Consider the following 57,671-nt stretch of genomic DNA (forward strand, 5'->3'; position numbering starts at 1 on the left):
CGCGGCGGCGGTCGCCGCACTGCCGCCGTGGGAGGCGCTGCAGGCGTGGCTGACCCGGTTCGTGCAGTACGCGGCCACCAAACGGGCCGTCATCGACGCGCTCAACCGGGAGTCCGCGATGTTCCGCAGCTGTCGCGAGGCGATGTACGCGGCGGGCACTCCCCTGTTCACCCGGGCGCAGCAGGCCGGCGAGGTCCGGCCCGACGCGAGCTTCGACGACGTCCTGCGGATGATCTCCGGGCTGACATCGGCGGCGTTCGTGGACGCCGAGCAGCGGGGTCGCGTGCTGGAATTCGCCCTGGACGGCATCCGCCCGCGGGCCTGACCCCGGCAATAGTCCTTCGATCGAGTGCACCGGCCAGCGGAGATCCGGATTCCGCGGGCGTGGTCCGGCAGCGGCCGTATTCTCCAGACGTACTCACGTCTCCGGAGCGTCTCATGAGCGTAATCGCTGGTCCGCCCCTGCTTCTGACCGACAATCCGGTCACCGGGTGTGAGGGCGATCAGTTCGGATTCGGTGCGCACAGTCGCGTTCTCTGCGACGCCGTTCAGGCCACCGTCCACCTGCCCCTGACCGTCGGGGTATTCGGTCCCTGGGGTACCGGCAAATCCAGTTTTCTGAACATCTGCCGCGAGACGCTGGACCGGCGCGACATTCCCACCATCGCCTTCAACCCGTGGAAGTACGACGAGAAGGAAGCAGTCTGGCATGCGCTGATCCAGACGGTCCTGACCGAGATCGCCGCGGATCAGGACGGACGCCGGTCCGATCTGAGCGCCAAAGCCGGCCGTTTGAGCAGCGCTGCCGCCTGGCTCCTACTGCGGCGTTCGGCGGGACCCCTGACCGGTGGTTTCGTGAACGGCAACGACGTGACCGCGGTCAGAGATGCCTGGCAGGCGCGGGGCATCGAGAACTACCGGCACATCAACAATTTCGAAGCGGACTTCGCCGAGGTCGTGCAGGCGTTCGTCGGCGACCGGGGGCGCCTCGTCATCTTCGTCGACGATCTGGACCGATGCCAGGGTGACACCGCCATCGCGGTGCTCGACGCGCTCAAGCTCTTCCTCGGCGAGGCGTCGTGCGTCTTCGTGCTGGCCATGGACTTCGATGTGATCTCGACGGCGGCCGCCAAGCGTTTCGACGGTGATCACGCCAGGGGCCGACAGTACCTCGAAAAGCTGATTCATTTTCCTTACCACCTTCCGGGCGTACGGTTCGAGGCCGTCTTCCAGCAACTGCAGGATTCGGTGGTGCTGGAACTGCGCGGGGATCCGGCGTTGTGGCGGCTCGCCGAGGACGCGTTCGGCGACAATCCCCGCCGGATTCGCCGGTTCATCTCGGCGCTCAACCTCACCGCGGCGACGCTCTGCCTGCATTCGCGGCCGAGCCGGGACAGGTTGATGCAGGCGGCGATCCTGTTGGCCCTACGGATGCGCTTTCCCGACTTCTTCCAGCGTGTGCAGGCGAATCCGGCGGTGTGGGAACGGCTGGACGAAGCGGCCCGTACCCAGAACAACGCCCGGCTCCGCCAGGACGAGGTGGACCTGACCACGGCAGAGCCCGCGCTGTCGAACCTCCTGCTGGCCGTCACGCCCGGTGAGCGCAGCGGGTGCTCGTTCCCGCACATCCCGACGAAGGCCCAGATCGAGGTCGTCACCCAGGTCCTGACGGTGACCGGCGGTCCGGGAGAACAGTCGTGACCGACGAGGCCCGCTATGTGATCGGACTGGACATCGGCGACGGGGAGAGCTGCCTCGGATGGGCGCCGCTCGACCGCCCCGGGGAGACGCTGATCTATGCCCGGCCGCGCACCACCGAACGCAGCATCGTGACGGCCATGGCGCAGCCGCCGGCCGGCACGGTCCACCGGCTCATCGGCGACGAGGCCGTGACCAGCCCTGGGGCGACACACATCAGCGTCAGTTTCAAGCGGGCGCCGGACGCGCTCGGCACCGGGATCCCGGACGCTGTCCTCTTCGCGCAGTCCCTGCTGCTGGAGTTCCGGGAGCAGCATCCCGAGGTCTTCCGGGACGCCACGGTCTGCGTCGGGCATCCGGCCGGGTGGCCGCCCGAGGCGGTCGCCGCGTACGACCGGCACCTCGCTCTTCTGGGGTTGCCGGTGCGGCTGGTGCCGGAGTCACAGTCAGCCCTGCTGCATGTCCGTGATCGGGGACGTGCCGAGTCAGAGCTCGAACGAGTACTGGTCGTCGACATCGGTTCCTCGACGACTGACTTCACCGTCGTCGAGGACCTCACACCGAGGAATCTGCCGGTCGGCGCCGCAGTCGGGTGCCGGCAGATCGACGAGTGGCTCGCCGGCCGGGTCCGGTCCGCGCTGCGGCACGACACGGCACTGTCCGCGGCGCTGGCCGTCGACGGCGGCCCGGCCCTGCTGCTCCTCGCCTGCCGCTGGGCCAAGGAGGCGCAGTTCTCCGGCGAGTCCCGGCGGATCATGAACCTTCGTGAGTCGTGCGACGAACGTTTCCGGCCGATCGTCGCGACCGCGTGGACCTGGCTGCTCGATCTCGACATCACGCACATGCTGACGGAGCCCGGCGGGTGGGGTGACGACTTCCGTGCGGTGCTCGCCGAGGTGGCGGCTCTGCTCGGAGACCGGCACCCGACCCTGGTGGTCCTCACCGGTGGTGGGTCGCGCATACCCCTCGCCGGCCGGCTGTGCCACGAGATCTTCCCGGCAGCGGCGGTCGAGCAGGACGAGGAGCCCGCCTTCGCCGTCGCCCGAGGGCTGGTGAGCAACGGCCGACGAAGGGCCGAGGTCCGCCGGTTCCGGCAGGACGTGGCCGACCTGATGCGTGCGCCGGAGACGGAGGCGAAGGTCCGGACGGAGGCTGTCCTGGCCCTCGACGGAATGAAGGACAAGATCGCCGAGCAGGTGCTGGAGGCGAGGGAGTCATCCGCCGATCTGGCGAACCACATCAAGTTCGGCATGTTCGACGCGAAACTCGCCCTGGCCGAGTCGCTCGCCTTCTACCTGTCCATGCGGGTGGAGCGAATCTGCCGACGTTACGGTGTCCCCGCCCATCGGGTTCACCTCGAGCTGAACCTGCCGGACCTGTTCACGGCTCAGCTGGACCGAATCCTCGACCGGGTCGGCAAGGCCGAACGGCTCACCGAGTTCAGCACCCCGGCGGGACTCGCCCAGTTCGCTGCTCCGCAGAACGTGGCGCATCACCTCGTCAGCTCAGCTCTCGAACGGGTCCGGGCGAGATTCGCGCCGGCCCTGACCCCGGAGGTGGCGGCGTTCGCGATCGGTGCCGTCACCACCGGGTCAGGCTTTGCGGCCGACCGAGCCGCACGTACATTCATCCAGCGGATGCTCCGGCTCGGCGAGTACTCCCCCGATGAGCTCGACCAGATCACCGCTGACGTGCTGAAGGCGATCACCGAACAGACCGACGACCGTGCCCGTGAGCTGGAACGCTGGCTGGCCTGACCCGCCCGACGCACTGCGGATGACCGCCGCTGACGTCGACGGCGTTCGTGGACGCCGAGCAGCGGGGTCGCGTGCTGGGATTCGCCCTGGACGGCATCCGCCCACGAACCGGATCCACCGGCGTTTAGCCGCCTTCTGTCGCGTTTTGGACAGTTCATCGATGCGCGTGTCGGCGCGGGACGAACCGGACCCGATGGCACGATCGCGGAATGCGAAAAACATTCACGGTCGGCATGCTGCTCGCTTTCGTAGCGGCATGTGGCACCACTCCGGCCGAGTCGAACGCCGCCGATGCACCGGCCGCGTCGGCCCCCGCAACGGCCACAGGCGCTGCGGCAGCGACAGGCACGACGACGGACGCGGGCGCGGCAGCGGACGCCACGGCAACGGCAACGGCAGCGGCGGACACGAACAGTCCCCCGGCGCTGGGTACCGCCCAGCTGATCAAGACCGAGCGCTTCACGGCCACGGTGACGGTCAAGGCCGCCACCGTCGCCGCGGAGATCGGCGATGCCCCCTACGGGATCGACGTCCACGTGGAGCTGACCGAGGGCGCCTGGGGTTACGGCGTGTCCCCGGTCCAGCTCGTCTACGCGAACGGCTCCGCCCACGACCCGATCGAGCACGCGGACACCATCGAGGGATCCCCTGACCTCGACGCCCCGAACAGCTTCGACTGGCGGCTCTTCTACGATCACCCGGCCGGCGCCGGGGTCGGGCAGGGCGCCCGCGTCACCATCAGCAGCAACGACGGCAAGCCCCTGGCCACCTGGCTGACGTAACCCGCCCGGCTACCAAGGCCCGTCATCCGTCCGGCCCGCAGCCGGACAGATGACGGGCCTACACGTTCCTCAGCGAGCCTCGAGACGGGCCGGTCACGTTCCTCAGCGAGCCTCGAGACGGGCCGGTCACGTTCCTCAGCGAGCCTCGAGGCGGGCCAGCAGGGAGAACGCGTTGGGGAGCCGGCCGCTCCAGGCAGCCGCCTCGACGCCGCCCATCCTCCAGAACGGCTCCGGGTATTCCGACAGGTCGACGATGCGGAACCCGGCCGCCGACACCGCCGTCACAATCCGGCCCAGAGTGTGCTGGGACTGGACGGCGCCGCCCGCCGGGAACGAGTCGTTCACGTGGTGCGGGGCGAAGTAGTCACGGTCCGGGCGGATCCGGGGTTCGTCGGCGTCCCAGCTCCACAGCGGGGCGGCCGGGTGCTCGTCGTACACGAAGAGGTGCCCGCCGGGGCGCAGCAGCCGGGCGATGTCGCGGGCCCACTCCCCGAGGTCGGGCATCCAGATGATGCCGCCCTTGCCGGTGTAGACCAGGTCGGCGCTCGCGTCGTCCAGGGGTGCCCCGGGCAGTGCCGCCCGCACGTAACGGCAGGGCAGGCCCAGTTCACGCGCCCGCTGCCCGGCGACCCGGACCGCGGTCTCGCTGAAGTCGAGCCCGATCACCGACCGGGCCCCGGCGTGGACGAGCGCCACGTCGTCGGTGGCGTTCCCGCTCTGCCAGTGGATCACTTCCGGGCCGGCGGCCAGGATGTCGCGCAGCAGTTCCCGTTCCAGCGGGAGGAGCGAGGTGCCGCCGATCGCGACGGCGGAGATCTCGTCGTACTCCCGGACGTACTTCTCGCCGGCGGACTCCCAGGCCCGATGGTTCACATCCATGCCGGGACAGTGACTGACGACGATGCCTCGGGGCAACCGGATTCCCCGGCCTCTCCTACGATCTTGGAATGGCCTTTCACAACCTCAAGCTGGCTCGTTTCGTGTTCGGCCACCCACCGTCCGGCACGCCCGACTTCGACACCGAGGCGCTGCACAGTGATCCCGCGTTGCGGGAGGCGCGGGATCGCGCGGCGGCCGGCGACTGGATGTCCGCGCGGCAGGTGATCGACGACGCCGGCACCGACTGGGAGCTGCGGGCGACCCGGATCGGCGTGCTGGCCCGGGCGGCCGCCGAGAACGACGGCTGGGTCTACGCCTGGCTGGGCGCCGAACCGGACAACGTGGCCGCAGTGCTGGTGCAGTCGTCGATGTTGAGCCACCGCGCCGGCGAGGCCCGGGGTTCCGCGTCGGCCAAGGACACCACCGAGGAGCAGTTCCGCGACTTCCACCGGCTGTCCCGGGAGGCCGCCGCGGCCGGCCAGCGGGCCCGTGAGCTGGCCGGGCCGGACGACCCGATCCCGTGGGTGGAGGCGCTGGGCACGATGTTCGGCGATCAGATCACCCGCAGCACGTCGTTCGACACGATCTACACCGAGGGGCGCCGTCGCGACCCGCACAACTTCGACCTGCACCGGACCGCGATCGCGTTGCGGTGCGAGAAGTGGTACGGCTCGCACGACCTGATGTTCGGCACCGCCCGCCAGGTCGCCGCGGACGCCCCGGAGGGCGCGCACGCGGTGCTGCTTCCGCTGTACGCCCATTTCGAGTACGCGATGCGCACGTTCGCCTGGGACAGCCGCAGCAAGCAGGCGATGGGGGCGTGCCGGGAGTTCTTCCGCCGGCCGGACGTGCAGCAGGAGCTGGACGGCTGGATCGCCAAGTGGCAGGCCGGCCCGCACAGCCCCGGCCGCCTGAACCACGTCCGGCAGTGGATGGCGCTGTACTACACGCTCGCGGGCCGGCGTGACCAGGCGCGCGACGTCTTCGACGAGATCGGCCCGCACGTCGGCGAACCGGTCACGGCGTGGGCCTGGTTCTGGCTCGGTGACAGGTTCGGCTACCTGCGCGCCTGGTGGTGGGCGCACGGGAAGTAGTCCCCGGCCATCTCGGTGATCCGGTCGGCGGGCACCGGACGCGACCACAGGTATCCCTGGCCGTACTCGTAACCGAGGCCGCGCAGCAGGTCACGCTGCTCCATGGTCTCGATGCCCTCGGCGACCGAGGAGAAGTCCAGTGCTGACGCCATCTGGCTGACCGCGGTCGCCACCGCGGCCTGCCGCCCGACCGTCGTGATCGACTCCACGAAGGAGCGGTCCAGTTTGAGGGTCGTCACCGGACAGGTGAGCAGCAGGCCCAGCGAGCTGGCGGCGGTGCCGAAGTCGTCCAGGGCGAGCCGGACGCCGAGGCCGCGCAGGGCGAGCATCGCCTCGTGGGACTGTTCGTCGTCGAGCACCGCGGTCTCGGTGACCTCGATGCTCAGGCTGCCGGCCGGCAGTCCGGAGTCGGCGAGGGCGGCGGCCACGTCGGCGGCCAGACCGGGGTCGCGCAGCTGCCGGCCGGCCACGTTGACGCCGACGGTCAGTGGTTCGCCGTCCGGGAGCAGCCGCCGCCACTCGGCGCCCTGGCGGCACGCCTCGCGCAGCGCCCAGCGGCCGATGGCGACGATCAGCCCGGTGCGTTCGGCGATCGGGATGAACTCCACCGGCGGTACCGTGCCGCGGGTCGGGTGGTTCCAGCGGATCAGCGCCTCCACCCCGGTCATCCGCTCGTCGCTCATCCGGACGATCGGCTGGTAGAGCAGGGTGAACTGGCCCTCCTCGACGGCCTGGCGCATCTCGCGGATCAGCACCGCCTCGGCGTTGATCCGTTCGCCCATCTCCGCCGAGTACGCGACCCACATGCCCTTGCCGCGGCGCTTCGCCTCGTACATGGCGATGTCGGCGTCGACCAGCGCCGGGGCGACGCCGACGCTGGCCCGGGTGATCAGGGTGTGGTCGCTGACCTCGATCGGCTCGGCCAGCCGGCTCAGGATGGTCTCGGCCATCAGGGCGGCGTCGTCCGGGGCGGCACCGGGCAGCACGACGGCGAACTCGTCGCCGCCGAGCCGGGCCACCAGATCGCCGGGGCGGACGGCGTCACGCAGCCGGCCGGTCACGGTCACCAGCAGCTGGTCGCCGGCCGCGTGTCCCATCGTGTCGTTGACGGTCTTGAAGTCGTCGAGGTCGATGAGCAGCACGGTGGCGTCGCCGGGGCGTTCCAGAGCGGCGAGCAGGGTCGCCCGGTTGGCCAGCCCGGTCAGTGAGTCGAAGGACGCCGCCGCGTCGAGCCGGCGGATCAGCCCGGCGTTGTCGTGGAAGGCGACCAGTTGACGCCCGGCGACCAGGCAGGTGATCACCACGACGCCCAGGGCGGCGCCGGTCAGCTGGGACGTCGCGTGGACGGGCAGCATCTGGAAGAACACCGCGAAGGTCACGGCGATCATTCCGTACGGCAGAAGGCTGTACGGGCGGCGCTTGGCGGTGTGGTGTTCCCGGCCGCTGCGGACGAGCACGATCTGGATCCACGGGCCGGCCGCGATCAGCAGGGACGGCAGGAGACGGATCGCGTACACGTACCCGTGCTGGGCGCTCTGGAAGTCGCCCGGCAGGAACGTGCTGACGCCCTGGATCATCGCCGCGATCACCATCGGCCACGCCGCGATCCGCGCCATCGGCGGTTCCTTGATCAGGGCGACCTTGGTGGCGGAGAAGGTGGCGACCAGGACGAGCGCGCCGGTGAGCCCGGCGCTGAGCCGGTCGGTGTGCGTGCCGCCGACCGGGTTGACCGCGTAGCACCAGGCGACCACGCCGCCGCCGACCAGCACGGTGGTGGCGTCCAGCCAGAAGACGAAGCGTTCGCGGGCGGTCCGCAGGCCCTGCGGGAAGATCAGGCAGGCGATGACGTTGCTGGTCATGCCGACCGTGAAGAAGATCATCTGCACCGGTCCGCCGGCCAGTGACGGCGTGCCGGGGTCGAGCAGCACCACCAGGCTCTGCTGCAGGTCGCCGATGGTGAACATCGTCCCGGCGAAGCCGATCAGCGTCCAGAACCGGCGGTAACGGTCGTGACAGAGGCGGCGCAGCTGCCATCCGCCGATCGCCAGGGCCGCGTCCAGCGGGATCTGGAAGATCCAGAACGCCTGCATCTGCCGGACCGGGTGGCCGTCGAGGACGACGAAGAGCGCGCAGCCGATCAGGGTCAGCGCGAGGAGAGCGCGCAGGACGGGGTCCCGGCGCAGCTGGTCCCACGGCTGCACGCTGTTCGGCACCCCGGGACCATCGGGCGGCGCCCGAAACATCCGAGCATTTTCGTCAACAGGACCGTGTCGACTTCCTAAAACATCGTTGATCGTCAATCAATATTTCCTCCCTAACGTCATGGGCAGGCGTCAACCGGACGTCTCGACCCCCGGAGGAACAATGCGACTCAAGTCCACCAGAGCCGCCGCGGTGATCGTCGCCGCCACCGTCGCCGCCACCGCGGCGACGCCCGCCTTCGCTGCTCCGAAGACCGGCACCATCCTGGCCGCGGACAGCCCGAACGCCATCGCCGGCAGCTACCTCGTCACCCTCAAGAACGGGCAGCAGATCGACCAGGCCAAGGCCGACAGGCTCGCCCAGCGCTACGGCGGCAGCGTCGGCAAGGTCTTCGGCCACGCCGTCGAGGGCTACGCCGCGAAGCTGTCCGCCGCGCAGGCCGCCCGCCTGGCCGCCGACCCGTCGGTCGCCTCCGTAGAGGCCGACCAGGTCGTCCGGATCGCCGACACCCAGTCGTCCGCGCCGTGGGGACTGGACCGCATCGACCAGCGGGCACTGCCGCTGAGCGGCACCTACACCTACGGCCCGAGCAGCGGCGTCACCGTCTACGTGATTGATACTGGCATCACGATCACGCACCAGGACTTCGGGGGCCGTGCCAGCTACGGCTACGACGCGGTCGACGGCGACAACGTCGCTCAGGACGGCCAGGGCCACGGCACGTTCGTCGCGGGCGTGGCGGTCGGCTCGACGTACGGCGTGGCGAAGAGCGCGAACGTCGTCGGCGTCCGGGTACTCGGCAACGACGGCTCCGGCACCACCGCCGGTGTCATCGCGGGCATCGACTGGGTGACCGCGAACGCCGTGGCCGGCCGGTCGGTCGCCAACCTGTCGCTCGGCGGCGGCACCAGCACCACCCTCGACGCGGCGGTCCGCCGGTCGATCACGGCGGGTATCCCGTACACCATCGCCGCCGGCAACTCGGGCGTCAACGCGAGCACCACCTCGCCGGCCCGCGTCACCGAGGCCCTGACCGTGGGCGCGACCAGCAACACCGACGCCAAGGCGTCCTGGTCCAACTACGGCTCGGTGCTCGATCTGTTCGCCCCGGGCGTCTCGATCACCTCGGCCTGGCGCACCAGCAACACCGCCACCTACACCGGAAGCGGCACGTCCTTCTCCGCCCCGCACGTCGCCGGCGCGGCGGCGCTCTACCTGGCCGCCCACCCGGGAGCCTCGGTCACCACGGTCAACGCGGCCATCGTCGACGCCGCCACCACCGGCGTGGTCACCAGCCCGGGCACCGGCTCCCCGAACCGCCTCCTCTACACCGCCACCCTCTCCAGCTGACAGATCCAGATCAAGATCCTCATCGTGTACGCCGGACGGCCGCTCCCGTGGCCGTCCGGTCGCGTGCGCTGTCCCGCTGCCGCGGCAGCAGCCGGATCGCCGGGGCCCGGTCGAGGCGCACGCCGGAACGGCCGAGCAGCACCACCGCCGGGTACCGGTCCAGCTCACCGGCGACATCCCCGGGCAGCGTGTCCAGCCCGTCCAGAATGATCATCAGTTTGCCCCGGTCGACGAGTGCCGCGGCCACGTCCCGGCGGCCGCCCAGGTGCAGGTCCGCGACCTGCCGCCGGATCCACGGGGTCAGGCCCCCGGCACCCGGGTCCCAGGACGCGAGGTCCAGCAGCACCGGCACCGGATCGCCGTCGGCGCGGTCGGCCAGCAGCCCGCGCAGCAGCAGGACCGCCATCGACCGGGCGCCCTCCCCCACGATGACCAGGCGGCGTTCGGGCACCCGGCGGAACAGGGCGGCGAGCCGGGCCGCGGCCCGCTCCGGGTCCGCGCCGTCCAGCAGGTAACGCACCGAGGGATCCGCATCGGGGGCCGCCGCGTCCGGATGGCTCAGGTCGGCGTCCCGCATCCAGCGCAGGGCGATCGTACCGCCGGACGGCAGCGGCCACGCGGCGTCGACCGCGGACGCGAGATCCTCCTCGGGCCGGCGTACCCGCCACTCCTGGGCGACGATCACCGCCCCGGTCACGACGCTGAGCCCGCCGAGCACGGGTTTCCCCCACACCGCCGCGGCCAGGGAACCGAGGCAGACCGCGGCCAGGACGCTGCGCCGCGCGACTCGTGCTCGGTTCGTCTCAACGGGCGGCATGCGGGACTCCTGGGGGTCGAGAGGGTGGCCTGCCCCACGGAACGGGAAGCCACTGTGAGCATCGAACGAGGTGGATCATGGAAGGGGTGCGGCCATCCACGGTGATTCACACTTGCGGGAGGTCTTGAGCGGGTTGCGGGGGCATAGCAAGCTGGCGTGATGGAGCGGATCCGCAGGACCTGCCGCGGGCTCGGACTGGCCCTGCTGCTGTCCGCCACCGCCCTGCTCCTGGTGCGCTACCGCGTGCACGCGGTGCCGGCCGCCGGGATGTCCCCGCTGATCGGACCGGGTGACCGGATCGTCGTGGACACCTGGACCCACGACGCCGTCCGCGGTGACGTGGTGCTGGTCGGCGACCGGGCCGCACGGGTGGCGGCCACCGCCGGCAGTTTCGTGTCCTGCTGCGACGCCGCCGGCCGGATCCTCGTCGACGGCCTGCCGATGAACGCCGGGCACGGCGCGTTCACCGTCAAGGTCCCGCGGGACCGGCTGTTCCTGCTCGGCGATGACCCGGCCGTGCTCCTCGACTCGCGGGAGGTGGCGGCGGCCGGCGACGGCACGGTGGCCGCCGGCGAGGTGCGCGGCCGGGTCATCGCGGTGATCGGTTCCGGTTCGCGGGCGTCCACGTTGCCCGATCCGGCGGTGCGCACCCTGGTGTGGACGTCCCGTGTGGCCGCGGCCGGCCTCGCGCTGATCCTCCTCGCCGCACTGCCGGTGTGGCGCCGGAACCGGGCCTCATGTCATTGACAGTTGCCGATCACTGAGACACGGCTTATGTTGGGAGCGCTCCCACACCGTCCTCAGGAGGAGCCATGTCCCCATCCCCCCGTTCCCCCAAGATCCGGTCGGCGCTGCTCGCCGCCACCGTCGCGTGCGCCACCGCCGCGGCCGGCGTCGCGCTCACCACCGGGACCGCCTCCGCCGGCACACTGTCCGGCACGCTCTACCGCGACCCGGACAGCGCGGCCGCCCGCTGGGTCGCCGCCAACCCCGGCGACTCACGGACCACCGTGATCAACACCCGGATCGCCAGTCAGCCGGCCGCCCGCTGGGTGGCGAACTTCAACATCAACACCGTCCAGGCCGAGGTCGCCGAGTACGTCGGCGCCGCCAACGCCGCGTCTCAGGTGCCGGTGCTCAGCGTCTACGGCATCACCAACCGCGACTGCGGGGGTGCGAGCTCCGGCGGCGCCCCCGACCTCACCCAATACCAGAGCTGGATCACCAACCTGTCCCGCGGACTCGGCGACCGCACCGTGGTGATCATTCTGGAGACCGACTCGATCGCCCTGCTGACCTGCCTGAACAGCAGCGAGATCAACGCCCGCAACCAGGCGTTGCGGACCGCCGTGCAGACCCTGAAGGCGGCGAACGCCAACGCCAAGGTCTACCTCGACGGCGGGCACTCGGCGTGGAACAGCGCGTCCGACCAGGCCGCCCGCCTGGTCGCCGCGGGCGTCGCGGTCGCCGACGGCTTCTACACCAACGTCTCCAACTTCCAGCCCACGAGCGCGGAGACGGCGTACGGGCGTGCCATCATCAGCGCCCTGAACGGCCAGGGCGTGACGGGCAAACGCCAGATCATCGACACCAGCCGCAACGGCGGAGCGGCCGGCGACTGGTGCGGCGACGACAACACCGACCGGCGGATCGGCCGCTACCCGACCCTGGCCACCGGTGACGACGCCATCGACGGATTCCTGTGGGTGAAGCCGCCCGGGGAAGCGGACGGATGCGCCTTCGCGGCCGGTTCGTTCCAGCCGTCCCTGGCATACAGCCTGGCCACCGGGGTGGCGGATCCGACCACTTCGCCCAGTAGCCCGTCGAGCAGCCCGTCGAGCAGCCCGTCGGCCAGTCCTTCCGGGCAGCCGCCGGCGGGGACCGCGTGCAGCGCCTCCTATCGGACCACGAGCACCTGGTCCGGCGGGTTCCAGGCCGAGGTGACCGTGACCGCGGGCGACGCGCCGATCTCCGCGTGGACGGTCACCTGGACGCTCGCCTCGGGACAGTCGATCAGTCAGGTCTGGAACGGGACACTGGCCACCAGCGGCAGTGCGGTGAGCGTACGCAATGTGTCCTGGAACGGAGCCCTCGCCGCGCGTGCCACCGCGCAGTTCGGCCTCCTCGCGTCCGGCGGCGTCACCACGCCCAGCCTGACCTGCGCCACCGCCTGAAGCCGCGGGCCCGGGCGGTTCGCCCGGGCCCGTACCCGGTCGCCGTCAGCCGTCCGCCGCCGGGCAGCCCGGCGGCTGTGCCGTCTCCTGCCGGACCCCGGGGAGCACCTGCGCGGTGGCACGGAGGACGGACGTCGGCTGCTCAGAGGCCGGGGCAGGCGGTGAGGCTCAGCGACTGCAGGTGCAGGGCCCAGCCGCCGTCCACCTCGACCGCGTTCAGATCGAGGCTCTCGCCGTCGATCGGCCGGTCGTCGAGCAGGTCGACGTCCACCCCGATCCGCACCGGCCGCGGGTCCATCAGGTCGGCGCCGCTCGTGTCGAGGTACCACCGGCCGGCCGCCGACTCCCGGGCGAAGCTCTCGGTGGAGACGAACGTGATCTGCCCGGCGAAGGCCGCCGACATCGGCACCAGCGTGAACCGGTTGCCCGGGTCCAAGGTCAGCACGTCGCCCTGTGCGGAGCACCACGCGCCCTGGAAGTCCTCCTCCGGCGGGGCGGCCTCGGTGACCAGCATGGAGCCGGCGACGCTCACGGCGGCCACGGCCACCGCCGCGACGCACAGGCCGGCCAGTCCGAACAGGGCGGAGTACGCCACCCACCGCTTCGTGATCACGACTGGATTGTGGACCTTACGCCGCCTGTTCCGGGGCGTCTGCGCAGAACCTTCACACTCTCCACACCATCACGGGGCCGCCGCGCGCAGTGCCGACACCTCATGCAGTTGCTCGACGACTGCACGAACGGTCGTACGATGCAAAGTCTCCGGCCGCGACAGAACGTCGATGTGCCGTCCCGCCGGGATGTCCGCGAGCGGCCGCAGCACCACCCCCGGACCCGGCACCCGGATGTACCCCGGCAGCAACGCCAGCCCGGCCCCCGCCGCCACCAGCGCCGCCGCCACGCTGAACTCGTTGATCCGGTGGCGGATCTCCAAGGGACGCCCGGCCGCCGCGGCGACCGCCGCCAGGATGCCCTCCAGCGGGAACCCGTCGTGCACGCTGATCCACGGCTCGGCCGCGACGTCAGCGGTCGCCAGCCGGTCGTCCCCGGCCAGCCGGTGCCCGGTGGGCAGCGCGACGAACAGCGGCTCCTGCATCAGCGGGATGACGCTCACCTGCCCGGCCGGCCACGGCGGACTGTGCGCGAGCCGGTGCGCCACCACCAGGTCGTAGTCGGCGACCAGCGCCGGGTAGTCGGCCTGCGCCACGTCGGCGTCCACGCACCGCACCGGCAGCCCGGACCGCAGCAGCGGCGGGAAGTAGGTGAGCGCCGCACTGTGGAACGCCGCCACCGTAACCGGCTCATCCGGATCCTCCAGATATGCCCCGACGGCCCGGTCCGCCCGGTCCAGCGCCTCGAACACGTCGACCGCCGCGGACGCGAGGGCCCGGCCGGCCGGGGTCAGCGCCAGCCGCCGCCCGCGGCGTTCGGTCAGCGGCGCCCGGGCGGTCCGCTGCAACGCCTTGAGCTGCTGCGACACCGCCGACGGGGTGATGTGCAGGGCGCGGGCAACGGCGGCGACGCTGCCCCGTTCGCCGAGTTCGCGCAGCAGCCGCAGGTGATGCAGATCCATTAGTATTTACTACACTATCGATTCAGCAGGTGCCTTCTTGTCTTCACGGTCAGGGCGCGGCAGGCTTCCGACCGTGCTACTTCTCGTCGTCGCGGTCGTCTGGGGCAGCAGCTACCTCACCGCCAAGAACCTGACCCTCGCCGCCGGGGTGATCGGCCTGCTCGCCCTCCGATACGCGATCTCCGCCGCGGTGATGCTGCCGTCCCTGGCATTCCGCCGCCCGACCCGCCACACGGTCCGCGTCGGAGTGCTGCTCGGCCTGACCCAGGCATCGGTGCTGGTCCTGGAGACCTACGGCGTGTCGATGACCAGTGCGAGCAACGCCGGCGTCCTCATCAGCCTGACCATCCTGATCACCGCCGCGCTGGACCGGCAACCCGGCCGGTTCCTGCTGGCCGCCGGGGTGGCCGTCGCCGGCGTGATCCTGCTGGTGGCCGGTCCCGGCCTACGGGCGCCGTCGCTCGGCGACGGATTGATGCTCGCGGCGGCGGTGGTCCGCTCCGTGCACGTGCTGCTCTCCGCCCGGCTCACCCGGGGCCTGGACCCGGTCCCGCTGACGACGATCCAGCTGCTGGTCGGCACGGTCCTGTTCGCCCCGGGCCTGGTGCCGGCGGCCCGCGCCTACGGTCCGGCCGAGTGGGGCGGTGTGCTCTACCTGGCGCTGGGCTGCAGCGTGTTCGCCTTCCTGGCCCAGCTGTGGGCGTTGCAGCGCACCTCCGCCGGGCGGGCGAGCCTGCTGCTCGGCACCGAACCGGTCTGGGCGGTCGTCATCGGCGTCCTGATCGGCGGCGAGACCCTGGGCTGGGCGACCACCGCCGGCATAGCGTTGGTACTCATCGGAACGTACTGGGGACGCAAACTCTCCGTGGAACCCACCCCCGACCCGTCACCGGAACCGTTCGGTGGTGACCGGGACCAGCCCCATGCCACGCACCATCCCGGTCAGCTCCCGCAGCACTCCCCCGACGCTGTCACCGCCGTAGACGGCGCGGTACCCGCCCCCGGCGTCGCCGTCGCGCCCGCCTCCGGTGCGGTGGGGGTCACGCCCACCGCTGTCGGCGCGATGGGGGTCACGCCCACCGCTGTCGGCACGGTGGGGGTCACGCCCACCGCCGTCGGCACGATGGGAACCACGCCCACCGCCGTCGTCCGCACCCGCCAGTGAGACGGTCACGTCGAGCGCCCAGGCCACGCCGTTGCCCACCGTCCGCAACTCCCAGCCGAACCGGTCCGCACCGACCTGCCGCCGCCCCCGCGACCGCACCGCCCATTCCGGAGGACGCCCCGCCAGCAGCACCCGGTAGAGCCGCTCCCCCGGTTCGTCCGGCCCCAGCCGCAGCATCGACGCCACCGGAAACCGTTCCCCCGGCGGAAATCCGGCCCTCAGCGCACCCTCGTCAGGCAATCGTTCCCCACCACCGAGGCGCCGATAGAACTCCTCCGCGGTGGTCCGGCTGATCGCCTCGGCCGCGGCGCCTTCTCGTGTACGCAACGCGCGCCCGACCTCCACCCCATCGCTCCACCGTCGGGTGCCCGCCGCCCAGTGCAGTCCACGAAGCCCGACCGCGGTGTGGTCCGCCGCCCGTGCGAACTCCTCCACCAGGATCCCGCCCGCCACCAGGTAGTAGTCCAACTCCCCCCGGCCGCTCCCCACCACCGCGACCGCCCGCTGCGCAACCATGCGCCACACGGTAGTTGCCCCCACCGCCCCACGGCAGCCCCGCAGCCCGCACGCCCACCGCAGCCCCGCAGCCCGCACGCCCACCGCAGCCCCGCAGCCCGCACACCTCACCGACACGGCGGCCCTGCCATCCGCACGCCCCCAGCGCCCGGGCACCGGGCCTGCAACATGCCCGCGTTCGCCGCGCGCGGAGACCGCCAACCGCCCAGGGGAAGCCAGGCATCCCCACTCGCGTCGCCAAGCCGGGCGTCGATCTCCTCCCGGGGGAGGACCGCGGGTCCCGAACCGGGCGCTATCGTTGCCGCCATGATTCCGGAGAACCCGAGCCCACTCCCCGAGTGGGAGCGTCTCCGGGTTCAGCGTGCCGAGTTCGAGTACGAATCGGTCAAGAAGGATCCCCGTGTCGCCTACGCCCTCTGGTGCGTGCTCGGCCTGATCGGCGGCCACCGCTTCTACCTCGGTGACACCGCACGGTCGATCGCGATGCTCTTCACCTTCGGCGGTCTGGGTGTCTGGACCGTCGTCGACCTGTTCTTCGTCGGCCGTCGTGTCCACGCCGTCAACCAGCGGCGCCGGGCCGCCGTCATGGACCGTTACGGCATCCTGGACCTCACCCCGCCATCGCCGCCCGCAGTCGTCGCGCCTCTCTGACCACCCGCGCCTTCCCTTTCTGCTCCGCCAGCCCGGCGAGCGCATGCCAAGCCGCCACTTCCGCCATCTCCGCCAGCGCGGGCGGTCCCACATCGACGGGTGAGTCGACGGGTGAGTCGACGGGTGAGTCGACGGGTGAGTCGACGGGTGAGTCGACGGGTGAGTCGACGGGTGAGTCGACGGGTGAGGAAGCCCCGCTCACCGAAGAACCCACGCCCGCGAAGTCAGGCCCACCCGCAGAAACGGCGCCGTTCGCCGGGAAGGCATCGCTCGATGGCGTGGATCCGCCATCCGAGGACGTCTCGCCCTCCTCGGAGGCCGTCTCACCCTCGGAGGAGATGCCGCCCTCGGAGGAGATGCCGCCCACGGAGGAGATGCCGCCCACGGAGGAGATGCCGTCCACCGGCGATGGGCCGGCAGAAGGAGAGTCGCCCGTGGCAGGGGACTCACCGCCGGAACACGACCCGCCCGTAGGGCAAACCTCGCCCTCCGGGACCGCCGACCGCACCTGCGCACCCAACTCCAGCAGGTCGGCCAGCCCGTGCGAGCCGGCCGCCAGCACCGCGGGCACCGCCGCCACGATCACCTCCCACACCGCGGCCGACGCTCCCGCCCGATGCGCGTCGCCCAGGGACTGCACCGCCCGCCTGAGTTTCACCCGCTGGTTCGCCACCAGGTAGCCGAGCTCCGCCCCGACCGCCGCCGCGAACGGCTCGGTCCCTGCCGCCAGCAGCAGGAACGCGTCGACGGCCGCCACCCGGTCGGTCTCGTGCCCGGCGGCCAGCACGTAGGCCAGCCCCGCCGTCAACGCCGGCCCGATCGGCCCGTCACACTCCGCCAGCAGGGGCAGCAGCAAGCCGGGCCCGCGGACGTCGCTGTCGCCCGCGCGGGCCAGCTCGGAGATCGCCCAGGCCGCGCTGACCTCGCGATGATGGGGCAGGGCCGCCGCCAGCACCGAGAAATCCGTGATCCACGGCCCCCGATCCCACTCCGAGACCAGGTAGCGGGTCCACGACACCAGCGGTTCCTCGACCTCGAGTGTCGGGGGCCGTGCCGGGCTCAGATGTGTCACGATCCGCCGCGGTGTCCCTTTCTGCTCCGCGCGGGTGCTCACCGGGTCGGCCAGGCCACCTGCGGCCAGCCACCGCGCGAGGCGCACCCCGGCCGGTGAGGTCAGCCCGTCGGCGATCGCCGGGTCGGTGCCCCGGGGCAGCCGCAGCAGCGCCTGCTCGAAGTCGACCGGCCAGGGCTGCCACCCGTCCTCCTGCGCCCGGCGCAGGCGCGAGACCAGCGTCGCCGCGTCCAGGCTCCCGTTGACCCGGGTGGGTGTCGCCATCAGCATCGGCACCGGCTCGGCGACGAGTCGCATCGCGATCTCGGCGATCCGCAGGCCCAACAGCCGGTCGGGTGGGCCCTGCACCGACTCGGTCTCCAGGTCACCGGCGCATCCGTCGAGGACCGCCCGGATCACCGCCCCGAGGTGCTGGAACTGGGGCCGCGCCGGCCAGTGGGTCTGCCCGAACTCGCCGCCGTGCCGCTGCACCAGGTTTCGCAGCGCCGACCGGTCCGCCCCGGCGGGCAACGCGACCAGCCCGGCCAGCACGCGTTCCCACCGGACGGCGTCCTCCTCGTGCATCAGGACCGCGATCTCCTCGGCGAGCTCCACGGCCCCGCTGAGCGGCGGCGGCATCACACCCGCCTCGGCGACCGGTGGCAACGAGACGGGCCGCGACGGCGATCCGGGCCGCGCGGACAGGACGGGCCGCAGCAGCGAGCCGGATCCGGGTGACGCCTCGACGGCCGGTGCCGTGCCGACCAGCGCCCGCGCCAGGTCCTGCACGTCCAGAGCCGGGTGGGTCAACGCCACCTCGGCCACCGGCCGCACCACCGCCGGATCGTGCCGCGCCAGCCAACCCAGCTGGGCCGTCACCAGCGTCTTCTCCTTACGGACCAGCACCGCCGCGCTGACCTCGAGCAGCACCTCCACCTCGAGCATCCCGGCGTCGTCGAGCGCCCGCAGCGCCCGCTGCCCGGCCCGGGCGACCGTGGACGGGCCGTCGGTCAGCAGCCGCGCGTAGTCGGCGACGTGCCCGGCCGTCTCGTCCACGGTGGGCTCCAGCTCCTCGTGCAGGCGCAGGAACGGCCGCAGCCGCGGACCCGTGCCGCCCCGGACCAGCCGGTCGACGGTCGCCTCCAGGATCTGCCCGCGGGCCAGCCGACCGGACGCCACCAGCACCGCGATCTGCTCGGCGGTCGCCAGGTCGAGAAGGTCGAACGCGAACACCCCCGGCAGCAGCAGGTCGAGGAAGGGGCCGGCACCGAGGTCGCGCCCCGACGCCGGCAGCCAGCCGGCGACCACACCCTCGGTGACCGGCGGCATCCGCCCGGCCTCGATCAGCAGGCCCGACACGAGGTCCCACCCGCCGAACCAGCGGTCCTCGGTGCGCAGCCGGGACGCCAGCCGGACGGCCAGGTCACCCGTCCACGCGACGCCGCGGACCCGGAGCAGCGCGACCGCGGTGTCCGGCGGGATCTGCCCCCAGACCGCCCGCATGTCCCGGCGGCAGAGCAGCGCGGCGGCCCGGGCCGCCGACGGCATCGTGCCCAGAACGATCAGGCCGTGGGCGCCGGCCGGCTCGCGCATCGCCCGCGTCCGCGCCTCGACCTCGGACGCCAGCGCCCGCCGCTCCGCCTCACCGGCCGCCGCCAACAGCGCCGCGACGGTCACGGCATCGCCGCGCCGGGCATGCCGGTCGAGAACCCCCCACTGCAGAACCATGCCGGGAATCTAACGCGGGGGTACGACAACAATCGGAAGATCGATAGCCTGCTGTCCATGAAGCGCAAGCGGTCCCTGCTCCTCATCCCCCTCGTCGTCGGCGCGGTCCTCGTCGCTCCCCAGGCGGCACACGCCGACGACGCCTCCTACCGCACTCTGAGCACCGCGTCCAACCCCGACTGGATGCGCTCGCTGCCGGACTCGCGCAGTCTGTCGGCCCTGTCCATCCCCGGCACCCACGAGACGCTGTCGATCCTCGGCGGCTCGCTCACCCAGACACAGGAGAACTTCGGCGAGAGCGCGGCCACCCTGACCGCACAGCTCACCGCCGGCATCCGCATGATCGACGTGCGGGCCCGGGTGAACTCCGGCAACACGTTCACGGTCCATCACGGCGCGACCTATCAGAACGCCAACTTCGACGACGTCCTCACGAAACTGTCGTCGTTCCTGTCCGCGCACCCCGGCGAAACGGTCGTGCTGCGGTTCAAGCAGGAGTGCACCGGCGAACTCGGATCGTGCACCGACGCGAGCGGCCAGAACGGCTTCACCGACATCTTCGACGGCTACACGGCCCGCTATCCCGGACTGTTCTGGGCGCCGTCGGTCTCGCGTACCGCCAAGGCATCCGTCCCCACCCTGGGCGCCGTGCGCGGAAAGGTCGTCCTCGCGGCGATGCACGGCCCGCGCGGCGGGAACTTCGCCGGTTACGGCCTGTCGCAGTTCTCCGGCTGGAACGACGGCTCGTCGACCTACGTCCAGGACAACTACACGGTGTCGAGCGTCGGGGCCATCGCCACCAAACGCGACCAGGTCCGGCGTTTCCTCGACGTCACCAGCGCCGCCGACCCGAGCCTGATGTACGTCAATTTCGCCAGCGGCTCGAGCCTCTTCGCCCAGCCCTATCAGGTGGCCGGGGGTTCCCTCGGTGTGCAGGGCGTCAATCCGTTCCTGCTCATCTATCTGAACGAGGGCCCGGAGGTGCACACCCCGGTCGTCCGCACCGGCGTGATCATGCTCGACTTCCCCGGTGGCGGCCTGATCGACAAAATCATTTCCTACAACATTTAGGGGTACGCCGAAAGCACACGCCCGCCCCGGCCCGCATCACGCGCGTCCCGTTTCCGGAAGCTCTCCGTCGTCGTGGGACATGACGCCACTCCGGCGCCATGTCCCCCGTCCGGCATCTCAGTCGTGGTCCTCGGAGAGGACCATCGCGCCGTGCAGGAACAGGTCGACGAGCTGTTCCACGGTCACCTCCGGCTCGCCCGCGCCGGGCAGACGGCCCCGTCCCATGAACAGCCCGGTGAACGCCGCCGCCACCGCCTCGGCCGGGAGCCGCAGCCGGTCACGATCCGGTTCGATCAGTTCGAGGATCGCCTGCCGGGTGGCCGCCGTCGACGCTGCCCGGTCGAACGCGGCCGCGTGATCCTGCCGCTCCCCCGGCCCGTCGCCGACCGACCGGGGCCGGGCCGGCGCCTGATCACCGCCGTCCGGCACCTGATCGCCGCTCTCCGGCCGTGGACGGGCCGGCCCGTGATCGTCGCGGTAGCCGCCCGGTGGCCGGGGCCGGAACAGGCCCCCACTCGCCACGCTCATCGCCCCCACCACCGCGCCCATCCGCGACAGGTGGGCCTCGAGCGCGTAGACCGCCTCCGCCAACCGCGCCTCGATCGGCTGCTCCAGCGGGATCGACCGTAGCTCCTCCAGCACCGGCGCGGGATCCATCGCCGCGACGATGCAGGCCCGCAGCACCGCGTTCTTGTCGTCGAAGACCCGGAAGATCGTCGCCTCGCCGATCCCGGCCGCCCGCGCGATCTTCGCCGTCGTCACCGCCGCGCCCAGCTCGGCCACCAGCGGCAGCGCCGCCTGCACGATGGTCTCCCGCCGACGCTCCGGACTCATTCCCGCCGCTCGCCGGCGGTCCACTGTGTTCGCCATACCCGTCAAACTACGGAGTGAGTACTCACTCCGTCAACGCCCACCACGTGCCACACCCGCCCCGGCGCCCCTGACGGCCGCCCGCTCGCCGGTCGCCCCAGGACATCCGATCTTGAACGTTCGACCACACCTGGACGTGGTCGAACGTTCAAGATCGACGGGAAACCGAGAGGTCCACCGGCAGGAAGGGCGCGCCACAGTGGCAGACGGACGTGCCCGCCGACCGGGGACGGTGGCAGGCTAGGTTGCTGGGGTGACTCTCCTGAATGACGTGGCCGAACGTGACGGCTGGCGCTGCTGGGTGTGCGACGAGCGGGTCGACGCCGACATGTCGGTGAACGATCCCCGCGGCCCCAGCGTCGACAGCCGCACCGCCGACCGCAAGGCCAAGATCGCCGAACGCCTCGCCCACCGCGCCTGCAACACCCGCAAGGGCGCCGTGAAGGTCGTCATCGCCTGGCCGGACCGTCTCCAGGTGATCGAACCCGCCCCGCTGATCACCGTCGCGGAGCGCCTCGAACGCAAGGGTGGCCGCGAGTTGGTGGCCCGCTGCGCGAGCCGCAAGGACGCCCAGGACGCCGCCGACTGGCTCGTCGACCGCTTCTCCCGTCTGGCACCCGGCCTGCCGGTGACCGCTTCCGTCGAACCCGGCGCCGGCCAGTTCCTGGTAGCCCTGGCCACCGGCCGCCGCTGACAGGCCGGTTCTCTCCTGATAGCCCCAGCCACGTTCCGCGGTCAGTCCGCATGGTGACTACGGCCGCGCTGCACGCCCCAGGTCACCACACCCGACGTGGGCGTGGTGACTACGGGCGCGCTGGGCGCCCTAAATCACCACACCCAACCTGAACCGTGGTGACTACGGGCGTGCTGGGCGCCCCAATTCACCACACCCGACGTGGGCGTGGTGACTACGGGCGCGCTGGGCGCCCCAAATCACCACACCCGTCGCCGGCGTGGTGACTACGGGCGCGCTGGGCGCCCTAAATCACCACGCGGACGGGGTTGGCAGCCTTGCCAGGGGACGTTTCTAGCGGTTCAGGTCGTGCCTGCGGTGGACCAGCTTCTCCATGAACGTGGCCGGGGTCAGGCGCTTCAGCAGGAACACCGCGGGCGCGCTGCTGCCCACCGCGTAGAGCGGCTCGGGCCGGTCAGCCTCGACGGCCGCGACGATCGTGCCCGCGACCCGGGCGGCGGTGATGCCGGCGCGTTCGTTGCGGTCCAGGGCCGCCACCATGGTGGTGAACTCGGGGGCGTAGACCGAGTCGTCGGCGACGTAACTGGTGCGCCGTTCGCTGATGCCGGTGCTGATCGAGCCGGGTTCCACCGTGGTCAGCCACACCCCGAACGGGGTCAGCTCCTGCCGCGCGCCGTCGCTGAAACCCTTGAGGGCGGCTTTGCTCGCCACGTAGGACGACCGGTACGCCAGCGGGAACGACGCCAGCATCGAGCCGATCATGACGATCCGGCCGTAGCGCCGGGCCCGCATCCCGGGCAGGGCCAGTTGGGCGAGCCGCACCGGACCGTGCACGTTGATCTCGAACAGGCGCCGCAGCACGTCGCCGGGCAACTCCTCGAACGGCCCGGACTGGCTCTCGCCGGCATTGTTGATCAGCACGTCCACGGTGGCCAGCGGCTCCGCGAGCGCCTCCACCGATGCGGGTGACGCGAGGTCGAGCGCCAGGTATTCCACCCCGGTGATCCGGTGGTCGGCCGGGATCGCGGCCGGCTCCCGGCTGGTCCCGAGAACCCGGTATCCCTTGGCCACCAGGGCCGCCGCCGTCGCCTTGCCGATCCCGGACGATGCGCCGGTGACCAATGCCGTCCTCGTCACCGCTGCACCCTATCCCGCCGCCGGGCCTCCCGGATCCCACCGACAGCCGCTGTGGACCACGGGCGCGGCGGGCGATCACTGTCGGTCGCCACGGCGAGCCGCGGCCCGCACCGCGGCAAGCATGCGCGGCAGACGATCGATGTCGGTCAGCCGCGCCGAGCTACCAACGGCGGGACGGTCCGGTCCGCCGCGGGGCGGGACCGGTCGTTCTCCCGTACGGCAGAAGACTCAAGCGCGACCGCCCGGGGCCGTGAGCTGACGGCGGGTGAGGTCTTCGAGGATGTCGGCGGTGGACGACGAGCCGAACCGGGTGACGCCGACCGCCGTCATCGCCAGGATCGCGTCCAGGGTGCGCACCCCGCCGGATGCCTTGACCTGCACCTTTGCCGAGACGGCGGAGCGCATCAGGGCGACGTCGTCGACGGTGGCACCCTTCGGGGCGAAGCCGGTGGAGGTCTTGACGAAGGCGGCGCCGGCCCGCTCGGACGCCCAGCAGGCGGCCAGCTTCTCTTCGTCGGTCAGGTACGCCGTCTCGAGAATGACCTTGACGTGGGCGTCCCCGGCGGCCTTGACGATCGCCTGGATCTCCTGCTCGACGGCGTTGATGTCGCCGCCGCGCAGCCAGCCGATGTTGAGCACCATGTCGATTTCGGTCGCGCCCTGGGCGACGGCGAGTTCGGTCTGGGCCACCTTGGTCTCGGTGGCGCTGTCGCCGTGCGGGAAGCCGATCACGGTGCCGACCTTGACGTCGCTGCCGGCGAGCAGCTGCGCGGTGAGGGGGACGTCGGCGGGGCGGACGCACACCGAGGCGACGTTGTATTTGAGTGCGATCGCGCAGCCCTCGCGGACGTCCTCGTTCGTGAACTCGGGCCGGAGAATGGAGTGGTCGATCATCTTGGCGATCTGCGCGACGGTGAAGTTCATGGGACAGAAAACTACCTGTCTAGACAGCCACCTGTCTAGACAGGTTGCGATCGTGGGTAGGGTGAGGCGCATGTCCGGGGGACCCGATTTCGCGCCGCGCTACTTCCGCATCGAGCAGGCGCTGCGCGCCCGGATCGCGCAGTCACGCCCGCACGACCCGCTGCCCAGCGAGCCGGAGCTGGCCCGCGAACACGGGGTGAGCCGGATGACCGCCCGCGCGGCGGTGACGCAGCTGGTCAACGACGGTCTCGCCTACCGCGCTCCGGGCCGTGGCACGTTCGTCGCGGTGCCCACCGGCCCGCGCCGCGCCGACAACCTGGTCCGGCTCAGCGAGGAGATCCGCAAACAGGGCAAACATCCCTGGTCCCGGGTGGTGCTCGCGGAGCTGCGGCCGCCCACCACAGTCGAGGCCACCCGGCTGCGGCTGCGCACCGGCGACGTGATCGCCATCCACCGCGTGCGGCACGCCGACGAGGAGCCGATCGCGTTCGAGCGCGCGATCTATCCCGGCACGGTGCCCGCACTGCTCGACGCCGACCTGACCGGCTCGGTGCACGAGGCTCTGGTCGCTCTCGGACACACCCCGGTCCGCGGCACGGCGACGCTGACCGCCCAGTCGGCCACCGAGGAGGACGCCGGGCTGCTGCAGGTCACCCCCGGCTCGGCGCTGCTGGTCGAGGAACGCCTGATCCTCGACCAGGACGGCCGGCCGCTGGAGCTGAGCGAGTCACGGTACGCCGGTGACCGGTACCGATTGGACGTGGCTTTCGGCGTGGAGCCCCTCGGCTGAGCCGGAGATGCGACGCTGAGGCATGCGCCTCACCCGTCGCGCGTTACTCACCGGCGGCCTCGGCCTGCTGATCCCGCCACCACCCGGCCCGGACTGGAAAGCCCTGGCCGCCGGCGTCGACGGTGCGGTCCTGCTGCCCGGCCAGGCCGGCTACGACAGTGCCCGGCGGCTCGTCGACCCGCGCTTCGACCGCATCCGGCCACCCGCCGTGGTCCGCTGCTCCGGCGCGGGCGACGTCGCGGAGGCGGTGCGCTTCGCACGCACGTCACGGTTGCCGGTGGTCGTCCGGGGCGGCGGTCACTCGTACGCCGGAGCCTCCGTCTCGTCCACCGCGCTGATCCTCGACGTCCGCGAACTCGACGACGTCCACGCCGACCCGGCGAGCGGAACCGCCACGATCGGCGGCGGCGCGCTGCTCGGCGACGTCTACCAGCGGCTGCACACCGCCGGGCGGGGCATCCCGTCCGGGTCCTGCGCGACGGTCGGGATCGGCGGCATCACGTGCGGCGGCGGAATCGGCCGGTCAGCGTCCGCGTGGGGCCTGACCTGCGACGCGGTCGTCGCGGCGGAGGTCGTCACCGCGGACGGGCAGCTGCGCACCGTCGACGCCGACCGGGAACCCGACCTGTTCTGGGCGCTGCGCGGCGGCGGTGGCGGGGCGTTCGGGGTGGTGACGTCGTGGCGGATGCGGACCTTTCCGGCGGGGACGGGCGGGAGTTTCGTTCTGGCGTACCCCTGGGAGGCGGGACCGCAGGTCGCCGCCGGATGGCAGCGGCGGATCGCCGCGGCGCCGGACGAGGCCTGGTCGGTCTGCCGGTTCGTCACCGACGCCGAAGGCCGTTGCGAGGTGCGCCTCGGCGGCCTGGTCCTCGGCGGCGACGCGGACGACGAGGTGGCGGTGCTCGGCCGGGCGGTCGGCCGGGAGCCGGCGTCGGTCACGGTCGAACTGGTGACGTACCCGGAGGTCCCGGCCCCGGTGACCCGCCGTGCCACCGACTACGTGGGCAGCGAGGTCTTCCGGCAGGAGCTGCCGCCCGCGGCCGTCGAGGCGCTGATGGCCGTGGTGGCGCAACGGGCCCGGGACCGGCGGCCGGGCAGCGCCGAGCTGAAACGGATGACCGGTGCGCCCGCGCGGGTGCCGGCCGGGGCTACCGCGTACCCCTGGCGGGATGCCCGGACGGTGATGCAGTGGCTGGTCCGCGGGGTGGACGACGCCACCGCCCGGCCGTGGATAGAGGCGGGCCACCGGGCGATGGCCCCGTGGTCGGCCGGCCGGTACGTCAACTACCTGGAGCCGGGGAGCACCGACTCGGCGGTCTACCACGGCGCGCACCTGGACCGGTTGCGGAGCATCCGCGCCGCGTCGGATCCGGACGGGCTCTTCCGTCACGTTCCGCCGGGCTGACCCGTCCTCGTTGCATGATCAGTCCCTCTGGCAAGCGCGTGCTCGTCGCGCTCCTGGCCGTGACCGCCGCCGTCGTCGGGGTGTGGGCCGCGGCGTTCCCGGTCTCCTTCCACACCGACTTCCCGATCGCCGGGCGCGGCTGGGTGTCGGCGCTCGGTCCGTACAACGAACATCTGATCCGGGATGTCGGCGCGCACTACCTGGGTCTGCTGGTGCTCAGCGTGTGGACGTTGCGGCGGCCCACCCCGGCCGCACTGGCGGTGACCGGCGGCGCGTGGACGGCCTTCAACAGCGTGCACTTCCTCTGGCACGCGCTGCACCTGGGCGTGTTCCCGGTCGCCGACCGGATCGGCAACATGGTCGCGCTCGGCGCCGTCCTGATCGCCTCGCTGCTGCTGCTCACCCCGTCGCGTAAACCGGTCGACACGGCCGCCGTGCCGGAGTAGGAAACGAGGGGCAGGTCCGCCGAAGCGAGGAGCATCCGATGCGCCGACTCATGAGTGATTCCCCGGCCACTGTCGCCCACACTCATGAGGGACTTCGTGACACGCACACTCAACCTCGGCATCCTGGCGCACGTCGACGCCGGTAAGACGAGTCTCACCGAGCGTCTGCTCTTCGACACCGGCGCCATCGACCGTCTCGGCAGCGTCGACGGCGGTGACACCCGGACCGACCGCGGCGCGGTGGAACGCCGCCGTGGCATCACGGTCCGGGCCGCCGTCGCCGCGTTCACCATCGGTGACCTGCAGGTCAATCTGGTCGACACCCCCGGCCATCCGGACTTCGTCGCGGAGGTGGAACGCGCCCTGCCGGTGCTCGACGGCGCGATCCTGGTGATCTCCGCGGTGGAGGGCGTCCAGGCGCAGACCCGGGTGCTGATGCGTTCGCTCCGGGCGCTGGGGCTGCCCACCCTGCTGTTCGTCAACAAGATCGACCGGGCCGGCGCCCGCGATGCCGCCCTGATCGCGGAGATCGGCCGGCGGCTGGGCGTGCCGGCCGTGCCGATGCAGACGGTCACCGGTCTCGGCACCCGGCGGGCTGCGGTGACCCTCCGCGGCCTGGATGATGCTGATTTTCGTACGGAGTTGGCGACCGCCCTGGCCGAGCGGGACGACCGGATGCTCGCCGCGCTGGTCGACGACGTCGTGCCGTCGGCGGGGGCGGTCCGGCGGGCGCTGCACCGGCAGACCACGACCGGACGGTTCCATCCGGTCTGGTTCGGGTCGGCACTCGACGGCACGGGGATTCCGGCGCTGCTCGCCGCGATCCGGGACCATCCGCGGCCGGCCCGCCCGCCGGTGGACACGGTTCGCGGCACGGTCTTCGCGGTGGAACGCGACGGCGGGGAGCGTACGGCGTACCTGCGTCTCTGGTCCGGTTCCCTGCAGGCCCGGCAGCGGGTGACGTTCCGGCGGCCCGGTCCCGGCGGGCGGGTCGCCGAGCACACCGCCCGGATCGGCAACCTGGCGACGGTCGGCGGCGGGGACCTCGTCGCCGGCGGCATCGGGGTGGTCCGCGGCGTGGCCCTGCGGATCGGTGACGAGATCGGCGACACGGCCACCCGGGGCCCGCAGTTCTCGCCGCCGGTCCTCGAGGCCGTGGTCCGGCCGGTGCAGCCCGGCGAGGAGGCCCGGCTGCACGCCGCTCTGCAGCAGCTCGCCGACGAGGACCCGCTGATCCGGACCCGGACGGTGCCCGGCGGCGCCACGTCGGTCCTGCTCTACGGCGCGGTGCAGCAGGAGGTGCTCACCGAGCGGCTGGCTGCCGAGTTCGGGATCGGTGCGGCGTTCGAGCCGGTACGCCCGGTCTGCTTCACCCGGCCGGCCGGTGCCGGCCACGGCCTGTACGCGTTCGACCGGCACGGCCCGAACGAGTTCTGGCAGACGGTGGGCCTGCGGGTCGAACCGCTGCCGCCCGGGACCGGCAACCGGTTCCGCCGGGAGGCCGAACGGGGGTTGCTGCCGCGCGGCTACCACCAGGCGATCGAGGACGCGGTGTTCGCCACCCTCCACGAGGGGATCCACGGTCAGGAGACGACCGACTGCGCCGTGACGGTGACCCGGCTCGACTACGTGGCGCCGCTGAGTTCGGCGGCGGACTTCCGGGCGCTCACCCCGAGGGTGCTGCGGGCCGCCCTGGCGGACGCGGGTCTCCGGGTTCACGAACCGGCGTACCGGCTGGAACTGGAGATCCCGGACGACACCCTCAGCGCGGTGATCGGGATGCTCGCCGGGCTGGCCGCCGAGGTCGGGCAGATCACCACGGCCGCCGACGGGTGGCGTGTCGCGGCGGTGCTGCCCGCCCGGCTGCTGTCGACGGTGGCCCGCCGGCTGCCGGGTCTGACCCGCGGCGAGGGCGCGCTGTGGCACTCCCCCGGCGGCGACCTGCCGGTCAGTGACCGCTCTGGATCACCGACAGGTTCCCCGCCTCCGCCCGCAGCGCGTACTTCGCCAAGTAATAGGCCTTCCCACTGAGCTGCGCCGTCTGGGTGACGATCAGGACCGGTTCGGCCGGGTCGGCACCCAGCGAGGCGGCCCGGCCCTCGCCCAGCACGCCCGGGGTCAGCCGGGCCACCCCCGCGCTGATCGCCGGGCCGCTGCGCCGGAGCAGCACGGACAGCAGGGTGCCCGGGACGGTGGTGTCCTCCTCGGTCAGCGGGCCGGCGGCGGGCACGTGCTCCTGCGCCAATGCGACCGGCCGGCCGTCGCGGCGGATCACCGTCTCGACGAACCAGGTCGGGGTGTCCGCCGCGACACCCAGTTCCTCGGCGACGAACGTCGAGGTGGTCGGCTGCAGCATCACCGCGGTGCGTTCCAGTTCGAGGTTCACGCCGAGCAGTTCCTCGACCGGGCGCAGCCGCTCCAGGCCGATCTGCGGCAGCGAGTCGGCGACGAACCGGCCGATGCCCCGCCGGGACACGATGAAACCGTCCTCGTCCAGCAGCATCAAGGCTTCCCGGACGACCGTGCGGCTGACGCCCAGCAACTGGCCCAGCTCCGTCTCGGTCGGGATCATCGAGCCCGGGGTGAGCACGCCGCTGCGGATGCCGTCGAGGACCCGGCTGTGCACCAGCACCCGCAGGGGGACGGCCTGGTCGCGGGGCAGCGGCGCGGACAGGAAGGAGAGGCGGTCGGCCACGGGGTTCGTCGGTTCCGTTTCGCTCGTGTCTGTTTCCGACGATGCTAGAGCTGCGCCGTCGCCATCTCCCGCACCGGGCGGGGCTCCACGGTGCGCCGCAGCAGCACCGGCCGGGCCGCCACCGCCCCGGCCGCCGCCAGCACCGACGCGCCGATCACCGCGGCCGCCGTGCCGGTGACCTGCCACTGCTCGGTCAGCAGGCCGGCCAGGTAGGTGCCACCGCCGATACCGACGTTGAACGCGCTGACCACCCAGGCGTTGACCTCGGTGGACAGGGCCGGCGGGGTGGTGCGTTCGGCGACCGTGAAGACCAGGGTCAGGTAGGGCGACAGGCAGATGCCGCTGACGAACGACGCGGTCAGCCAGTAGGCCGGCGGCGTCTGCACGAAGGCGGTCGGCACGTACAGAACGGCGAGCAGCAGCAACGCCGGGCGCACCAGTCTCTCCGGGGCGGTGCGGAACGGGCGGCGGGCCACGTACACCGCACCCAGGAAGGCACCGGCGGCGTTCAGGGCGAGACCCCAGCCGGACAGCGACTCCTGCCCGGCGCTCGCCGCGTGCGCGGTCGCCGTGATCGCCAGGATGCCGACCGGCATGCCCGCCGCGACCTGCGCGAGGACCAGCGTGCGGGTGGCCGGCAGGCGCAGCGGTGACCGGCGGCGTCCGCTCGGCACCGGCACCGGCGTGGTGGGAGCGAGCACCCCGTGCAGGCAGAGCAGGACCGTGCCGACCAGCCCGGCCAGCCCCATCACGACGACGGCGGCCGGGGCGCCGAAGACAGCGATGCTGATCGCACTGGCCAGCGGACCGAGAACAAAGATCAGCTCTTGTACGGCTGCGTCAGCACTGAACGCCTGCACCAACTGCCGGCCCGGCCGCATGATCCGCGGCCAGAGGCTCCGCAGCACCGGCTCGATCGGCGGCGCGCCCGCCCCGGCGATCAGCGCGCAGGCCACGGCGACGGCGGGCATCCCGGGCGCGGCCAGGGCCAGCCCGCCGAACGCGACGGACGCGGCCGTCGCGGCGATCAGCAGCACCGGCCGGGGCCGCCCGGTGCGGTCGATGATCCGGCTGAGCAGCGGCGCACCGATCGTCCCGGACACGATGTAGACGGCGGTCAGCGTGCCGGCGAACGCGTAGTCTCCGCCGGCGTCCAGCACGATCCGCAGCAGGGCGAGCGAACTCATCGCCTGGGGCAGCCGCCCGATCAGTGACGACGTCAGCAACGTGGCCGAAAGTCTCATCTGCCCCCGGCTCATCGCCGAGTTCTCTTCCACATCCACGCCGCATGCCACCAAGATCCGAAGTTGTTATACAAGCTCAGCCTACAACCTCGGGATCGGTCGGCGCCCCCTCCGCCGGGAGCCCCTGTGGCCGGTCTCACCAGTCGGCGCTCTCAGGTCCTGCGCACGACCGGCAGCCACAGGGCGAGCTCCGGGACGAGCACCTCGGTCAGTAGGACGTGTGCTGCCAGTCCAGCGCGACCAGGGGAACGTCCGCGGCGAAAACGGTGATCAGGGCGGCGAGCACCTGCGCGTTCAGCGCATCCTCGTCAGCGGTGAAGCCGCCGGCCCGGTCGAAGACGGCACCGAGGTCGAACGTCACCGCACCGGCCGGCTCGTCGATGGCCGGCCAGTTCGCGGGCTCCATCCCCGACCGGAAACGGAACCTATCGCCGTCCCGGATCCGCTGCCACGCATTGTTGTCCCACTCAGGCCCATTCACGACACGGATCGTCACATCCGGCCGACTTCGCTCACCCCACGATGCGGCCTCAGTGGATCAGACGGGGACTGACCTCCTGGCTCAGCAGGTGCAGTGGGGCCGCCCGCACGCCCGCCGCGTCCAGCGCCGCCCAGTACGCGGCGGCCGCCTCCGGGGTCACCGGACCGCAGACCGCCGGCAGCCCGGGTGTCGTCGCGTGCAGCAGCGACTCCGTCTGGCAGGACGCCACCGCCCCCGGCAGCCGGAACTGGCCGGACGCCGCCACCGCGGGCAGGCCGTCCGCCACCGTGCGGGACGCCGCGCCCAGGTCGAGCAGGCCACCGCCCACCACCAGCACGTCACCTGCGGACCGCATCCGGGCCAGGGCGCGGACCGGGTCGAAGCAGTGCGGGAACGAGTCGTCCACCAGGATCGTGCCGGGGCGCAGCCGGTCGACGTCCAGGGTGCCCGGTCCGCCGCTGGTCGCGGCCACGATCACGTCAGCGCGGTAGACGGCGTCCGGCCCGTCGGTGGCGACCTCGACCGGCCCGGGACAGGTCGACGCCAGGGCGGTCAGGCGCGGACCCGCGGACGGCAGGTCGCAGAGGATCAGGCCGGCCGGGGCTCCGGCGCGGGCCAGCAGCAGGCTCAACGATGACGCCCCGATCGACCCGACGCCCAGGATCGCGACCACGCTGTCCGACCAGGATCGCCCGGCGGCGTCGAGTGCGGCCAGCGTGGTCCGGACCACGCTGGCCGCCGTCACGGCATGCCCGGTGGTGACGGCCACGGGCGTCCGCACCAACGGGACGACCGTCGTCGCGTACCCGGTGAAGGCGGGAATCATCCCCGCCAACGACACGCTGCGGGCACCGTGGGCTGCGGCGATGTCGACCGCGGCGGCGGTTTCGGCGGCCAGGCCACCACGGGCGGCGAGTTCGTCGGCGAAGCGGGGCAGCGCGACGAACCCGGACCTGCCGAGCGGCGTGTCCACCACCTCCAGCAGCCGCGGGACGCCGCCCGGGAACAGCGTCTCCCGAATCGTCTCCCGGTCCACCGACGACAGGGCCGGCGACGACAGGGCCGGCGACGACAAGGCCGACGATGACAAGGCCGACGATGACAAGGCCGACGACGGCAGTCCCAGCGATGACAGGTGTTCGGGTGACGGCAGGTAGCCGATCAGGGCCGCGTCCAGGGCGGTCCCGGTGAGCGCCGCCTGGATCTCGGCGGCGATCCGGGACAGCTCCTCGCGGGGCACCCGTCCGCGCAGTGTCAGGCGCAGGCCGCCGCCCTCGACCGGGCGGGCCGCCAGCAGCACGTCCGTCCCCGGCGGCACGGACAGTTCCGCGTCCTCTTCCTCCCAGCTCAGACGCAGTGTCGCGGATCGCACGTCGCCGAGGGCCGCGAAGTCCAGGTAGGTGAAGAAGTACTGCCAGCCCTGCGGCGCGGTGAACGTCCTGGTCCGGGCCTCGGTCACGGCCGCCGCGGTCCGGGCGACCTGTCCGGGGAAGTCGCCGGGACCGAACTCCACGGCCACCGCCGTCGCGCACGGTCCGAAGATCCGGCCCAGGTCCGGCAGCGAGTGATCCCGGCCGGTCACCGCCACGCCGACGACGACGTCCGCGCGATCCCCCACCCGGCGCAGTCCGTGACCGAACGCGGCGAGCACCGGCGCGAACGGCGTGGTCCCCGCCTCGGCGGCCATCTGCCGGACCCGCTCGGCGCCGACGGTGAAACCGACAGCGCCCGAGGTCACGCCGGGGACGAACGTGCCGCCCCGCCGCGGTGCCGGAATCGGACGGTCCCGCTCGAGCAGCGCCACGTAGTCCCGGAACGTCGACCGTAGCGGCGCCGGCTCACCACCGTCGTAAACGGTCAGCAGGTCCCGCGCGAGCAGCGCCACGCTGTACCCGTCGCCGATCAGATGGTGCGCGTGCAGGAGCAGCACGTGCTCCTGCGGCCCGTACCGGAGCACCCGCATCCGCAGCAGCGGCCACTCGTCCAGGTCGAAACCGTGGGCCCGCTCCGCCGCCGACTCCACGGCCAGTGACCGAGGTTGATCAGTCCAGCCGACGGTCAGGCGTACCCCCGGCTCCAGCACACGCTGCATCGGTGGCCGCGCCTGCGCCCGGACGACGACGCGCAGCATCGGATGACGGTCCACCATCGCGTCGACGGCCTGCTGGAATCGGTCACGGTCGAGCGGCCCGTGCAGGCGCGGGGTGGCCAGCCAGGTGGACGGCGCACCCATCGCGTCCGCCAGCAGGAACCCGCGCTGGCTCGCGCTGAGCGGGAAGTCCTCGCCCATCGCGGCGCTCGGGAGAACCGGCGGCCCGGTCACGGCCGTTTCCAGCACGGCGGCGAGTTCTTGCAGGGTACGCGCGGAGTACACCACCGTGGGCCGCGGCAGACCGGACAGCTCCGCCTCGAGCGCGGTGAACATCTCCAGCACGCCGATCGAGTCGCCGCCGAGCGCGAACCAGTCGTCGCGCCGGCCGATCGCCGCCCGGCCCAGCTGCCGTTCCCACACGCCCGCAAGTAGGTGTTCCATAGCGGTCACCGGCGGTTCGAAGGTGTCCACCGCGACCGGCACCGGCACCAGCGCCGCCCGGTCGATCTTGCCGGTGGCGGTGAGGGGCAGGTTCGTCACCAGCTCCACCGTGGCCGGCACCAGATAGGCCGGGAGCAGCCCTGCCAGATGGTTCCGCAGGTCCGCCGCCGAGCAGGCCGGGTGCCCGTCCCGCGGCTGCACCCAGGCGACCAGGCGTCCGCCGTCGACCCGGACCGCGGCCCGGTCCACGGCGGGGTGCCCGCGCAGCACGGCCTGCACCTCGCCGGGCTCCACCCGGTAACCGTGGAGTTTCACCTGGTCGTCGGCCCGCCCGCGGAACCAGAGCAGCCCGTCGGCGTCGCGGACCGCCCGGTCGCCACTGCGGTACCACCGCCGCCCGGCCCGCTCCACGAACACCGCCGCCGTCTGTTCCGGATCATCCAGGTAGCCGTCCGCGAGCCCGGTTCCGCCGATCCACAGCTCGCCGATCTCGCCGTCCGCACAGGTCTGCCCGTCCGCGCCGATCACCGCGACGGTCGCCCCGCCGACCGGCCGCCCGATCGGCAGGTGGTGGACGCCGTCGTCCGGCCGTGCCCCGACGACGTGGAAGGTCGCGTTGATCGTGGTCTCGGTCGGCCCGTACAGGTTGCTGATCCGCTGACCGGAACCGAACAGGTCGAACCAGCGCCGCACCGGCTCCGGCGACAACTCCTCGCCGCCCACGTGCACCCAGCGCAGCGCGAGATCCGGCAGAATGTCGCGTTTCTCCACCTCGGTGAGCAGCCGCTCCCACAGCGTGGGCACCGAACTCCACACCGTGATCCGGTCCCGTTCGACCCGGCGCAGCAGCTCACCGGGGTCCCGCACGGTGTCGCGGTCCCAGGCGACGACGGTCGCGCCGACGAGCAGCGGCGCCAGGATCTGCCGCACCGAGGCGTCGAAGCAGATCGAGGCGGTCTGCGCCAGCCGGTCCCCGGCGTGGTAGCCGAAGGTGGTGACGGCCCAGTCCAGGTAGTTCGCCATGGCCCGGTGGCTGATCGGGACGCCCTTGGGGCGCCCGGTCGACCCCGACGTGAAGATGACGTAGGCGTCGTCCCCCGGTTCGGCGTTCTTGGAGTCGACGTTCTCGGCGCCGGCGGGCAGCTGTTCGGCGGCCAGGGCGTCGATCACGATGAAGGCGGGACCGAGTGCCGCGGCCGCCTCCCGCGTCGAGGCGTCGGCGACCACGACGGTGGCTCCGGCCCGGGTGAGCTGCGCGACCAGTCGAGCCGTCGGATGCGCCGCGTCCAGCGGAACCCACGCCGCACCCGCCCGGAGGATCCCCACGACCCCGGCCACGGTCGCCGCTCCCGGCCCGGTGAGCAGCCCGACACGGCCGGCCCCATGAGCGGCCACCCGCCCGGCGAGATCCGCAGAGGCACGATCAAGATCTTGATACTTCAGGGGTACGCCGTCCGTGAGCACCGCGATCCCGTCCGGAGTCCGGGCGCACTGCTCCCGGATCCGGTCCACGATCGACCTCGTCCCGGTGCCCGTCGCCGCGTCGTCCGATGCCGCCAGCGCGATGATCTCCTCGAGGTGCTCTGCGGCCAGCCGTGCGACGGTCGACGGCGTGAACAGGGCGGCCGGATGGTTCCAGCTGAAGTGCAGGGCGCCCTGGGCCTCGAAGCAGACCAGGCTCAACCGGGTGGCCGCGGAGGCGGTGGCCGCGGTGGTGGCGACGACGTGACCGCCGTAGCCACCCGTGCCCGTGCCGGGGAACCGGGCGAAGCTGAAGCCGGCCGGGCTCACCGTCCGCGGTCCCGCGCCGTCCCCGGTCACCAGGCGGGCGATGTCCACGCTCGACACCGAGCCGTGCTGTTCACTCGCCAGCCACGCGTCCCGCAGACGGCCTGCCAGCGTCGTGACCGGCTCGCCGGTGACCTCGGCGAGCACCGGCAGCGTGTCCGCGAACGGTCCCACCATCCGGTCCACCCCGGCCAGCCGAGCCTCCCGCCCCGCCCGGGCCACCATGATCGGGACCCGGTCCTGCCCGCTCCACCGGGCGAGGCATCGGGCGTACCCGGCGAGCAGCAGGTGGAACACCGTCACCCCGGCCGCCCGGGCCCGCTCCTCGAGCCGTCCGGTCAGCCCCGGATCAGCAACGACCTGGTGCACCAGATAGGGCGGACGCGGCTCACCACCCGGCTCCCCGTCGACCGGCAGGACCAGCCGCGGGTACCCGTCGAGCGTGTTCCGCCAGTACTCCCGGTCATCGGAGCTGGGCGCCGCCCGCATCGCCTCGTGGTCGGCGAAGGTCGTGGCCGGTTCCGCGCCCGGGGAGCGTCCCGCGTACAGCGCCCACAGTTCGTCGCCGAGCACCGCCAGGCTGTACCCGTCCGCGACCGCGTGATGCGCCACGAACAGCAGATGCGCGACTCCCGCGGCGTCGGTGGCCAGCACCACCCGCACCGGAGCGTCGACGCTCAGGTCGAACGGCCGGTTCCGCAGGTCCCGGTCGAGCTCCTCGATCGCCCCGCCCACCTCGGCGACCGTGAACCACTCCGGCACACGCTCCGCACCCGCCGCCGCCAGGGTCCGCTGCCCGTCGATGTCGAGCCGGGTCCGCAGCATCGGATGCCGGCGCTCCAGCACGCCGAGCGCTCGTCCCAGCCGCTGTGCGTCGACCGGCCCCGCCAGGGTCTGCCGGACGGCCGCGTAGGCGGGAACATCCGGATAGAGCCGCCCGGTCGTCACGAACGCCCGTTGCACCGGACTCAGCGGCACCGGCCCGGGTGTCTGCTCTCCGGCCAGGTGGCGCACCAGGTCCGCCGTGGTCGGATGCTCGAAGAAGAGGGTGGTCGACAGCGTCCGCCCGAGCCGGGTCTCCAACTCCTTGACCAGGTCGACGGCGGTCAGCGAATCCAGTCCGAGCCCGAGGAACGGTTCGTCGGCGCCGATGCTCGCCGGATCCTGGTTCAGAGCCGTCCCCAGCAACTCCAGTACCAGCGCCGTCAACGGCACGGCGTCGACGTCCACCTCCGGGCGTTTCGCTGCCACCGACATCACCGCAGCCGGATGGTCATGGCCCGCGGACGGTGTCACCAGCACCTGGGCTGCGGCAAGAGCCGCCGCTGACCACAGGACCTCGGGCACGTGGTCCACGGGCAGGCCGGGGCCGCCCGCCCGGTGGGACGCCGCCATGCCGGCACCGGTCAGCGCGGGCAGGTTGACGGCGACGAAACGGCGGCCGGTGGCCCGCTGGGCGGTCGCGAAGGCGTCCAGGAACAGGTTGCCGGCCACGTAGTCACCGACCGCCCCGGCCAGCGCGGGGAGCACGGTGGACACCGACGACAGCGCCACGAACAGGACGTCCTGCCCACTCAGGGCGGCGGCCAGCAGCGACGTGCCGCGTACCTTCGCGGACATCCCGGCGGCCAGCTCCGCCGGGGTCTTCGCACTCAGGCTGCCGGGCCGGACCACACCGGCGGCGTGCACCACCACGTCGAAGGTCCGGCCGTCGACCAGGGCGGCCACGTCCTCGGGGACCGTGATGTCGGCGACCCGGTATTCGACCGTCGCCCCGAGTCCGCGCAACTCCTCCACCAGCCCTGACGGTTCCGCGGACCGTCCGGCCAGCAGCAGCGTCGGCTGTCCACGGCGAGCCAGGTGCCGGGCGACGGCCGCGCCGACGGCACCCGCCCCACCCGTGATCAGGTAGGCCCCCTCGGCCGGCGGGCCCACAACAGGCTCGTCGCCGACCGGTACGAACGTTCGTGCCAGCCGGCGACCCGCACGCCAGGCCACCAACTCGGCCGGTCCCGGTACGGGTGGGGCCGAGCGTTCCCGTTCCACCGCGGCTCGCCGGCTCTCCGCGGTGTCGGCGGTGGAGACGTCGACGATCCGTACGCCCAGCTCAGGGCTCTCGTCCGCCAGCGCCATGGCCAGCCCGGCAAGGACCGCATGCGCCGGATCCGCCGTCTCCGCCGTCTCCGCGTCGGTGGCGTGCAGATTCTCCGTGACCACCAGCAGGTGGCCGGTCCGCGGCACCGCCAGCAGCCCGGCGACGTCGGCCGAACCCTCGAGGACGGTGACCGCTCCCCGCGCGGGACCGGAGACGATCGGGGCTTCCCGCCATCGGGGCAGCGACAGCGTCGGGGCGGGCGGATCCGTCACCCAGTAGCGCCGGCGCTGGAAGGGGTAGACCGGAACCGGTACCCGACGGGTGCGGGCGTCCAGGGGCGTGCGGTCCACCACGGCTCCGAGCAGCCACAACTCCCCCACGGTCGCCAGGAGTCCGGCGGTGTCCACCCCGGCGCGCAGCATCCGCGGGACAGGCGGCTCGCCGTCGCCGCACCAGACCAGCACGTCGTATTCGGCCGTGGTGTCGGTGACCGGCTCAGCGCGTACCCCCGAGGACAGCAACCGATCCGCCCGGGCCTGTCCCGCGGCGTCCCCGGTCAGCAGCCCCACCCGCACCCCGTTCGTCACGGGACCGGCCGGTGTCACCTCGGCCAGCCGCGCGGCCAGGTCGCCGTCGGCCACCACCGCGATCCGGTAGGGTGCGTCGTCCCGGGCCGTGGACGCCGACGCGCCGATGTCCGCCTCGGGAATCTCCGGATGGTCCCGGACGAACTCCGCCAACTCCCGCGCGAGAACCCGCAGCGCGGCAGCCGACCGCGCCGACACCGTCACCAGGTGCGGGCCCGCGGCCGCGCCCGGAGACACCGCCCCGGAGCGGTCGCCGGGCGCGGCCGCCAGGATCGCGTGCGCGTTGGTGCCGCCGAACCCGAAACTGTTGACCGCGGCCACCGTCCCGGACCACGGCCGGCGCGAGGTCACCACCGTGAACCCCGCGCCCGCCAGGTCGGCGTGCGGCGACGGGCGGTGGTGGTGCAGCGAGGGCGGCAGTTCGCCGTGCCGCAGGGCCAGGATCACCTTGAGCAGGGCCGGCATGCCCGCCGCGTTCAGCAGGTGACCGATATTGGTCTTGACCGAGCCGAGCAGCAGCGGTTGCGCGGCGAACGCGTGGGCCAGCGAACGCACCTCGATCGGGTCGCCGACCGCCGTGCCGGTGCCGTGCGCCTCGACGTAGCCGACCTCCGCCGGGTCCACACCGCTCTGCCGGTACGCGTCCACGATCACTTCCCGCTGCCGGAGCGGGTTCGGGGCCAGCAGGCTCAGCGACCGGCCGTCGTTGTTGACCGCGGTGCCCCGGACCACCGCCAGGACCTGGTCAGTCTCCGACTGCCCGAGCCGGGTCAGCACGATGGCCGCGCCGCCCTCGCCGGGCACGAACCCGTCGGCGTCGGCGTCGAAGGCGCGGCACCGCCCGGTCGGGGACAGCGCCTGCGCCGCGCCGAGGAGGGTCTCCGCGGTGTCGGTCAGCAGCAGGTTGACGCCGCCGACCACGGCGATGTCGCAGTCGCCGGCGGCCAGGCTGAGGCGGGCGTAGTGCAGCGCCACCAGCGCGGACGAGCAGGCCGTGTCGATCGCCACGGCCGGTCCGCGCAGGTCGAGCAGGTGGGCGACCCGGGCGGCGGTAAGGTTTCGCAGCACGCCGGTGAGGGTGGTGGCGCCGGTCAGTTCCGGGTAGCCGCTCTCGCCGACCGCGGCGAAGACGCCGATCCGGTGGGCGTGGCGGCGCGGTCCGGCGTACCCGGCACGTTCCAGCGCCTCGTGGGCCAGTTCCAGGAAGATGCGGGCGTGCGGGTCGAGGTGGCGTGCCTCGTCGGCCGGGATGCCGAAGAAACCGGCGTCGAAGAGCGACGGGTCCGCGAGGAACGCGCCCGGCCGCGGGCCGGTGGTGACGCTGTCCCGGCCGGCCAGCAGGTTCGCCCAGAACTGGTCGGGGGTGTCGGCGTCCGGGAACCGGCAGGCCATCCCGATGACGGCGAGGTCGGTGCCGGGAGCGGCCCGGCGAGAGACCGGCGCCGGGCGATCCTCCATGGTCAGGAGCCGGTCGGCCAGCGCGGTCACGGTCGCGCCGTCGCGCAACAGGACCGGCTCGAGGGTACGCCCCACAGCGTCCTCCAACCCCGCGAGCACCTCCATCGCCGCCAGCGACGAACCGCCGATCGCCAGGAACCGGTCGTCGTCCCCGATCCGTTCCGCGGGCACCCGCAACACCCGCGCCCAGACGGCCCGCACCAGGTCGAGCATCTCCGCCCGGGTGCCGGGCACGGCCGTCGCCGCCGGGACGGGCACGCTCACCTCGTCGTCGTCCGGTGCGGCGGGCGACGCGGTGATCCGGTCCCGCAGCGACTGCCGGCGCAGCTTGCCGCTCGTGGTGCGGGCGAACGCCCCGCTCGGCACCACCTGAACGCTCACCCCGTCGTACGCCAGCGCCTCCGCGACCCGGGACCGCACCCGCTCGGCGGCGGTGGGATCGGAGCGCACCGCGGCCGCGGCGACGAACACGACGACCCGTTCCCGCCCGCTCGCCGGGTCGGTCGCGCCGACCACCGCGACCGGCCCGGTGCCCAGTCCCGGCGTGGCGGCGGCCACCTCCTCCAGGTCGGCGGCGTGGAAGGTACGGCCGTGGACGAAGAGCACGTCCTTCGCCCGGCCGGTCACCACCAGGCGGCCGTCGCGCAGGTATCCGATGTCGCCGGTGCGCAGCCACTCGCCGAGACGCAGGGCGGCGGACGCGTCCGGCGCCCGGTGGTATCCGCGGGTCACGTTCGGGCCGCTGACCTGGATGTTCCCGACGAGGCCGTCTTCGAGGGGGGTGTCGGTGTCGTCGGTGACGCGGATCCGGCAGCCGGGCACCGGGTGGCCGACGTCCATGAACTCCACGGCGTCGGGGGCGGTCGACGGCACCGCCACGCCGCGGGCCAGGGCCGCCCGGCTCAGGCGGACCGGCACGGCCAGTTCCCCGGCCGGGGCGAAGGCCACCGCCACGGTCGCCTCGGCCAGCCCGTACACCGGCTGCAGTGTCTCGGGGCGCAGCCCGGCCGTGCCGAGCCGGTCGGCGAAGGCCCGCCAGACCGCCGGGGAGATCGGTTCGGCGCCCACCATCACGAGGCGCACGCAGCTCAGGTCCAGGGTGGTCAGCACGTCGTCGCGGACCCGCCGCACGGTCAGGGCGAGGGCGAAGTTGGCCGCGGACAGCACGGTGGCGCGGTGCCGTTCGGCGGCCCGCAGCCACGTCTCGGGGCGTTTGGCGAAGGTCAGCGGGGCGATCCGCACCTGGCGGCAGCGCACGTGCATCGGCACCAGGTGGGTGCCGATCAAACCCATGTCGTGGAAGTACGGCATCCAGGTGAGCACGACGTCGGCGCCGGTGATCGCGGCGGCTTCGGCGGCCTGCCGCACGTTGGCGGCCAGATTGCCGTGGGTGAGCTCGACGCCCTTGGGGTCGCCGGTGCTGCCCGAGGAGAACTGCAGGAACGCCAGGTCGTCGGCGGTCACCGGGACGGGCCGGTCGAGGGGTTCCGCGGCACGCAGCGCCTCGAGGGTCAGATCACCGGACGACGACTCCGGGACGTCGCCCAGGACCCGGCGGACCGCGGCGAGGCGGCCGGGCTCGGGCGGCAGCGGCACCGGGACGACCCCGGCGACGATCGCGCCCCAGAACAGCGGCAGGAACTCGGTGCTGTCCTCGGCGAGCAGCAGCAGCGGATCGCCGGGGCGCAGGCCGGCCGCGTGCAGTCCGGCGCCGATCCGCAGCGCGTCGGCGTACAGGTCGGCGTAGCGGGTGGTCCGCTCGTCGCCGTCGGCGCCGACATGCACCACCACCTGGTCCGGAGCCAGGGTGGCGGCGCGGATCAACACATCGGTCAGCGTCATGATCGACACCCTACTGAGCGGAGTCGACCCCGCTCGCCTTGTCGAGCAGCGCCCGCAGCTGCGTGATCTCGGACGGGTCCAGATCCGCGAACGGGGTGCGGGCCAGGGCCTCACGGATGATCTCGGCGCGGACCTGACGGCCGCGTTCGGTGAGCAGGAGTACGCGCGACCGCCGGTCGGACGGGTCGACGGTCTTCTCGGCGAGTCCCCGGTCGATGAGCTGATTGGTGACGAAGGTCAGGTTCGGCGCGTTGCAGTAGAGGCGTTCGGCCATCTGCTTCATCGACGGGGGTGGACCGTCCGGGTCGACGGCCCAGAGTGCCTGGGCGGTGGCGGCGGTGAGGTGGAGGCGGGTGAAGACCTCGTCGAGGCGGTCCGCGGTGATCATCGAGAGGGTCTGCGCGGCGACGACCGTGGCCATCAGGTCGGTGGTGGACATGACTCATCCTACTTTTCCTTCGAGTCTCGAAGTATGTGCTACGGTTCCCGACCAGAAGCTTCGAGACTCGAAACAAATGGAGGAATCGTGGACGACTTCCGGGGACGGACCGCCGTGGTCACCGGCGCGAGCAAGGGCATCGGCCGGGCGTACGCCGAAGAACTGGCCCGGCGCGGAGCGGATCTGATCGTCGTGGCCCGTTCCGCGCCGGAGCTGGAGAGCCTGGCCGCCGCGATCACCGCGGAACACGGGGTACGCGTGACCCCGCTCGCCGCCGACCTGGCCTCGCCCGAGGGCCCGGAACAGCTGCTGGCGGCGTTGGCCGACGTCCAGGTCGACCTGCTCGTCAACAACGCCGGCGCGGGCACGGTCGGACCGTTCCTGAACGACCCCCTGCACCGGCACCAGCGGTCGGTCGACCTCAACATCAACGGGCTGATGGCGCTCACCTACGGGCTGGGCCGCGCGATGATCGCCCGGGGGTCCGGCGGCATCGTCAACGTGGCGTCCACCGGCGCCTTCCAGCCCCTGCCCTACCAGGCCAGTTACGGCGCGACCAAGGCGTTCGTGCTGTCCCTGACCGAGGCGCTGGCGCAGGAGTGGCGCGGCACCGGCGTGCACGTGATGGCGGCGCATCCGGGCGCCACCGACACCGGGTTCTTCGACGGCACCACGGCCCGGATGAAGGTCACCGACTCCCCCGCGGCGGTGGCGGCCAAGACCCTCGACGACTACGCGCGGCGGCGGGCGGCATCCTACCCGGGACGGTTCACGTTCCGGGCGATGACCTGGGCGCCGCGCTTCCTGCCACGGGCCACCACCGCGCGGGCCACTGGAGCGCTCAACCGGGCACTCGGACTGCACGAGGCCCGCGACGCCGTCGCCTGAACCGGGATATCGTGGCGGCGTGGAAAACGCGCCGTCGGTCCGTGCCCTGCAACAATATGCGGCGACCACCGGCAATCTCACAGCCCGGATCGCGCTGCACCGGTACGGGACCAACCCGCAGGGCTGGTATTCCTGGCTGCACGAGCGGCTACCTCTGGACGGTGACGTCCTCGAGGTCGGGGCCGGCACCGGGAAACTCTGGTCCCACGCCGGCCCGCGGGAGATCCGGCTGACCCTCACCGACTTCTCACCGGCCATGTGTGAGCAACTGCGCAGCGTTCCGGGGGCGGTCGTGCACCGGTGCGACGCGACCTCGCTGCCGTTCGCCGCGGGCAGCTACGACGGGGTGATCGCCAACCACATGCTGTACCACCTGGACGACCCGGACGCGGGCCTGCGCGAGTTCGCCCGGGTGCTGCGGCCCGGCGGGCGGGTCGCGGTGGCGGTCAACGGGCGCGGCCATCTCGCCGAGCTGACCAGCATCGGCGCCGCCGTCGGACGGCCCGACCTGCGGCTCTCGGCGTCCTGCAACGACATCACCGCGGAGACCGCGCCGGATCTGATGGGCCGGCACTTCGTGGAGATCGCGGTGGAGCGGTACCACGGGGATCTCGAGGTGCCGGCCGTCGAACCGATCCTGGAATACCTGGCCAGCCTCAGCGAGGATCCGCTCACCCCGGGACAGCAGCGCGCCGTGCGCGAGCTGGTGCAGTCGAGGATCGACACGGACGGGATGTACCGGATCCGCAAGGACACCGTTTTGATCACCGCACGCACCGATCTCAGCCCGGCGGTGGCGGCACAGGCGTGACCAGCGACGGCGGTCGCGGGTAGCCCCGGGACTCCCGGTAGGTCGTACCCCCTCATGCCTTTGATCGAAGGCCGCACGTGGCAGCGACCTTGTGCAGCAGTTCGTTGCTCGTGAAGGGTTTCTCGATGAAGGCGATGTCGGCGTCCAGGATGTGGGTGGTGCCGAGGAGCCCGTTGCTGTACCCGGACATGTAGAGGACGGGCAGATCGGGCACCTTCTCGTGGAGGGTCTCGGCGAGCCGGCGGCCGGACATCTCGGGCATGATGACGTCGGTGAGGAGCAGGTCGCAGCCGTGTTCGGCGAACATGGTCAGCGCCTGATGGCCGTTGGTGGCGGTGACCACGTGGTACCCGGCGTTGGTCAGGATCCGGGTGACGATGCGGGCCAGGGCCACCTCGTCCTCGACCACCAGGATCGTGCGGCCGTCACCGCTCGGCGGCGCGTCGGCCCGGTTGATCGCCGTGCCGGTGTCCTCGCTGGAGTCGACCAGCGGCAGATAGATCCGGAAGGTCGTGCCGACGCCCGGCTCGGAGTAGACGTTGATGCTGCCGCCGGCCTCGGTCACGATGCCGTACGCGGTGGCCAGCCCCAGCCCGGTCCCCTTGCCCCGGGGTTTCGTCGTGTAGAACGGCTCGAAGATCCGGGCGGTGACCTCCGGCGACATGCCCTCGCCGGTGTCGCTGACCACCAGGCGCGCGTAGGTGCCGGCCGGCAGCGGCGGCTGCATGTTGACCTCCTCGCCGTCCAGGACGGTGGTGTTCGCCTCCAGCACCAGGCTGCCGCCGTCCGGCATCGCGTCCCGGGCGTTGATCGCCAGGTTGAGCAGCACCTGCTGGATCTGCCCGGGGTCGGCGCAGACGGTGAGCGGCGTCGCGGACGGCACCGCGATCAGGTTGATGTGCTCGCCGATGGTGCGGTCCAGCATGGCGTGCACCTCGGTGATCGAGGCGTTGAGGTCCATGTTGCGGGGCTGGATCGCGTCGCCGCGGGTGAACGTGAGCAGCTGCCGGGTCAGGTTCGACGCCCGCTCCACCGCGGTCCGCACCTGCAACAGGTCGGCCTGCACCCCGGACCGGTCGGTGGTCTCCTCGATCGCGAACTCGGTGTAGTTCGCGATGATCGCCAGGATGTTGTTGAAGTCGTGCGCCACGCCGCCCGCGAGGTTGCCGAGGCTCTCCATGCGTTGCGCCTGGTTCGTGCGTTCCTGCAGGGTCCGCTGGCGCTCGGCGGACTCCTTGGCGGCGGTGACGTCCCGCGCGATCGCGGAGACCGCGGTGACCGTGCCGGTCTGGTCGATGATCGGCGTGACGGTGAAGGCGACGTCGACCGGGGTGCCGTCCTTGCGCAGGCGGCGGGCCTCGTACTGCACGCTGTTGCCGCTGAGCCGCATCCGGGCCAGGATGTTCGCCTGCTCTTCGGCGCCGTTGTCGTCGGCGAGGATGGTGGCCGGATGCGCGATCATCTCGGCCGCGCTGTGCCCGAACAGCCGCTCGGCGCCCCGGTTCCAGGCGGTGATGATGCCGTCCGGGGTGAGCCCGATGATCGCCTCGTCGCTGTGCTCGACGATGGTCGCCAGCTTCGCCCGGTGCGCCTCGGCCATCTCCCGGGCGGCCTTCTCCCGGGCGTCCGCGTCGGCGAGCGCGTTGCGCCGGTTCGGGTCGACGAAGATCGCGCCGCTGCCGAGCAGCACCCCGAAACGGCGCCGCAGGGTCCAGTAGTAGACGCCGACGCCCGCGGTGAAGGTGTCCCAGACCGCCGAGGCCCACGGCCAGCCCGCCTGGTCGTGCCCGGCGTGCTGGGCGCCGGTGAGCGCGCGGAACGACATGACCGCGTGCAGGCCGTGCCCGACCGCGCAGCTGAAGAAGATCAGCGCGGTGGCCGTGGCGAGTTTGTTGGAGCGCACCTGGCCGGCCCGGCGCAGCGGCACGACGATGGCGAACATGATCGCCGCATAGGCGACCATGATCACCAGGTTCGCCAGCAGGAAGATCTGGTCCGGCACGCCCCTTGGATCGGACATGCCGCTCACGATCTGAGAATCCTCAGCCGGTGATCAGTTCCGCCCACGGGACCAGCAGGCGCTCGCATGCCACCACCAGGTAGAACAGCGCGGTGCTGAGCAGCGCCAGCAGCACGATCGCGGCGAAGGCCAGCGGGGTGTCGAACGACATCCCGGACATCACGATGACCGTGCCCAGGCCCTCGCCCGGGTTGCTGATCTCGGCGACCACCGCCCCGATCACGGCCAGTGAGATCGCCACCTTCAGGCCCACGAACACCTGCGGCAAGGCCCACGGCAGGCGCAGCTTGAGATAGGTCTGCCAGGACGAGGCGGACAGCGACCGGCCCAGCTCGGCGATCTCCACCGGGGTGGAGGTGAGGCCGGCCATCGTCGCCACCAGCACCGGGAAGAAGCAGATCAGCACCACCAGCACGATCTTCGGACGGTTGCCGAAGCCGAGCCAGACCACCAGCAGCGGGGCGACCGCGACCTTCGGCACCGAGTTCAGCGCGACCAGCACCGGCAGGGTGGCGCGTTCCAGGCCCCGCCAGGCGGTCAGCAGCACGGCGAGCAGCAGCCCCGCGGCCACCGCGACGGCGAAGCCCACCACCGTGCCGGTCAGGGTGTTGCCCGCCTCCCGGAGCAGGTATCCGGGCTGGGCGAGGAACGCGGCGACGATGTCCGGCGGCGCGGGCAGGAAGAACGCGTCGATCCCGAACAGCACGGTGGCACCCCACCACAGGCCGATCGCGCCGACCGCGCCGGCCAGCGGGAGGAACCGGTTCACGGGCGGCGGCCCAGGACCGAGTAGGTGAAGTGGCCGCGCACGACCAGCCGCGGGTCGGCGGACAACGCGGCCAGCCGGGTGATCTCCGCGTCGGTGAACCCCACGCCCCGGAAGTCCATCTGTTCGAGGTTGACCGCGATGAGCCGGGCGCCCGGGGTACCGCCCGCCCACGACCGCGCCTGGATCTCGGTGTGCACGCCGGTGAGGCCGGCGGCCAGCATCGCGGCGTGTGTCCGCTTGCCCCAGGACGGATCGGCGCCGTTGCCGGGCAGCAGCCGGCGCGCGATCGCCTCCTGGTAGCGCTCGACCAGCGCGGCCGACTCCTCGTCCGGCGCGGCGAGCACCACATCGGAGTACGCCGACACCCAGTCCTCGATCAGCAGGACGCCACCGGGGGCCAGCGCCGCGGCGAGCCGGACCAGCACGGCGTCGCGTTCCGGCAGGTGGGCCAGGAGCAGACGGGCGTGCACGAGATCCCAGGGGCCCTCGGGAACCGGATCGGTCACCACGTCGTGTTCGAGCACCCGGTAGGCGGCGTCCTCCGGCAGGTGCTGCGGTTTCAGGTCGGTCGCCAGCACGTCGGCGCCCCGGCCGGCGAGCCACCCGGCGATGCTGCCACCGCCCGCGCCGACCTCCAGGCACCGTTTCCCGGTCAGGTCGCCGAGCGTCTCCAGCCGGGCGATGGTGTACGGGTCCCCCAGCGCCCCCAGGATCACGTGACGCTCCGCCGCGATCGGGTCGTCGTTGTCGAACGAGTAGGTGTCGGGCATGGTCCCCCTCATTCCGTCGGGGTGAGCGTGAAGTCGACGACCGCATCCGCCGTGAGCCCGGGATTGATCAGACCGTTGCGTTCCAGCGTGGTCAGTGCGCCGGTGACCCGCCCCTTGTCGATCACGCCGGACGGTTTCACGTACGGCGCCATCAGCGTGATCTCGCCGACGGCGGCCGTGACGTCCGCGGCGGGCTGGGCCTTCTTCATGATCTGCGCGGCCTCGTCCGGGTGTTCCAGGGTGTACCGCAGGCCCTTGAGCGCCGCGTCCCGGAAGCGTTTGGTGAGGTCGGGCTGCCCGTCGGTGACCGACGACGGCGCGATCAGACCGTTGCCGAACAGCTCGGGCAGGTATTCGCTGTAGGGTAGGACGACCGTCTTGCGGCCGCCGGCCGCCTTCTCGATGCCGCGCGCGCCGATCAGGAACGTGCTGAGCGCGTCCACCCGGCCGCTGGCCAGCAGGGCCGGGAGCTGGGCGGGCGGGGCGTTGACCCACTCGACCCTGCTCTCGTCGATGCCGGCCAGTTTCGCGTACGCCGGGAAGAGCAGCTGGTTGACCGAGCCGGTGGCGGCCCCGAGTTTCTTGCCCTCGAGATCCTTGGGCGCGGTGATGCCGGACCCTTCCAGCGCCACGATCGACACCAGGCTCTGCTGGTGGACGGCGGCGAACGCGCGGACGTCGCGGAACTCGCCCTTGCCCGCGAGGATCCACGTGCCGGTCAGGTCGAGGTTGGCGAACTGGGCCTGCCCGGCGGCGAGGACCTTGAGATTCTCGCCGGTGGCGGCGCCGAGCCGGATGGTGACGTCGATGCCGGCGTCACGGAAGTAGCCCTTCTCCTGCGCGACCCAGGCGAACGCGTCGCGCCCGACGGCGCCGAACGCGGTGAGGTAGGTGACCTTGTCGGCGGACTGGTCCTCCGGCTCGCCGCCACAACCGGCGAGCATCAGCAGGGCGGTGATCAGGACAGCGGCGCCACGTCTCATCGCGAACCCCCGAGTCGGCGACGGATATCAGCGGAATCATACACATCGATGTGATCCACACTTGACGACGCAACGACGGGTATCTACCTTTGTCGCAAAAGTTTTCAGCAAGTTTCAGGCCTGTTGCTGCAAGCTCATGCAATCGTCGTCATCCCCCTTCGTCAGGAGATCCCTGTGAAGTCCAGACGCCGCCTCTCCCTCGCCATCGCCGCCGGCCTCGCCCTCGGATCGCTCACCGTGCCGCCGGCCGCCACCGCCTCTCCCCCGGGCACCCGCGATGTCACCGCCGTCATGTTCGAATGGTCGTTCGCCTCGGTCGCCCGCGAGTGCACCAGCACCCTCGGCCCGCTCGGTTACGGATTCGTCCAGGTCAGCCCGCCACAGGAACACATCCAGGGCAGCCAGTGGTGGACGTCGTACCAGCCGGTCTCCTACAAGATCGCCGGCCGTCTCGGCGACCGGGCCGCGTTCTCCGCCATGGTCGGCACCTGCCACGCGGCGGGCGTGAAGGTCATCGCGGACACCGTGATCAACCACATGAGCGCCGGGTCGGGCACCGGGACCGGCGGCAGCTCGTACACCAAGTACAACTACCCCGGCTACTACTCCGACCAGGACTTCCACGGCTGCCGGACGGCCATCGGCGACTACACCAACCGGTCCAACGTGCAGGACTGCGAACTGGTCAACCTGTCCGACCTGAACACCGGCAGCGACTACGTGCGGACCGAGATCGCCGACTACCTCAACGACCTGACCTCGCTGGGCGTGGACGGTTTCCGCATCGACGCCGCCAAGCACATCGCCGCCGCGGACCTCGCCGCGATCAAGGCGAAACTCACGAACACGGGCGCGTACTGGAAACAGGAGGCCATCTACGGCGCCGGCGAGGCCGTCCAGCCGACCGAGTACACCGGCACCGGCGACGTCCAGGAGTTCCGCTTCGCCCGCGACCTCAAGCGGGTCTTCCTCACCGAGAACCTGGCATACCTGAGCAACTTCGGCGCGGCGTGGGGTTACCTGCCGAGCAACCAGGCCGCCGTCTTCGTGGACAACCACGACACCGAGCGCGGCGGCGACACCCTCAGCTACAAGAACGGGTCGGCATACACCCTCGCCCAGGTGTTCACCCTGGCCTGGCCCTACGGGGCGCCGGACGTCAACTCCGGCTACGAGTTCAGCGACAACGACGCCGGCCCGCCGAACGGCGGTGCGGTCTCCGCCTGCTACAGCGACGGCTGGAAATGCCAGCACAGGTGGCGCCAGATCGGCAACATGGTCGGCTTCCGCAACGCGGTGTCCGGCACCGCCGTCACCAACTGGTGGAGCAACGGCAACGACCAGATCGCCTTCGGCCGCGGCGCCAAGGGTTACGTGGCGATCAACCACGAGGGCAGCGCCCTGACCCGGACCTTCCAGACGTCCCTGCCCGCCGGCACGTACTGCGACGTGCAACACGGCGACCCGACCGCGGGCGGCGGCTGCGGCGGTCCGACGTACACGGTGAACAGTTCCGGCCAGTTCACGGCGACGGTCCCGGCCGGCGACGCGGTGGCGCTCCACGTGGGGGCGACCGGTTCGGGTTCGACGCCGGCCGGCGGTGCCACGTTCGGCGTCACGGCGACGACCACACTCGGACAGAACATCTTCGTCACCGGCAACCAGGGCGCGCTGGGCAACTGGGCGCCGGCCGGTGCAGTGGCGCTGTCGTCGGCCGCGTACCCGGTGTGGAGCGCCACGGTGGCGCTGGCCGCGGGCACCACGTTCGAATACAAGTACCTCCGGAAGAACGCCGACGGCTCGGTGACCTGGGAGTCCGGCGCCAACCGCACGGCGACCGTCCCGGCCTCGGGCCAGCTGACACTTTCGGACACTTGGCGGAGTTAGCGGACGCGTCGCAGGGTTGAGTCAACCGGTTTGGCGCCTGCCTGGCTCCCGGCAGGCGTCATTCCTCCGCTTCCATATCTTGTACGCGTTTCCACGTCCCTCAACCGCACCACACCTCCCGTGGTGGACGTTTGACGGTTCGGCCGTCCCGTCTCCTGAGGCGGCTGCTCGCCCCCGCCCCGTCAACCCCGCGCGGCTGGCTCGAGTTCGCCGCCGGGCCGGTGTCGCTGTTCGACCCACCCGGCACTCGAAGTCAGCCGCACAGCACAGTCCGGCAGCCGCAGCCAACGGCCCAGCCGCAGCCAACGACTCGACCGCAACCGACGGCTTGACCGCAGCCGACGGACCGACCGCAGCGGAACGTGTCAAGATTTTTGAGGCGGGTTGATCACGGATTCTTTGAGTGAATCTGCTGGTCAGCCTGGTTCTCTGCGGGCGGGTTGATCCATGCCGCTTCGGGCAGGGTTGCCGGTTCGGGGTGCTTGCGGACGAAGCGTTCGGGGTGGCGCTGGTAGGCGGCGGTCAGGACCTCGGCGCGGACCGCGTGGACAGTGCCGGCGTGTCCGTGGTGGACGTTGTGTGGGGTGTGCCAGGCGATCCCGGAGTGCCGATGTTCGGTGTTGTACCAGGTGAAGAAGTCGCGGCAGAACACGCGGGCCTGCTCGATGGTGTCGAAGCGGTCCGGGAAGCCGGGCCGGTATTTCAACGTTTTGAAGTGCGCTTCGCTGTACGGGTTGTCGTTGCTGGTGTGCGGCCGGGAATGGCTCTTGGTGACGCCGAGGTCGGCCAGTAGGAACGCCACCGGTTTCGAGGCCATCGAGGAGCCGTTGTCGGCGTGGATGGTCAGTTCGTCGCGCTCGACGTGCTGTTTGACGATCGTGTCGGCCAGGAGCTTCTCGGCGAGCACGCTGCTCTCGCGATCGGCAAGGAGCCAGCCGACGGCGTACCGGCTGTAGATGTCGATGATCACGTACAGGTAGAAGTACTGCCATTTCGCCGGGCCGTGCAGCTTGGTGATGTCCCACGACCACACGGTGTTCGGCGCCGTGGCGACCAGTTCCGGCTTGACCCGGGCCGGATGTGTGGCCTGTGCCCGTCGTTCGCGGACCTCGCCGTGTTCCCGCAGGATCCGGTACATCGTCGACACCGACGCGAGGTAGGCGCCCTCGTCGAGTAGCTCGTGGTAGACCGTGGCCGGTGCCTTGTCGGCGTGCTCCGGGTGGTTCAGCAGCGCCCGGACGCTGTCGCGTTCGGCCTGTGACAACGCCCGCGGCTGCGGCTTACGCTCGCGCGGCACCCGCTCGGGTTCCGGGCTCTGGCGGTGCCGCCGGTAATGGTTGGCCTGCGGCCGGCCGGCCGCCGTACACGCCTTGCGCACCGAGCCCAGCACGGCGGTCAGCTCGACGATCGCCGCGTCGATCACGGCCTCGGCTCGCTCCCGGAGTCCGGGCCGCTGCTGGTCGCGAGCTGGCCCAGCAGCGCGGAGAGTTTTCCCTGGACCTCGATCACCGTCTGCGCCTTCGCGAGATCCGCTTGCAGGCGCTCGTTCTCGCGCCGCAGCCGGGCCAGCTCCTTGTCCCGCGCATCACCCGGCGGACGCCCCGCCGGACGAGCCAGAGCCTGCCGCGCACCCTGATCCCGCTGCTGACGCCACGTCGTGATCAACGATGAGTACAGGCCCTCCCGCCGCAGCAACGCACCCTTACCCGCCTTGTCGAGCGACTCGTACTCCTCCAGGATCCGCGCCTTGTAGCCGGCCGAATAGGTACGCGACCTCGCCTTCGCCGGAACCTCCGGGTCAGGCACCTCACTGTTCGAACCCACCGGTGGTGGTCTCCTCGCTCGCCATCAACTCAACGTTTCAAGAGTAGATCTTGCCTCTCATGATCTTGGCACAGAGGGCAGTCGATCGAGCCGTCGTCGGAGGTCGGTCCGTAGGCCGATGTCGACCGTGAACGGCAGCCGAGCGACCCCGGCCGTCGCCGACGGCTGGACTTCGCCCCCTGAACAACCACAGACAACGGCTCGACCACCCCGGCCGTCACCGACGGCTGAACCACGCCCCCTGAACAACCACAGACAACGGCTCGACCACCCCAGCCGTCACCGACGGCTGAACCACGCCCCCTGAACAACCACAGACAACGGCTCAACGACCCCAGCCGTCACCGACGGCTGAACGACGCCCCCCACACGACCGTGACCGACGGCCCGACCGGCTCAGCCGTCAACCACGGTCCGAACACGAACCGCCAACAGCCCTGAACGACGGCTGGCCAACCCCGAGCCGTCGCTGAGGGTTGCCCAGCGCCACGGGAAAACCGTGGACTACGGCCGGGACTGGACGGGGCGACCATCGAGTCAGCCCGACGGCTCCGGCCGGGACTGGACGGGGCGACCATCGAGTCAGCCCGACGGCTCCGGCCGGGACTGGACGGGGCGACCATCGGGTCAGCCCGACGGCTCCGGCCGGGGTGCAGCGGCGTTCAGGGCCGGCACCAGTGCCGTGACCGCTGCCCGGACGACCTCCGGAAGCGAGCCCGCCGGGATGACAAACCCGGGAAGAGCCGCCGGGACGGTAGCCGCGCGCAACCAGTGCTCGAGGGCCACCCGGATGGCGGCCACCACACCCGCGGCCAGAACGCGAGCGGTCAGCGCCTCCACCCCGCCACAACGGTCGACGATCGCCCCGGCCAGCGGTTCTTCCAATCCTGTGACGGTGTCCAGGTAGCTGGTCCGGAGCGCCGGCGTCGTGGCGACCATCAGCAGCGCCGCCCCGGACGCCTCCGGATCGCCCGAGTAGGCCGGGACGACGGCGTCGAGCACCGCCACGCCCAGCGGAACGTCGGCGGGACGGTGCAGGACCGCCGCCACCGTCCGGGTGACCCGGTCAGCGGTGATGGCGCTGACGATCGCCTGCTCCCGGCTGGAGAAGTAGTTGTTGTAGGTGCGGGGCGACACTCCGGCCGCCTGGGCGATCTCCTCGACGCGGACGTTGCCGGGACCGTGTTCGAGGGCCAGCCGTAGTGCCGCCGTCTGCAGGGCTTCGCGGGTGGCCTGCTTCTTGTGTTCCCGCAACCCTGCCATGGTTCCATCCTGCCAGAAAATGATGCGTGCGCGAAATATTGCGCGCACGCAACTTTTGTGTACGGTAGGCGCATCAACTCACGACAGAGGGAGAGTTCGATGCGTGCCAACGGCATCGCGTACAGCACCGGGTTCGTCAGTGACGGCGTCAACTCCGTGGCGCGGTTCGACCTGACGGCCGTGCGACGGGAGCTGACCGTCATCCGGGACGACCTGCACTGCACCGCCGTCCACCTCGTCGGCGGCGACGCCCGGCGACTCGAGGACGCCGGACGGATCGCCGCCGAGCTGGGACTGGAGGTGTGGCTCTCGCCGTACCCGATCGACCTGCCCCCGGACGAGATCCACGCCCTGCTCACCGACGTCGCCGACCGGGCCGAACGGATCCGGTCCACCGGCGCCGAGGTGGTCCTGGTGGCCGGCGTCGAGCTCAGCATCATGGGGCGCGGCTTCATCGACGGTCAGCGCATCGAGGACCGGCTCGACCGGCTCTTCGGCGATCCGGCGGCACGGGGCGCCCGGATCGCCGAGGCCCGGTCCCGCCTGGACGGGTTCCTGCGGACCGCCGTCGCCGCGATCCGGGAACGTTTCCACGGGCGGGTCACCTACGCGGCGATCCCGTACGAGGACGTCGACTGGGGACTGTTCGACGTCGTGACGCTGGAGCTGATCCGCTCGGCCGAGGTAGCCGACGGGTTCCCCGCCGCGGTCCGGTCCGTGACCAGCGGCGACAAACCGGTCGCGATCACCGGGTTCGGCACGGCCACCTGGCGCGGCGCCGCCGACGTGGCACCGCGCAGCATGGACGTCCTGGAGACCGACCCGGTCACCCGCGCGCCGGTCCGGATCAACGGCGTCCACGAGCGGGACGAGGCCGGGCAGGCGGCGTACTACGGGGAGCTGCTGGACATCTTCGACCGCGAGGGCGTGGACAGCACCTTCCCCTACCTTTTCGCGCTCAGTGACTTCCCGCACCGGCCCGATGGTGATCCGCGCGACGATCTGGACCTCGCCAGTCCCGGGATCGTCAAGGTCTTCGACGATCTCACCTGGGAACCGAAGATCGCATTCGGCACCATTGCGGATTTCTACCGGACTCACACCACGGTGGATGCTGGGGACGCGTCCGCCAGGTGACGGGGTGGTGCGTTTGAGCGGGGCTTTGTCACGTACGCAGAGAAGACAGACGCCCCTTGAGGCGCGTGATCAGGTCTCGCCGCGGGTGCTGGGCGAGGGAGTCCGCGTAGCCGAGCATGCCGATGATGGTCTCGATCGCGGTGTCGAGGATCTGCCCGTCGGTGATCTCGTCCGGTGACATCGCGTCGCGCATGTCACCGGGGCGCAACTCGTTCAGGTCGCCGACGATGTGGCAGGGGTACTCCTGCAGTTCCTGGATGCGCTCCTCGGAGAGGTCGCGGACCCATTGCGCGCGGTCGGCGCCGACGCCGAAGCGCAGGTCGTTGCGGCCCTGCTTGAGCACCGGGTTGACGAGGTGACGAAGGACCCCGCGGCGGTACGGGATCCGGTGCGGGTACCGATCGCCGAGGGCCATGTTGATCCGGCGCAGCAGTTCGATCTCGGCGGCGCCGAGCGACGGGTTCGCGGCCGGCTCGCCGATCTCGCAGACGCCGTCCGCGATGCCGGCGATCCCGGCGAAACGTTCCCAGATCAGCAGGGGCGACGATCCGGGCGGCGGGACGGTGATCAGGTGACGCTGGGCGGCCGGGACGAGGTCGCCCCAGCGGCGCAGCATCCGGTTCGCGGTGTGGTTCCAGAACGCGTCGTTGCGTCCTTTCTCGAGCCCGGTGAGGAAGGCGTCGAAGCTGCCCACGCTGCGGGACCGGATGTTCTCCTGCCAGACCGAGGGGAAGGTACGCCACAGGTCGCGCCCGACCACGATGACGTGCACCTCGGCCGGCTGGAGGCTCGCGACGGCCCGGTGCGCCTGCTCCGCGGTGGCCCCACCGAGGCCCTCGTTGGTGATGACGACGTCACCGGGCCAGTCGCCGATGGTGTCGACGAGCATGTCCCACGTGTACGTCTCGCTCACATCGCGCCACGCGGCCTGTCGCAGATCGGTCATGGCCTGGTCCTGAGCGGTCCGCGAGCCCGGCATCAGAATCCCGGTCCGCAGCAGTGCCTCCCGGTTGGCCCACAGGACGTTCTGGACGAACGTGCTTCCGGTTTTCGGCGCGCCGACGTGCACGAATACGCGTCTGGGCACGCGTTGCCTCCGATGATCAAGGGGGTTCCCAGGGTGGCACACCGGTCCCGTGATCAGGGCATCCGCGGAGGAGACTTCACCGGCTGGCCGCCTGCCAGTCACCCGTGAGGTCGGCGAGCGCCGCCGCGCGCCCGGTGATCGCCATCCCGATGGCCTCGATGGGCCCGGTGACCAGGGCGCCCTCGCCCGCCTGCCAGTCCACGTCGGTCGCCACGAACCGCATGCCGGTGAGCCGCCCCGGCGCGACCAGGGCCGGCGCCGGATCGGGACCGGTCAGATAGTCGAGCAGGATCCGCCAGTGCGCGGCCGGCACGTCGGCGGGCAGGCCGAGCGGGCGGGCGATGTCGCGCAGATGCACACAGGTCTCCGCGAACGGGCCCATCGGACCGACGCGCGGCGGGTCGGACCGGTCGGCGGCGTGCTCGCGCAGCAGTCCGATCAGCTCGGCCCGCGGCCGCCGGGCGAGCCGGCGCGTGTGGTGGTCGACGGTCCGGTCGGTGTCGCCCCGGTACCGCAGCGAGGTGAGCAGAAACCGACCAAAACCCAGCACCATCGGTTGTACGAAGTGAGCAGCCATGTGGTGCGTCGTCCATCCGGGGCAGAGCGTCTCCCGGTGCCAGGCGTCGTCGTCCAGGCTCTCCAGGAAGTCGGCGATCATCAGGCGGTTGGCGGTGGTCAGGTCATGGATGGTCACGGCTGCGCCTTTCTGCGGATGTCGCGGTTCAGGGCGTTCAGGACCTTGCGCGCGGTGATCAGCTCGTCGGCGGTGCAGTCCGGGGCGAGCCGGTCGAGGTCGCGCAGTTCGGCGGCGCGGATCCGCTCGAAGGTCGCCGTGCCGGCCGGGGTGAGCGCGATCAGCACCGAGCGCCGGTGCGCCGGGTTCTCCCGGGATTCGACGCAGCCGAGCGCGAGCAGGTCGTTGACGTGCCGCTGGATCCCCTGGCGGGCGAGGTCGAGGCGGTCCGCCAGGGCGGGCACCGGGGCCGGGCCGTCGTCGAACAGGACCTCGAGGACGGCCCGCATGCCGACCGTGATGCCGGCGGCGCGCAGCATGTGCTCGACGACACGGGCGGAGTTCAACACCAGTGGGCGGACGTTCCGCAGAATGTCGGAGACGACGGCACCACGATCATCAGGGGACATGACAACAATGATGTCATATCGAGAGTTCACCGTGAAGGACTACGACGCGGCCTGCGCGGTGTGGACGGCAGCCGGACGCGAGATCGTCCCCCTCGCGGAACTGACCTACCGGCCGTCGCTGGTCCTGGTCGCGGACGATGGCGACAGTCTGGCCGGGGTCGTGATGGGTACGTTCGACGGGCGGCGCGGCATGATCCTGCGGCTCGCCGTGCACCCGGCGCGACGCCGGCAGGGCATCGCGCGCGGGCTGGTCGGCGAACTCGAGACACGGTTCCGGGCGATCGGGTGCCCGCGGGTGAACCTGCTGGTCATGCCGGACAACGACGCCGGCCTGCGGTTCTGGCAGGAGCTCGGCTATCTGCCGGCACCGGACGTGCTGTGCACCAAGCCGCTGAGCCCTTCCCAGTAACCGCTCTCGTCCCCGAACCCGCTCTCGCCCCCGAACCCGCTCTCGTCGCCGAATCCGGTCAGGTCCAGCCCCGGGATGATGCTCGACCCGAGGAGCAGCGGACCGAAGAAGCACAGGACGAACGCCGCGAAACCCAGAAAGAGCAGCCCGAAGACGACAGTCGTGGCGACCCGGCCACCGGTCGGCGTCGCCCGCAGGGCCGCCTCGGGGCGGGCCGGGTCGTAGACGATCTCGAACACGGTGCCGGCAACGTGCGACACGTTGCCCTCCATGTCGTCGAGAACGGTGCGCACCTCCGCCCCCGACGGCGTCACGAACTGCACCACCGGCGCGAACGTCAGCCGCCCCTCCGACCACGAACGCTGCCGGTTGTCCACCACGACAGCCTTCGCCCGCTGACCACTCGCGGCCAACCGGCGGGCGCGGGACACCCGCAGCACCACCGCGGCGAGCATCGCCACCCCGACACCCGCGGGCACCAGCACCATGAATCCGATCGCCGCCATCGCGAACCATCGGCCCCCGTCTTCGAACATGGCCGCACTGTAGTTCGATGAGGCCAATGAGCAGCATCATCGAAATGGCGGGGTGGGCCCGCGAACGGGCCGGGCGGACCGTCGTCGCGGTGACCGCCTCCCACCACTGGTTCGAGGGTCGGCGCAACGACTCCGGCCCGGTGCACATCTGGCTGCACTTCGACGACGGCCGGGTGACCGCGCTGCACGGCATGGGTGATCACCTGTG

46 protein-coding genes (2 of these 46 only partly in view) are annotated in these 57,671 nt (G+C 71.8%); 22 read left to right on the plus strand and 24 right to left on the minus strand.

The genetic code is table 11. From position 1 onward, the window contains the following. The 4 genes from QSK32_RS36930 to QSK32_RS36945 all read left to right on the plus strand — a co-directional run. Window positions 1–325: the 3' portion of a TetR/AcrR family transcriptional regulator gene (locus tag QSK32_RS36930; protein WP_245673841.1), read on the plus strand. 215 nt of this gene lie to the left of the window's left edge; 325 of the gene's 540 nt are visible here — the last part of the coding sequence; its start codon lies beyond the left edge, outside the window; its stop codon occupies window positions 323–325. Between the two features lie 59 nt (window positions 326–384). Continuing rightward, the gene (locus QSK32_RS36935) at window positions 385–1,701 is read left to right on the plus strand and encodes a KAP family P-loop NTPase fold protein (protein WP_157410803.1); all 1,317 of its coding nucleotides are present in this window, start codon (window positions 385–387) and stop codon (window positions 1,699–1,701) included. Continuing rightward, window positions 1,698–3,455: an Hsp70 family protein gene (locus QSK32_RS36940; protein WP_285474558.1), complete on the plus strand. Its 1,758-nt coding sequence runs from the start codon at window positions 1,698–1,700 to the stop codon at window positions 3,453–3,455. Before QSK32_RS36935 ends, QSK32_RS36940 begins: the two co-directional genes overlap by 4 nt. Before the next feature lie 209 nt (window positions 3,456–3,664). Further along, a complete protein-coding gene (locus QSK32_RS36945; protein ID WP_285474559.1) occupies window positions 3,665–4,237 on the plus strand; it encodes a hypothetical protein in 573 nt (190 codons plus the stop codon). A gap of 135 nt (window positions 4,238–4,372) precedes the next feature. On the opposite strand, the gene QSK32_RS36950 is transcribed toward QSK32_RS36945, so the two are convergent. Beyond that, window positions 4,373–5,116: a class I SAM-dependent methyltransferase gene (locus QSK32_RS36950; RefSeq protein WP_285474560.1), complete on the minus strand. Its 744-nt coding sequence runs from the start codon at window positions 5,114–5,116 to the stop codon at window positions 4,373–4,375. A gap of 68 nt (window positions 5,117–5,184) precedes the next feature. Between QSK32_RS36950 and QSK32_RS36955 the strand changes: the two genes are divergently transcribed. After that, window positions 5,185–6,210: a hypothetical protein gene (locus tag QSK32_RS36955; RefSeq protein ID WP_285474561.1), complete on the plus strand. Its 1,026-nt coding sequence runs from the start codon at window positions 5,185–5,187 to the stop codon at window positions 6,208–6,210. Here QSK32_RS36955 and QSK32_RS36960 read toward each other — a convergent pair. After that, window positions 6,174–8,423 (minus strand): putative bifunctional diguanylate cyclase/phosphodiesterase, encoded by a 2,250-nt coding sequence (locus QSK32_RS36960; RefSeq protein ID WP_285474562.1) that lies wholly within the window; start codon window positions 8,421–8,423, stop codon window positions 6,174–6,176. The genes QSK32_RS36955 and QSK32_RS36960 overlap by 37 nt on opposite strands. A 151-nt stretch (window positions 8,424–8,574) precedes the next feature. On the opposite strand from QSK32_RS36960, the gene QSK32_RS36965 reads away from it, so the two are divergent. Beyond that, on the plus strand, window positions 8,575–9,762 hold the full coding sequence (locus tag QSK32_RS36965) for a S8 family peptidase (RefSeq protein WP_045740688.1): 1,188 nt from the start codon (window positions 8,575–8,577) through the stop codon (window positions 9,760–9,762). A gap of 19 nt (window positions 9,763–9,781) precedes the next feature. Here the strand turns inward: QSK32_RS36965 and QSK32_RS36970 are convergent, their stop codons facing one another. Next, window positions 9,782–10,579: a hypothetical protein gene (locus QSK32_RS36970; protein WP_285474563.1), complete on the minus strand. Its 798-nt coding sequence runs from the start codon at window positions 10,577–10,579 to the stop codon at window positions 9,782–9,784. A 159-nt stretch (window positions 10,580–10,738) separates the two neighbouring features. Between QSK32_RS36970 and QSK32_RS36975 the strand changes: the two genes are divergently transcribed. Then, window positions 10,739–11,326, plus strand: a complete 588-nt coding sequence (locus QSK32_RS36975; RefSeq protein ID WP_045740686.1) for a S26 family signal peptidase — start codon at window positions 10,739–10,741, stop codon at window positions 11,324–11,326. Between the two features lie 65 nt (window positions 11,327–11,391). Continuing rightward, on the plus strand, window positions 11,392–12,753 hold the full coding sequence (locus QSK32_RS36980) for a glycoside hydrolase family 6 protein (protein WP_285474564.1): 1,362 nt from the start codon (window positions 11,392–11,394) through the stop codon (window positions 12,751–12,753). Between the two features lie 142 nt (window positions 12,754–12,895). On the opposite strand, the gene QSK32_RS36985 is transcribed toward QSK32_RS36980, so the two are convergent. Further along, a complete protein-coding gene (locus QSK32_RS36985; RefSeq protein ID WP_045740684.1) occupies window positions 12,896–13,366 on the minus strand; it encodes a hypothetical protein in 471 nt (156 codons plus the stop codon). A 69-nt stretch (window positions 13,367–13,435) separates the two neighbouring features. Beyond that, window positions 13,436–14,326, minus strand: a complete 891-nt coding sequence (locus tag QSK32_RS36990; RefSeq protein ID WP_045740683.1) for a LysR family transcriptional regulator — start codon at window positions 14,324–14,326, stop codon at window positions 13,436–13,438. 73 nt (window positions 14,327–14,399) lie between these two features. Here QSK32_RS36990 and QSK32_RS36995 point away from each other — a divergent pair, with 73 nt between their 5' ends. Together QSK32_RS36995 and QSK32_RS37000 are read left to right on the plus strand one after the other, a co-directional pair. Next, window positions 14,400–15,491: a DMT family transporter gene (locus QSK32_RS36995; protein ID WP_285474565.1), complete on the plus strand. Its 1,092-nt coding sequence runs from the start codon at window positions 14,400–14,402 to the stop codon at window positions 15,489–15,491. 822 nt (window positions 15,492–16,313) lie between these two features. Then, window positions 16,314–16,658, plus strand: a complete 345-nt coding sequence (locus tag QSK32_RS37000) for a TM2 domain-containing protein (protein ID WP_045740682.1) — start codon at window positions 16,314–16,316, stop codon at window positions 16,656–16,658. On the opposite strand, the gene QSK32_RS37005 is transcribed toward QSK32_RS37000, so the two are convergent. Beyond that, window positions 16,618–19,437, minus strand: coding sequence for a hypothetical protein (locus QSK32_RS37005; protein ID WP_285474566.1), 2,820 nt, complete (start codon window positions 19,435–19,437; stop codon window positions 16,618–16,620). The genes QSK32_RS37000 and QSK32_RS37005 overlap by 41 nt on opposite strands. 57 nt (window positions 19,438–19,494) lie before the next feature. Here QSK32_RS37005 and QSK32_RS37010 point away from each other — a divergent pair, with 57 nt between their 5' ends. Next, window positions 19,495–20,508, plus strand: coding sequence for a phosphatidylinositol-specific phospholipase C (locus QSK32_RS37010; RefSeq protein WP_285474567.1), 1,014 nt, complete (start codon window positions 19,495–19,497; stop codon window positions 20,506–20,508). A gap of 117 nt (window positions 20,509–20,625) precedes the next feature. Here QSK32_RS37010 and QSK32_RS37015 read toward each other — a convergent pair whose 3' ends face one another. Further along, window positions 20,626–21,342, minus strand: a complete 717-nt coding sequence (locus QSK32_RS37015; protein WP_285474568.1) for a TetR/AcrR family transcriptional regulator — start codon at window positions 21,340–21,342, stop codon at window positions 20,626–20,628. 289 nt (window positions 21,343–21,631) lie between these two features. Between QSK32_RS37015 and QSK32_RS37020 the strand changes: the two genes are divergently transcribed. After that, window positions 21,632–22,072, plus strand: a complete 441-nt coding sequence (locus tag QSK32_RS37020; protein WP_045740679.1) for a hypothetical protein — start codon at window positions 21,632–21,634, stop codon at window positions 22,070–22,072. A 333-nt stretch (window positions 22,073–22,405) separates the two neighbouring features. Here QSK32_RS37020 and QSK32_RS37025 read toward each other — a convergent pair whose 3' ends face one another. Together QSK32_RS37025 and deoC are read right to left on the minus strand one after the other, a co-directional pair. Continuing rightward, the gene (locus QSK32_RS37025) at window positions 22,406–23,209 is read right to left on the minus strand and encodes an SDR family oxidoreductase (protein ID WP_285474569.1); all 804 of its coding nucleotides are present in this window, start codon (window positions 23,207–23,209) and stop codon (window positions 22,406–22,408) included. Window positions 23,210–23,437: 228 nt separating this feature from the next. Beyond that, window positions 23,438–24,133 carry a deoxyribose-phosphate aldolase gene (gene deoC, locus QSK32_RS37030; protein ID WP_045740677.1) on the minus strand — a complete coding sequence of 232 codons (696 nt, stop codon included), beginning with the start codon at window positions 24,131–24,133 and terminating at the stop codon, window positions 23,438–23,440. A gap of 70 nt (window positions 24,134–24,203) precedes the next feature. Between deoC and QSK32_RS37035 the strand changes: the two genes are divergently transcribed. The 4 genes from QSK32_RS37035 to QSK32_RS37050 all read left to right on the plus strand — a co-directional run bounded on the left by QSK32_RS37035 (window position 24,204) and on the right by QSK32_RS37050 (window position 28,805). Beyond that, entirely contained in the window at window positions 24,204–24,923 is a 720-nt protein-coding gene (locus tag QSK32_RS37035) for a GntR family transcriptional regulator (RefSeq protein WP_045740676.1), read from the plus strand. 22 nt (window positions 24,924–24,945) lie between these two features. Beyond that, a complete protein-coding gene (locus QSK32_RS37040) occupies window positions 24,946–26,328 on the plus strand; it encodes an FAD-binding oxidoreductase (RefSeq protein ID WP_285474570.1) in 1,383 nt (460 codons plus the stop codon). A 14-nt stretch (window positions 26,329–26,342) separates the two neighbouring features. Then, on the plus strand, window positions 26,343–26,774 hold the full coding sequence (locus QSK32_RS37045; RefSeq protein WP_285474571.1) for a hypothetical protein: 432 nt from the start codon (window positions 26,343–26,345) through the stop codon (window positions 26,772–26,774). Between the two features lie 96 nt (window positions 26,775–26,870). Further along, window positions 26,871–28,805, plus strand: coding sequence for an elongation factor G (locus QSK32_RS37050; protein ID WP_285474572.1), 1,935 nt, complete (start codon window positions 26,871–26,873; stop codon window positions 28,803–28,805). On the opposite strand, the gene QSK32_RS37055 is transcribed toward QSK32_RS37050, so the two are convergent. The 5 genes from QSK32_RS37055 to QSK32_RS37075 all read right to left on the minus strand — a co-directional run bounded on the left by QSK32_RS37055 (window position 28,723) and on the right by QSK32_RS37075 (window position 41,936). Then, window positions 28,723–29,469 (minus strand): GntR family transcriptional regulator, encoded by a 747-nt coding sequence (locus tag QSK32_RS37055; RefSeq protein ID WP_285474573.1) that lies wholly within the window; start codon window positions 29,467–29,469, stop codon window positions 28,723–28,725. The genes QSK32_RS37050 and QSK32_RS37055 overlap by 83 nt on opposite strands. Window positions 29,470–29,513: 44 nt before the next feature. Next, window positions 29,514–30,752, minus strand: coding sequence for an MFS transporter (locus QSK32_RS37060; RefSeq protein ID WP_285474574.1), 1,239 nt, complete (start codon window positions 30,750–30,752; stop codon window positions 29,514–29,516). A 169-nt stretch (window positions 30,753–30,921) separates the two neighbouring features. Beyond that, the gene (locus tag QSK32_RS37065) at window positions 30,922–31,194 is read right to left on the minus strand and encodes a DUF2716 domain-containing protein (RefSeq protein WP_285474575.1); all 273 of its coding nucleotides are present in this window, start codon (window positions 31,192–31,194) and stop codon (window positions 30,922–30,924) included. A 49-nt stretch (window positions 31,195–31,243) separates the two neighbouring features. Beyond that, on the minus strand, window positions 31,244–41,497 hold the full coding sequence (locus tag QSK32_RS37070) for a non-ribosomal peptide synthetase (RefSeq protein WP_285474576.1): 10,254 nt from the start codon (window positions 41,495–41,497) through the stop codon (window positions 31,244–31,246). Window positions 41,498–41,507: 10 nt separating this feature from the next. Then, complete coding sequence (locus QSK32_RS37075) at window positions 41,508–41,936, minus strand: MarR family winged helix-turn-helix transcriptional regulator (RefSeq protein ID WP_045747882.1); 429 nt, start codon at window positions 41,934–41,936, stop codon at window positions 41,508–41,510. An 87-nt stretch (window positions 41,937–42,023) separates the two neighbouring features. Here QSK32_RS37075 and QSK32_RS37080 point away from each other — a divergent pair, with 87 nt between their 5' ends. Together QSK32_RS37080 and QSK32_RS37085 are read left to right on the plus strand one after the other, a co-directional pair. Beyond that, on the plus strand, window positions 42,024–42,824 hold the full coding sequence (locus QSK32_RS37080; RefSeq protein WP_285474577.1) for an SDR family NAD(P)-dependent oxidoreductase: 801 nt from the start codon (window positions 42,024–42,026) through the stop codon (window positions 42,822–42,824). 19 nt (window positions 42,825–42,843) lie between these two features. Continuing rightward, a complete protein-coding gene (locus QSK32_RS37085; protein ID WP_285474578.1) occupies window positions 42,844–43,635 on the plus strand; it encodes a class I SAM-dependent methyltransferase in 792 nt (263 codons plus the stop codon). Between the two features lie 52 nt (window positions 43,636–43,687). On the opposite strand, the gene QSK32_RS37090 is transcribed toward QSK32_RS37085, so the two are convergent. Genes QSK32_RS37090 through QSK32_RS37105 form a run of 4 tightly spaced genes read right to left on the minus strand, consistent with a single transcriptional unit; the run spans window position 43,688 to window position 48,177 of the window. Continuing rightward, entirely contained in the window at window positions 43,688–45,655 is a 1,968-nt protein-coding gene (locus QSK32_RS37090; protein WP_083449705.1) for an ATP-binding protein, read from the minus strand. A gap of 22 nt (window positions 45,656–45,677) precedes the next feature. Next, the gene (locus QSK32_RS37095; protein ID WP_045747885.1) at window positions 45,678–46,424 is read right to left on the minus strand and encodes an ABC transporter permease; all 747 of its coding nucleotides are present in this window, start codon (window positions 46,422–46,424) and stop codon (window positions 45,678–45,680) included. Continuing rightward, the gene (locus tag QSK32_RS37100) at window positions 46,421–47,194 is read right to left on the minus strand and encodes a class I SAM-dependent methyltransferase (protein WP_285474579.1); all 774 of its coding nucleotides are present in this window, start codon (window positions 47,192–47,194) and stop codon (window positions 46,421–46,423) included. Before QSK32_RS37100 ends, QSK32_RS37095 begins: the two co-directional genes overlap by 4 nt. Before the next feature lie 8 nt (window positions 47,195–47,202). Then, the gene (locus tag QSK32_RS37105) at window positions 47,203–48,177 is read right to left on the minus strand and encodes an ABC transporter substrate-binding protein (RefSeq protein WP_285474580.1); all 975 of its coding nucleotides are present in this window, start codon (window positions 48,175–48,177) and stop codon (window positions 47,203–47,205) included. A 174-nt stretch (window positions 48,178–48,351) separates the two neighbouring features. On the opposite strand from QSK32_RS37105, the gene QSK32_RS37110 reads away from it, so the two are divergent. Continuing rightward, complete coding sequence (locus QSK32_RS37110; RefSeq protein ID WP_285474581.1) at window positions 48,352–50,064, plus strand: carbohydrate-binding module family 20 domain-containing protein; 1,713 nt, start codon at window positions 48,352–48,354, stop codon at window positions 50,062–50,064. Between the two features lie 388 nt (window positions 50,065–50,452). On the opposite strand, the gene QSK32_RS37115 is transcribed toward QSK32_RS37110, so the two are convergent. Further along, window positions 50,453–51,888, minus strand: a protein-coding gene (locus QSK32_RS37115; RefSeq protein WP_502872581.1) for an IS3 family transposase whose coding sequence is annotated in 2 segments (ribosomal slippage) — window positions 50,453–51,558 and window positions 51,558–51,888 — 1,437 coding nt in all. Because the reading frame shifts where the segments join, the coding sequence is not laid out codon by codon here. 627 nt (window positions 51,889–52,515) lie between these two features. Then, window positions 52,516–53,151 (minus strand): TetR/AcrR family transcriptional regulator, encoded by a 636-nt coding sequence (locus tag QSK32_RS37120; RefSeq protein WP_045748031.1) that lies wholly within the window; start codon window positions 53,149–53,151, stop codon window positions 52,516–52,518. A 99-nt stretch (window positions 53,152–53,250) separates the two neighbouring features. Between QSK32_RS37120 and QSK32_RS37125 the strand changes: the two genes are divergently transcribed. Beyond that, window positions 53,251–54,288: a hypothetical protein gene (locus QSK32_RS37125; RefSeq protein WP_285474582.1), complete on the plus strand. Its 1,038-nt coding sequence runs from the start codon at window positions 53,251–53,253 to the stop codon at window positions 54,286–54,288. A gap of 28 nt (window positions 54,289–54,316) precedes the next feature. Here QSK32_RS37125 and QSK32_RS37130 read toward each other — a convergent pair whose 3' ends face one another. The 3 genes from QSK32_RS37130 to QSK32_RS37140 form a co-directional block, all read right to left on the minus strand. Next, the gene (locus QSK32_RS37130; RefSeq protein ID WP_285474583.1) at window positions 54,317–55,375 is read right to left on the minus strand and encodes a hypothetical protein; all 1,059 of its coding nucleotides are present in this window, start codon (window positions 55,373–55,375) and stop codon (window positions 54,317–54,319) included. A 76-nt stretch (window positions 55,376–55,451) separates the two neighbouring features. Next, window positions 55,452–56,069: a maleylpyruvate isomerase family mycothiol-dependent enzyme gene (locus tag QSK32_RS37135; protein WP_285474584.1), complete on the minus strand. Its 618-nt coding sequence runs from the start codon at window positions 56,067–56,069 to the stop codon at window positions 55,452–55,454. Then, window positions 56,066–56,518: a MarR family winged helix-turn-helix transcriptional regulator gene (locus tag QSK32_RS37140; RefSeq protein ID WP_285474585.1), complete on the minus strand. Its 453-nt coding sequence runs from the start codon at window positions 56,516–56,518 to the stop codon at window positions 56,066–56,068. The genes QSK32_RS37135 and QSK32_RS37140 overlap by 4 nt, the downstream gene beginning before the upstream one ends. On the opposite strand from QSK32_RS37140, the gene QSK32_RS37145 reads away from it, so the two are divergent. Continuing rightward, window positions 56,517–56,927 carry a GNAT family N-acetyltransferase gene (locus QSK32_RS37145; protein WP_285474586.1) on the plus strand — a complete coding sequence of 137 codons (411 nt, stop codon included), beginning with the start codon at window positions 56,517–56,519 and terminating at the stop codon, window positions 56,925–56,927. The genes QSK32_RS37140 and QSK32_RS37145 overlap by 2 nt on opposite strands. Here QSK32_RS37145 and QSK32_RS37150 read toward each other — a convergent pair. After that, window positions 56,873–57,463 carry a DUF3592 domain-containing protein gene (locus tag QSK32_RS37150; RefSeq protein WP_045748036.1) on the minus strand — a complete coding sequence of 197 codons (591 nt, stop codon included), beginning with the start codon at window positions 57,461–57,463 and terminating at the stop codon, window positions 56,873–56,875. The two genes, QSK32_RS37145 and QSK32_RS37150, sit on opposite strands and share 55 nt — an antisense overlap. A 26-nt stretch (window positions 57,464–57,489) precedes the next feature. On the opposite strand from QSK32_RS37150, the gene QSK32_RS37155 reads away from it, so the two are divergent. Next, window positions 57,490–57,671, plus strand: partial view of a hypothetical protein gene (locus QSK32_RS37155; protein WP_285474587.1) — the start only. 253 nt of this gene lie beyond the right edge of the window; only the first 182 of its 435 coding nucleotides appear in the window; the start codon lies at window positions 57,490–57,492; its stop codon lies off the right edge, out of view.

The sequence above is a fragment of the Actinoplanes sp. NBRC 101535 genome (assembly GCF_030269225.1).
Taxonomy (GTDB): Bacteria; Actinomycetota; Actinomycetes; order Mycobacteriales; family Micromonosporaceae; genus Actinoplanes; species Actinoplanes rectilineatus.

What these genes read in the sequence shown, in the direction of transcription:
- QSK32_RS36980 (WP_285474564.1), top strand. Translation starts at nt 11,392, where the DNA reads ATGTCCCCATCCCCCCGTTCCCCCAAGATCCGGTCGGCGCTGCTCGCC.
- QSK32_RS37045 (WP_285474571.1), top strand. Translation starts at nt 26,343, where the DNA reads ATGATCAGTCCCTCTGGCAAGCGCGTGCTCGTCGCGCTCCTGGCCGTG.
- QSK32_RS37150 (WP_045748036.1), bottom strand. Translation starts at nt 57,463, where the DNA reads ATGTTCGAAGACGGGGGCCGATGGTTCGCGATGGCGGCGATCGGATTC.
- QSK32_RS36970 (WP_285474563.1), bottom strand. Translation starts at nt 10,579, where the DNA reads ATGCCGCCCGTTGAGACGAACCGAGCACGAGTCGCGCGGCGCAGCGTC.
- QSK32_RS37075 (WP_045747882.1), bottom strand. Translation starts at nt 41,936, where the DNA reads ATGTCCACCACCGACCTGATGGCCACGGTCGTCGCCGCGCAGACCCTC.
- QSK32_RS37070 (WP_285474576.1), bottom strand. Translation starts at nt 41,497, where the DNA reads ATGACGCTGACCGATGTGTTGATCCGCGCCGCCACCCTGGCTCCGGAC.
- QSK32_RS37120 (WP_045748031.1), bottom strand. Translation starts at nt 53,151, where the DNA reads ATGGCAGGGTTGCGGGAACACAAGAAGCAGGCCACCCGCGAAGCCCTG.
- QSK32_RS36955 (WP_285474561.1), top strand. Translation starts at nt 5,185, where the DNA reads ATGGCCTTTCACAACCTCAAGCTGGCTCGTTTCGTGTTCGGCCACCCA.
- QSK32_RS37105 (WP_285474580.1), bottom strand. Translation starts at nt 48,177, where the DNA reads ATGAGACGTGGCGCCGCTGTCCTGATCACCGCCCTGCTGATGCTCGCC.
- QSK32_RS37100 (WP_285474579.1), bottom strand. Translation starts at nt 47,194, where the DNA reads ATGCCCGACACCTACTCGTTCGACAACGACGACCCGATCGCGGCGGAG.
- deoC (WP_045740677.1), bottom strand. Translation starts at nt 24,133, where the DNA reads ATGAACTTCACCGTCGCGCAGATCGCCAAGATGATCGACCACTCCATT.
- QSK32_RS36975 (WP_045740686.1), top strand. Translation starts at nt 10,739, where the DNA reads ATGGAGCGGATCCGCAGGACCTGCCGCGGGCTCGGACTGGCCCTGCTG.
- QSK32_RS37035 (WP_045740676.1), top strand. Translation starts at nt 24,204, where the DNA reads ATGTCCGGGGGACCCGATTTCGCGCCGCGCTACTTCCGCATCGAGCAG.
- QSK32_RS37125 (WP_285474582.1), top strand. Translation starts at nt 53,251, where the DNA reads ATGCGTGCCAACGGCATCGCGTACAGCACCGGGTTCGTCAGTGACGGC.
- QSK32_RS36950 (WP_285474560.1), bottom strand. Translation starts at nt 5,116, where the DNA reads ATGGATGTGAACCATCGGGCCTGGGAGTCCGCCGGCGAGAAGTACGTC.
- QSK32_RS37090 (WP_083449705.1), bottom strand. Translation starts at nt 45,655, where the DNA reads ATGTCCGATCCAAGGGGCGTGCCGGACCAGATCTTCCTGCTGGCGAAC.
- QSK32_RS36965 (WP_045740688.1), top strand. Translation starts at nt 8,575, where the DNA reads ATGCGACTCAAGTCCACCAGAGCCGCCGCGGTGATCGTCGCCGCCACC.
- QSK32_RS37005 (WP_285474566.1), bottom strand. Translation starts at nt 19,437, where the DNA reads ATGGTTCTGCAGTGGGGGGTTCTCGACCGGCATGCCCGGCGCGGCGAT.
- QSK32_RS37000 (WP_045740682.1), top strand. Translation starts at nt 16,314, where the DNA reads ATGATTCCGGAGAACCCGAGCCCACTCCCCGAGTGGGAGCGTCTCCGG.
- QSK32_RS37010 (WP_285474567.1), top strand. Translation starts at nt 19,495, where the DNA reads ATGAAGCGCAAGCGGTCCCTGCTCCTCATCCCCCTCGTCGTCGGCGCG.
- QSK32_RS36990 (WP_045740683.1), bottom strand. Translation starts at nt 14,326, where the DNA reads ATGGATCTGCATCACCTGCGGCTGCTGCGCGAACTCGGCGAACGGGGC.
- QSK32_RS37040 (WP_285474570.1), top strand. Translation starts at nt 24,946, where the DNA reads ATGCGCCTCACCCGTCGCGCGTTACTCACCGGCGGCCTCGGCCTGCTG.
- QSK32_RS36945 (WP_285474559.1), top strand. Translation starts at nt 3,665, where the DNA reads ATGCGAAAAACATTCACGGTCGGCATGCTGCTCGCTTTCGTAGCGGCA.
- QSK32_RS37140 (WP_285474585.1), bottom strand. Translation starts at nt 56,518, where the DNA reads ATGTCCCCTGATGATCGTGGTGCCGTCGTCTCCGACATTCTGCGGAAC.
- QSK32_RS37145 (WP_285474586.1), top strand. Translation starts at nt 56,517, where the DNA reads ATGACAACAATGATGTCATATCGAGAGTTCACCGTGAAGGACTACGAC.
- QSK32_RS37015 (WP_285474568.1), bottom strand. Translation starts at nt 21,342, where the DNA reads ATGAGTCCGGAGCGTCGGCGGGAGACCATCGTGCAGGCGGCGCTGCCG.